We start from the raw sequence: 57,671 nt of genomic DNA on the forward strand, positions 1-57,671 counted from the left end.
GCATCGCCCAGGACGGAAGCCAGCGGCTTCCATCCTGACCGACGCTCTGATTCACTAAGTTCTACCGTGCAGGTGTCCAACTTACACTTGCAATTTGCGAAAAAAACTTTCTCAACCCCACCACAGATAAAAGGAATCAGATAGTAAAGGTGAAATGATAATGGATCTGTCCATAAAGGAAATAAGCATAGATATTGTTATACAAACGGAATGCTTTATGCCCAAATAAAGATAGATGATAGTTTCTTTACTATTCCGCCAATTCGTGATGAAAAACAGATGGATTGCTAAAATAAAGAAATTGAGGGCTATGGGATTGGAAATCTTTCGCCCGCCGATATGAAATTCCGAAGCAAGTTCAGAAAGGAGGCAAGTACCTATGTCAACCTGGAGCGGAATCCGGAACAAATTGGAGAATGACTACCTGTGCCCGGCGCTTCGGGGCCACATCCAGTATTTTGCCACCAGTTACAGCAAAAGCGCTGACCATGAGGGCCGGGCAGCCATTCGCATGGACGGTGTGGAAGTGCTGCGGAGCAACTACTACACCTATTTTGAGAATGTGTGGACGAAATTTCATCACCTGCGGTCCACAACGCTGAAAGATTGCGACTCCGCAAAAGAGGCCATTAACCAGGCTCATGCCTTTGCGCTGGAGCAGGGCACCTTTGACCAAAAGGTGTTCTATGAGGCGTTTGGTATCTTTGACAACCAGAGCATCGAGAAAAGCCTTGTCAGCGAGAATCCTCTTGTCCGCATCTTTGCTCTCCTGGATCGAAGGCTGGGAAAGCGCCGCCTGCTGGCTTTGGAGGAATCCATGGAGCAGGAGCTGGACTGGGTGCGGGCCTTCTATGTGATCCGGATGCAGGCAGAAGGGCTGATGGAAGGCAAAAAGCACTTACAATAAGCTACATATCTGGAGAAAAACATGAAAGTCTTTAGAAAAAAGAAGCGTGAAATTATTATAGATGGTCACGCTTTTTCTTGGATTGTCAATGAGACTGCTACCCATGTAAAAGTCAGATGTTATAGTTTGAAATCAACATACATCGAGGTGATTTTTAATTGGGGAATTGCTACATGGGCTATTAACTTCTATCAACCTTCTGTTGTATCAACAATGATACAATATGCAATAAAATTAGGATGGAAATATCAATTAAAAAATCAAATTATTGTGGTGCCTGCTAATGAAAGCGAACAATGGGCGAAAGACGCTGGTATTATCATTGATTGTAATTAGTTAATCCAATACCCTAATTTTGTTCGACTTATTAGTAATAATGTGAATAACAATCAGGAGGAATCACCATGTCACAGATTGCGTCCTTTTATCTGATAAAAAATAACCGGCGGCAGGAATTGTCCAACGGCAACTGCTCCGGTGCGGTATACATGGCTATCTGGGACTGGTGTGAGTACAAGCTGGATCTGGATGTTCGTTTTCCTGCTCCCCAGACGGAGGACACCCTGGACTGTGCTCTGTTGGAGGGAGAATTGGCGTCTAAACTGCTGGCCGCTCTGCGGGAGCAGGACCTCCAGGAGCTGGCAGCCGAGATCGCCCCGGAGTGGGACCTACCCACCGAGGCGGTGCAAAGCGGACTGGAAACGCTGCGTTCCCATCTGGAACTGGTGCAGGGCGACGCTGCCCTGCTGTATGAAATGACTTGACGGGGCCATGCCCCATAGAATATTGCGAGGAAATTATGATCGAAATCAAAGGAAAATACAATGAGGCCAAGATCTTCACCGATGTGGTGGACAGCGCCTCCATCGCACAGGTTCAGGAGCTGTGCAATCAGGAATTTACGGCGGGCAGCCGCATCCGGCTCATGCCCGACATTCACGCCGGCAAGGGCTGTACCATCGGCACCACCATGACCATCATCGATAGGGCGGTGCCCAATCTGGTGGGTGTGGACATCGGGTGCGGCATGGAGACCACCCGCATCCGGGAGGGGCGGCTGGAGCTTCAAAAGCTGGACAAGCTGATTTATGAAAAAATCCCCTCCGGCTTCTCCATCCGGGATAAGGCCCACCGCTACCTCAATGAGATCGACCTGAGCGAACTGTGCTGTGCCCGCCATGTGGATCTCCTCCGGGCAGAAAAAAGCATCGGTACGCTGGGCGGTGGGAACCACTTCATCGAGGTGGACAAGGACGACGAGGGAAATCTCTACATCGTGGTCCACTCCGGCAGCCGTCACTTGGGTGTAGAGGTGGCCAGCTATTACCAAGAGGCGGGCTATAAGGTACTCAACCGTACTGATGATGCCTCCCTGCAGACGCTGGTGGCCCAGATGAAGGCAGAGGGCCGGGAGAAGGAGATCCAGAAAGAACTGAAGAAACTGAAAAACATCAAGCAAACCAACATCCCCAAGGCTCTCGCTTATGTGTCTGGAGAATTGTTTGAGCAGTATATCCACGATATGAAGATCGTCCAGCACTTCGCCATGCTCAACCGGCAGGCCATGATGGACGAGATCGTCAAGGGCATGAAACTCCATGTGGAGGAGCAGTTCACTACCATCCACAACTATATCGATACCGACGCCATGATCCTGCGGAAGGGGGCTGTGTCCGCCAAGGCGGGGGAGCAGCTGCTCATCCCCATCAATATGCGGGACGGGAGCCTGCTCTGTGTGGGCAAGGGCAACGAGGACTGGAACTGCTCCGCTCCCCACGGCGCCGGCCGCCTGATGAGCCGGGCGGACGCCAAGCAGTCCTTCACGGTGTCTGAATTCAAAAAGCAGATGGCAGAGGTCTACACCACCTCGGTGAGCAAGGCCACCCTGGACGAGTGCCCCATGGCCTACAAGGGGATGCAGGACATTCTGGACAATATCGGCCCCACGGCGGATGTGGTAAAGGTCATCCGCCCCATCTACAACTTCAAGGCCGGGGACGAGGAGTAAGAAACGGAGCAGAATACCATGGTGAGAGATGGACTTGTGTTCAAAGATGAGGATGGTCAGGTCATATTCAATCAGCACAGCTTCTGCGAACTGGTGAAGCACCTGCTGGTGGAGCTGGTGGGGATCTCCTATGAGGAAGCCTCCCAGATAGTGGAATGCTCACCGCTGGCAGAGCCAGTGGCCGATGCCATGGGAGTGGCGATATTCAGCCATGACCTGCCTTATTACTGGGCTATGTTTTTCTACTATGGGAACGGTTATTGGCAAAAGGGTATTCCAGCGCAGCCAGAGGATATGGATGCCTATGAAGCCTTGGAAAATAAGATCATGGAGAAATATGACTTAAAGGAGCCGTTTATATGGACATGAGAGAGGTGTTCACCATTGACGGTCGCCGCTTTTCTAACATGGCCGGTTTTTATGACGAGGTGGAGCAGGTGTTCACCTGCGGCTTAGATTGGAAGATCGGTCGGAACCTGGACGCTTTCAATGACATTCTCCGGGGCGGTTTTGGGCGGCATGAGTATGGCCAGCCCATCCGCATCCAGTGGCTGGCCTATGAAAAAAGCGTCCGCGATCTCGGAAAAGAGACTATGGACACCATTACAGAAATCATTTTGGATACGGATCATTCCGGGCACGACTGTACCCTGGAACGGCTTTGACCAAACAGAAAAAGGAGGCAATGCTATGGGACTTGACATTTACGCCGGGACATTGACCCGGTACTATTCTCACAACTGGAAGACCGTTGTCCAGCAGTGGGCGGAGGAAAACGGATATTCCTTCAACCGCATCACCCCGGACGGGGAACCCGCTGACAACGAAGAAGAACTGTCCCCGGCTGAGGTCCAGGCGGCGATGGAGAACTGGCGGGATCAAATTTTGAGCGCCATTTCCCAGCCGGGTCATCCCCCCTATACTCCTTGGCCGGAGGATAACAAGAAGCCCTATTACACCGACAAGCCGGATTGGGACGCCTTCGGCGCTATGCTGCTGGTGGCCGCCTGCCATACATACGATGAGCCGGTGCCTCCCACTGTGGAGAAGGATTGGGACTTCGGGGAGCATCCCCTGATCGCCCGCCTTGCATCGGATGAGGAGCGGGTGTGGTCCCTGTTTCGGGGTGCGACTTGGTGGCTTCCCCTCACCGACAGCTTTCTGTTCCAAGGCCCTCTGCCCACCGATGACACCGCCGCTATCGCCACCTTGGGCGGACTGCGGAAGGAGCTGGAGAAGCTGAACCAGCTGGCGTGGCAGGCCGATGAGGACACCATCCTTGGCTGGGCAGACACGGAGGGCTACCCGGTAGACGGAACCGTAGACTCAGATGGACAGTACAGCAAGGCGGACATCCCGGAGCACACCCAGTATGACACCCAGTCCCTTGCCAAGTTCGCCTTCTCCATGTTCTGGCGGGCCATGCGGTTTGCCGAGGAACAGCAGGTGCCCATCCTGCTTGACTATTAAAGAGGATTCGTCAGGAGGTGGAGGCCGTGGAGCAAAAACGCCCAGCAGATATATTTCAGGAACTTCTGGACTACCTATGGAGCGGCCTGGGCCTGGAGGAAAAGGGCTGGAAGCGTCTGAAAAAGGGCGACTTCAAAAAGAAAATGAAAAACGGGCTGACCTATCAGATCTGGTTTGACCGGAGACGCTACAACTACATAGACTACGAAATCGGCCATGGAAATGTGGAAGTGGGCTTCACCTGTATCATACAGCAGGGAGATGACCGGCTCTACTCTTTCAAAATAGAACCAACAACAGGCGGTTCATTCTTTCGGATGCTGACAGAGGACCTGCTGCTGGACACCGGGCTGCTGGACACCTTCCTGCCCCTGATCAAAGCCCACTACCTTGATTTTATCGACTGCTTTGAAGCAGACTCGACAGCGGCGCTCCAGAAGGTCTGTGCCCCCTTTACCCAGCCGGAGGATTACAGCTGGTGCATCCATGTGCGGGAACAGATGGTGGAACGGTACGGAACAGCGGAACAGCTGGAGGAGTACCGACATCAGTTGGAATTGCGAGGAACGCCGGAGCATAAGGCAAAGAACGGGATGGGCTCGATGTTGTTCCATCTCTCCCACGCCCATGATGTAGATCATGCCTGGGCATCAAGCCGCACCAGAGAGGAACTGGACCAGGTGGTGGAACCCTTTGTGCAGGCCAAGCGGCAGACAGGACAGTGGATGCAGGAGGATGAGGCGGGCTATCATCTCTACCGGCAGGAGACAGACCCAGAGAAGCGCACCTTTCGGGCCTGGTATCTCATCGCCAATCCCCGGGGCCTGCCGAAAGAGTTCGTCCAGAAAGAGCTGGAGTTCCGGTGGAAGCTGTTCCCAGACAAGAAGGAGGAAACCAAATGAGCAATCAAGTGTTCCAACAAAACCTGGATGACAAAAAAGGCCCCCAGCCCGGAGGCCCCTATCTCATTCAGATGCTGTTCAAAGAGCCGGTAGAAATGCCGGATAAAGAAAAAATGACTGCCGTAATGGAAAAGCACATCGGATCAGCAGAGTGCTTCTGTTATGATAAGAAAATGGCCGGCTTTGCCGCACAGGAGCATATTGCAGAGTTCAAGGACGGAAAATGCCCGGTGCAGCTGATGGTGATGAAATGCGACAAGTTCAAGGGCAAAGGCTTTGATGCCTTTTTGCTGATCCAGATGTGGGACTGCCAGGAGGACCGGGATCGGATCTTCCGAGAGTGCCGGTATCAGGTGGTGGCCACCGATATGCTGGCGGCGGCGCTCCCAGCTCTTGAACGGGCCAACCTGGATGCCGACTTCGTGGAGGCCCTTGCGGAACTGTACCCTACCTGTGAGGCGTTCTATTTCCAGAACTGCGGCAAGCTGTTTCTGGCGGAGGATGTGCGTTCTCACCAGATCGAGGGTTCGGATCGGTTCATCCGCTTCGGCGTCAATGTCCGTTTCTTCAACATTGAGGGCACCGAGGATATGCTCATCGATACTGTGGGCATGAGTACCCTGTTCCTGCCCGACCTCCAGTACCACTTCCACGGCATGGACCCCAACTGGGTGGTAAACCACGCCTACAATGCGGTGTCCTACATTCTGGCCAATGACAACCCCATTGAGGATGGGGAGACCGTTGACGGCATTATAGATGGCCAGATGAGCCGGGAGATTCAGTGGAAGTGCCAGTATGAGGATTCCCTGATCCAGCCGCCCAGAGGGGTGCTGGACATCCACATGGGGAACTATGCCTCGGGAGGACGCTGAATGAACGGCGTTGTGCTCCTGGTGGGCGGACTGCTGCTTGTGGCGGTAATCAAGCTGATTATGGATCGAAATTGGATTGGCCTGCTTCTCTGTCTTGTTGCCCTGATCCTGGTCTTTGGGACTGGACACCATACAAAATAGGCCATTTTAAGAATCGAGGAGGTGAAGTATGCAGAATTCAACAAATATGCGGATACTGGAATTACTCCGGTTTCTCTATGAGCGGACCGATGAAAACCATCCCGCCACAGTATCTGACATCATTGCCCATCTGAATGGAAAAGGAATTCAGGCAGTGCGGCAGACTGTTTACGCGGATACCAATGCGCTGATCGATGCAGGAATTGATATTGTGGTGGCCAAGAGTACCCAAAACCAATATTTTATGGGAAGCCGCCTGTTTGAGTATCCAGAACTGAAAATGCTGACAGACGCAGTAGCATCCTCGAAGATCATTTCTGCCAAGAAATCCGAGGAACTGGTACAGAAATTATGCCGTCTGACCAGCACACATCAGGCAGAGCAGCTTCGGCAGCTCGCCAGCCTGTCCAGCCGGGTGAAACCGGACAACGAGCAAGTCTATTACATCATTGATGCCATCCAAACGGCGATCTTGGAGAAGCGACAGATCCAGTTCCAGTATTATGAATATACGCCAGAGAAAAAACGAGTTCTCAAGCATGGCGGTTACCTCTATAAACTGGACCCTTACGCTTTGGAATGGAAGAATGACCACTATTACCTGATTGGCTTTTCTCACAAACACCAGCGGATGGCCCACTTCCGAGTAGACCGCCTGTCGGGGATCAAGATACTTCCCTCCGGCTTTACACCCAATGAAGGCTTTGATGTGGCGGGCTACACCAACAAGATCGTTGATATGTTTGCTGCTGACCGCACAGTTTCTGTTGAACTGCTCTGTGAGAACAAGCTGATGAAAACCATCATAGACCATTATGGAGAAGCTGTGCCAACCCGTGCATATGACGAGGAACACTTTACTGCAAACATCGAAGTCGACCCAAGCGGCACCTTTTACGGCTGGGTCTTCAAATTTATGGGCGGGATTCAGATTATAGCACCCCAAGAGTGTGTAGAAGAAATGAAGCGGATCGCCCGCAGGTTTCTCTAAAGCAGAGGCCAGGTGTTATGGAATTTTAACACCTGGCCTTCGTTTCCTTTTTTATCCTTGTATCGAGCGGATGTACTGGCTATAATATAAACAAGATGTTCGCAAACCAGCGAAACTCTATGAAGGAGGGAGACCAGTGACCTTTGGAGCTTTCATCAGCACACGGCGCAAAGAGGCCAAATTAAACCTCCGGGATACCGCGAAACACCTCGGTATCTCCAATGGGTACCTGTGTGATATTGAGCAGGGACGCCGGCCGGCGCCAGAGGGAGCGTTTGTAGAGCGGATCTCTTCTTTTCTGGAATTGGATAAGCAGGAGCATGAAATGCTGCTGGATCTGGCCGCAGATTCCAGACAGACGGTTCCGGCCGACCTGCCTGACTATATCCGCCAGCATGACATCGTCCGCGCAGCATTGAGAGTAGCAAAGGAAGTAGATGCTACCGATGAAGAATGGAAGGCATTTATGGAAATGCTGCAGAACCGCCAGAACTAAGGGGGGATTTTCTTGTCTGTACCAAAGTATCGATTGGACGCAATTGAAACCATTGGACGGAAGATCCTGCAAGAGTATGATCCCGTTTTGTTGGACGGGCCTCCCCAGGCAGTCCCCATTGAAACTATCATAGAGACCAAATTTGATCTAACTCTGGAATATCATTGCCTACGCAAAAACGGGAGCATCCTTGGGGAAACGATTTTTGATGAAGGAGCGGCCATTTTATACGACCAAGATGAAAAACGCTACCGCCTGATCGCCGTCAAAGCCGGAACGATCTTGGTGGAGGAGCGGCTTTGTGTGGACAGGCTCCTCGGCAGGCTGCGGTTCACCTGTGCTCACGAATTGGGACACTGGGTCCTGCACCAGAAGCTGTACTCCGGCACAGGCGATGTGGCTGCCTATGAAGGAAAGACATCTTTGGATGAAAGCCACGGTCTGGTCGAATGGCAGGCGGATGCCTTGGCTACGGCTCTCCTCATGCCCCTGCCGCAAATCAAAAGAAGTTTTTACCGTTTGCGTGCAGGCAGAAGCAATGAGCAGCTGGTTGCGGAAATGGCTCAGATCTTCCAAGTCTCCAAGCAGGCCATGCGTATTCGGTTGGAAACACGCAATCTCATATAAGGTTGGTACGGCAAGCCCCCCCTCCTAAAGAGAGGGGCGCAGCCGCACCAATGTTCACAGGCTTTGTTGTATGCATTTTGTTCGCAGTTTAGCGAACATGGGAGGAGGAGAATGGCATGAGAAAAGAAAGCTCCACTGTGCAGAAATGTAAAAGGCAGATGGCGACCCTTGGATTTGACAGCCAGCTGGCCTATCACCGGGTAAAGCTGATTTTGAAAATCTACCGGGATGTGGTGTGGGTCCTCAGTGAGCGGGTGGAGGAACTGCATGAGTATGCCTGGGAGCTGGGCGCTCAGGACGCTGATACCGGGCTTATCTATCTGCAAAGCTTCGCCCCGGATATGGATCTGCAGGAGTTTGAGGAACGGGTCTGCTGCGTGATAGAAAACCGGATGCTGGTGGATGTGATCGACCGTGCCCTTCTCCGCTTGAAACGATACCCTGACCGGGGTGAACTTTACTATGAGATCTTGACCAAACAATTTATCCACCGTTTTAACAGCACAGAAAAAGAACTGCTGGATGAGCTGAATATGGAGCGAAGCGTATTCTATGACCGGAAGCGCGAGGCGATCTTCTTATTGTCCCTCTGCCTTTTTGGTTATGCTGTGCCGGAACTTCAGGAAGAATTGGAGATGCCCCGACTTTATCCCGACTGATTCCCGATGAAAAACCGACGAAATCCCTACTCCCTTCCGACTTTGCCTCTGCTATACTCAGTACAGTGGCAGGTATGCGCAAAAATGAATAGGACCAGCTGACAAGGGCCGGGACGCTGTAAAGTGTCCCGGCCCGCTGTATTCCTGCCGCAATATGGCGGCGGGGATCGGCCGGGGATGCAGAAATGCGTCCCCGGCTATTTTTCTGCCCGGCACTGGGAGGGCCGGCATGGGATGGGAGGCTTATATCGCCAAGTACCCCTGATTTCAAGATTTTGATTCGCCATCAAAATCTTGAAATTTGGAGGAAAGGCACATGGAATCAAACGGGAAGTTTACCCTTATTGTTTTTAACACCTGCACTCGGGAATATGAAGAAGTCATGGTGACAGAGGAGGTCTATCGCACTTACTGCAGAACCCGGTGGAACATCAAGGACAATGATCAGAGCTTTTTTGACCATGAGATCCAGACGAGTGGGATGATTGGAAGTCAGGATGGCACCTATGAAAATTTCCGGGAGTTTATTGACGCTATCAACACCCCGGAACACATCATCCTTGAACAAATGAAGAAAGAGGCCCTGTACCAAGCGATCTCAGCGTTGCCTGCTGCGGATCAGGCATTGGTACAGGGGTTGTTTTTTAAGGGACAAAGTGAACTTGACTATGCAAGAGAGATTGGCGTTTCACAGCCTGCAGTGCATAAGCGGAAAGTCCGTATTCTCAAGTCTTTGAAAAAACTTTTAGAAAATTGAAATTGGAGGGTTATTAAAATGCCGACATCTTCCCCTATACAAGCGAGAAGGAAATGCTTCTCACTTGTTCCTTGAAAACCGAATATCCGATTGTCTGAATACTTTCCTGACGGGGCCCCTGCTGGACAGGGGCAAGCGACGCTGGAGGATGCGCGAAAACCACCTGTAGAGGTTCTGGTACAGGCTGCAAACGAAGTCACCTATACATTTTTGTTCGGTTATGACAGCCTGCCAGATTTCCCCTCTATCAACGACGGCCAAATAAGGTGCCAAGCGGGTCCATCCGTCCAAAAAACAGCCTGTGGCAAGCTGTATCGCAATGACTCCGCCAGGGATAATGATACTTCCGTCCAGTCACAGCCCCCACCGAAATGGGGATCAAGCAATGAGGGCGGCCGACAGAGATCCTGCCGGGGGTGAGAGTCCCATGACGCGGTGAAGCCAGCCGCGGTTCAGATGGTCGCCCTACGGAGCCAGCGCCAGTGGCGCAGGCTTTTGCGCTTGGGGAAGTAGTGTCGAATACGAGCGCAGCAGAAGACAACACAAATGTGAAGTCTTAATATCAGAAGCTATGGGGATCGCTTCTATCCAAAACCCGTTTACTGACCGGAACATGCCGTATGAGCAGCCATTCCAACCAGGTGCGGGAGATGCGGAAGCGGTCCCTATTTTTGTGGTATTAAGCAAGAAAGTCAGGAGGTGCAAGCAATGGAAACATACCGCAAAGAGGACATCCGCCGGGGCGATATTTACTATGCTGACCTTAGCCCGGTGGTCGGCTCTGAACAGGGCGGAATACGTCCTGTGGTCATTCTCCAGAACAATGTGGGCAACCGGCACAGTCCCACAGTGATCGCCGCCGCGATCACCAGCCGGAAAGGTAAGCATAAACTTCCTACCCATGTAAACCTGGATGCTCCAGTTCCAGGTCTTTACCGCGACTCTATCATCCTGCTGGAGCAGCTTCGCACCATTGATAAAAGCAGATTGAGAGGTAAGGTCGGTTCTCTTGGAGAAGACCAAATGTGCAAGCTTGATCATGCGCTGGAAGTCAGCGTGGGACTTCTCCCACTGTATAATACCATCTGATTTTACCCGCACTCAGGATACTGCCATTTAAAGAGAAACATACAATCGGGGCCGTTCATCGGCTCCGGTGGGCGGCCCCTCCATAACAGGAGGGTGCTTTTATGACTAAGACAGAACTTCAAGATAACCTTGTGTTTCTTTCAGCGCTGAAGCTGCTGGAGCAGCTCACCGAAAAGGGCCTGCTGACAGTGGATGAGGCGGAGAAGTCCCGCATTGAACTGGAGCGCAAGCTCCGGCCCACTCTGCTGTTCGCCTGAACAGGCTCTATGCGAGAATAGCTGATTGCCCAGTTTTTCCACTTCTTTTTCGTTGGTGTTGGTAATGGCTATTGCGGAAGGACTGTGGTAGTGTGTGTTGCTGAAAGGAGGTCAAAAAAGATATGACGGAAACAAACATAAGTACAGCAAGAGTTCCGCAGGTCACAGTAATCGACCCCAGAATCCCCGAAAAAGCAAAGCTGAGGGTAGCGGCCTACGCCAGAGTGAGCAGTGACTCCGAAGATCAGGTCAACTCCTACATCGCCCAGGTAGACTTCTACTCCAAGTACATCGCCGGTAAAGAGGAGTGGGAGATGGTAGACATCTATGCCGATGAAGGTATCTCCGGGCTGGAAGCCAGGAATCGGGATGATTTCAACCGGATGATGACAGACTGCCGGGAGGGAAAGATCGACCGGGTCCTCTGCAAATCTATCTCGCGCTTTGCACGCAACACACAGGAGTACATCCAGTTCGTGCGGGAACTGCTCCGGCTGGGTATTTCGATCCACTTTGAAAAGGAGAACATCGATACCGGGAAGATGACCTCGGAGCAGGTTGCCCAAATCTATGGGGCTTTCGCCCAGATGGAATCCACCAACCATTCCAGTAATATGCGCTTCAGCGTTCGTATGCGGATGGAAAAGGGATTGTTTGTCCCATCCTCTGTCCCCTATGGCTACCGGCTGGCAGGGAGGGATCTGGAGATCATACCGGAGGAGGCCGAGGTGGTCCGCCGCATCTTCTCCGCTTATCTGAGCGGCCAGGGAAAGGATGATATCGCCAGGGAGCTGAACCAGCTCGGGGTAGATCGAGGCCGAAACCGTGAGAAGTGGCATCCCAGTACGGTGGCCTACATCCTGACCAATATCTCCTACACCGGAGATATGATCTGGCAAAAAAGCTGCGCCACAGATACGATTCCATTCCGGCAGGTTCGAAACCTTGGCCAGAAGCCCCGCTACTTTGTGGAGCACAGCCACCCGGCCATCGTAAGCTGTGCGGATTTTCAGAGGGTACAGGAACTGATGTCCTCCCGCAAGGGGCAGTTCCATGGGACGCACCGTATAAGTAAGGGCAGCCTCTATGATAAACACATCTACTGCGGGGGATGCGGCTCTCTCTGCCGCAAAAAAATCACAGTGGGAAAGACTTACTGGGTCTGCCGCCGCCACGATGGAAACAAAGCAGACTGCCCTACCCCGCAGATTCCAGAACCAGAAATTACGGCGGCTGTCCTGCGGCTCTACCACAAGCTGAAACTTGGTCAGGAAACCGTCCTGCGGCCTGTCCTCAGCCAACTGCAGGAGCTTAGGGAACGGGAACTCCGCTCCAATCGCAAGATCAGTGATATTGACAATGAAATAGCCCGTATCTCAGAGCAGAATCTCGTCCTTGTTCGGCTGAAGTCGAAAGGGTATGTGGATTCTGCTCTTTATTTATCCCAGATGGATGAGATCGACCGTAAGCTGCGGGAGCTCAGGAAGCTGCGACGCCGTCTTCTGGAGGCAGCCGGTGAAGACCGGCAGATCCATGACACAGAGCGAATGATGGAGTATCTGGAGGATGGTCCGGAATGGCTGGATGAGGTTCCCGCGGAACTGTTTGGGGAACTGATTGAGCGGATCATCATTATCAGCCCGGAACGGCTGAAGTTCCGCCTGCTGAATGGGATGGAACTGGCAGAAAACATAGAGAGGACGGTGCGATAAATGGCGTGGCAAAGAAAAATTCCTTTCGGCTATCAGGTCCGGAACGGCAGGATCAACTGCCATCCGGAGGAAGCAGAGCTTGTAAGGGCTATCTTCTCCCGCTATCTGCTGGGCGGCTCCTACAGTCAGATCGCTGACGAGATGACCCAGCAAGGTGTGCGCTATCATCAACATAATGCCCAGTGGAACAAACACATGGTCAAGCGGATTTTGGAGAATGAACGGTATCTCGGGATGGATGGCTATCCCCAGCTGGTGACAGATGAGGAATTTCTCGCTGTCCGCCTGCGGCGGGGAGAACAGAACACCTACGCTCCATGCCCAAGCGAGATCATCCCTATACGGGACAAGGCGGTCTGCGCCCTCTGTGGAGAAAAGATGGCACGGGATACCAAATCCCATGGCCGCCCACGCTGGCGGTGTAAAAATCCAGAGTGCGGCGGCAGTGTATATCTTGATGACAGCATCATTTTGGAACGAGTGGTGCAGAAGCTCAAAGTGCTGGCTCATTCTCCTGCGTGTATCCAGCTTCCTAAAGCCGCCCCTGCCTCAACAGATGCCCTTCGCATCGAAAATGAACTGGCCCTCTGCTTTAACCGGGCCGATATCAACCCGGAATATATGAAAACACTGATCATGGCCGCCGCTGCCGAGCGGTATGCCGGCCTGAACGATCCAACGCCGGCCCACAGGCTGGCACTGCTGCGGCAGAAGCTGGAGCTGGAACCGGAGAACGAAGAAACCCTGTGGGAACTTTTTGAGTCGGCAGTAACCCATGTGTGCATCGGCAAAGGCGGAGAGATCAGCCTATCCCAAAAAGATCAAAAGGAGTGTGCCTCATGAACATACAGAAAACCGCCCCCACCCCCAAACTGGTCACTATGATTCCGGCTGACCCTCAGATGACAGAACGGGATCTTCGAAAAAAGCACCTGCGAGTTGCGCCTTACTGCCGGGTATCCACTGACAAGGAGGAGCAGCTCTCCAGCTATGAGGCCCAGATCGAATACTACACGGAAAAAATCGACGCCAATCCGGATTGGACAATGGTCCGCCTCTATGCGGATGAGGGCATCACCGGCACCTCGGCCAAAAAGCGCAAAGATTTCCTCCAAATGATCCGGGACTGTGAGCGTGGAAAAATCGACCTGGTCATCACCAAATCGGTGTCCCGGTTCTGCCGAAACACACTGGATGGCCTGAACTATGTCCGCCGCCTGAAACGGCACGGCGTGGGAGTCTACTTTGAGAAAGAGAATGTGAACACCCTCTTCATGGACAACGAGATGATCCTCACCTTTATGATGAGCCAGGCCCAGGCAGAAAGCGAATCCCTCAGCGGCAATGTGAGGTGGGGCCACCGGAAGAACTTCAAGGATGGAAAAGTCTATTACCACTGCAAGACCTTCCTCGGCTACCGCTGGGGTGCGGATGGCCAGCCGGAGATCGACCCGGAGCAGGCTGCCATTGTCCGGCGCATCTTCTCCCGGTTTCTGCTGGGACACAGCGTCCGGCAGATCACCACCGACCTGATGGCGGATGGAATCAAAACAGCCACAGGGAAAACAGTATGGCATGACAGCGTGGTTCAAAAAATGCTGTGCAATGAAAAATACATCGGTGACGCTCTCCTACAAAAAACCTACATCGCGGACCTGTTCACCAGAGAAAAGCGGGTGAATAACGGCGAACTGCCCAAATACTATGTCCATGACTGCCACCCGGCCATCATTGATCGGGAAACCTTCCAAAAGGTACAGGAGGAGATTGCCCGTCGGTCCAGTCTCAAGAAAACATCCTCCAAGGCGAAGACGCAGCTTGGGAAATACTGCGGAAAGTATGTGCTCAGCGAGTTGCTGGTCTGCGGAGAATGCGGCAGCCCTTATCGCCGGGTGATCTGGACGCAGAAAGGGGTCAAACGGGTCGTCTGGCGGTGCCAGAACCGGCTGGAGCATGGCAGGAAGATCTGTAAGCAGTCTCCCACTCTGGATGAGGGCAACATCCACGACGCCGTCATCTCCGCCATGAATGAACTGTTCCGGATGCAGGCAGCCAAGGACGCGGTGAAAGCCGGTATTGCGGCAGTCCTTGCCGGAGAAGAACAGACGATGAGCCTGCCTGCCGTGGAGTTTCAGATCCGGAACCTGCAGGAACGCCAGCTGGAGCTGTTCCAGCTGATCGTCAGTGCCGGCGCTGACTGTACCGACTATGATGAGGAGCTTCAACAGGTCAACATGGCCAAGACAAGGCTCATGGCCCAAAAAGCGGAGCTGGAAAAGGAACAGCGAGGCGCGGCGGCCTTCGAGAGCAGGCTGGCAGAACTTGACATGGCATTGGAGCAGGCCAGCGGTACCCTTACGGATTTTGATGAACTCACTGTCCGTCAGCTGGTCAGCAACATCAAGATGTTGGACAAGGATAGCCTGCTCATCTGCTTCAAGGACGGCACAGAAATTACTCAGGCCATGCAAAGGAGGCAGACCGCATGATCTATATCACCGGTGACACCCACGGCGGCTTCCAGCGGTTCGGAAGCAAATACTTCCCCCAGCAAACGCAGATGGGCCGAAATGACTACATGATCATCTGTGGCGATTTCGGAGGGCTGTGGGACGGCGGCCAGAAAGACCAGCATTGGCTGGACTGGCTGGATGAGAAATCCTTCACCACCTTGTTTGTGGATGGAAACCATGAAAACTTTGATCTGCTGAACGCCCTGCCGGAAAAAGAATGGCACGGCGGCAGAGTACATGAGGTGAGGGAAAATATCCTCCACCTGATGAGGGGCCAGATATTCACCTTCAGCGGTCTCACATGGTTCACGATGGGAGGAGCCTCCTCCCACGACATTCAGGATGGCGTCCTTGATCCGGAGGACCCCGACTTCGAACAAAAGTATTGGCTGCTGCGCCGAATGCGGGGAATGTTCCGGGTCAAAGGACGCTCCTGGTGGGCGGAAGAAATGCCAAATGCCCGTGAATATGCAGAGGCACTGAGAAATCTGGAGCAGGTAAACTGGAAGGTAGACTGCATCCTGTCCCACTGCGGTCCCAGCAGTGCCGTGCGGAAAATCGACCCCTCCTATGGAAGTGACCAGCTCACCGATTTTCTGGAAACGGTCAATCAGCGGTGCCAGTTTACATACTGGTTCTTCGGGCATTACCACGACAACCGGATCATCGATGACAGATATATCCTCCAGTGGGAGCAGATTTCCGGATTAGAAATTTGAGTAAACGAGAAAATCATAACAGTGCCGCACAGAAATTGCTCTGTGCGGCACTGCTCACAACAATATAACCCCTTATAACCCCTTGAATGCATAAGGGAAATGGGGTATAATAGATTTAACAGAATGGAGGTGCGGTATGAAAGAAAAGATTCAGGAACTGGAGCGGCAGATCGCCGCCCTTCCCATCGGCTATATTTCCAAGAAGACGATCAACGGAAAGACACGCTACTATCATCAGTGGACAGAAAATGGGAAGAAGCACAGCCAATATCTGCGGGATGGCGAACTGGAGCCGCTGCAGGAGCAAATAGAGCAGCGCAAAGTATTGCAGGCACAACTGAAAGAACTGCAAGCCAAGATGCCAAAAGTGCGCCAGCCAAAGCTGGACTTTGAAACCAGTGTAATTGTTGGTAAAGGATTGGACGCCATGTCGCAGGGCGTAAAGGGCTGGGGCCTCCGTGACTGCTTCTGGCAATTGGAGGATTATCTCTACAGCAATGAAAGCGACAGGGTCTGCCTGGTTTTTGGCCTGCGCAGGACCGGAAAGACTACCATGCTCCGGCAGGCCATCGCCCGAATGAGCAGAGAGGATCTCAGCCGCACGGTCTATATCAAAGCCCGCAGAAGCGATACCATGGCCATGATGAACCGGGATCTGAAAAAACTGTTCGATGCGGGCTTCCGCTACGTATTCATTGATGAGGTCACCCTGATGCGGGATTTCATCGATTCTGCGGCTCTCTTCTCCGATGTGTTTGCAGCGATGGGAATGAAGATCATCCTCTCCGGTACGGACTCCCTCGGTTTTTGGCTGGCGATGGATCAGGAACTCTATGACCGGGCAAAGCCCATCCACACCACCTTCATCCCATATCGGGAATACAGCCGCCTGCTGGGGATCGACAGCATTGATGAATATATCCGCTATGGCGGGACGCTGCGGGCCGGTGAGCTTGCCTTTGACGATGAAGATGTCAACGCCCAGGACGCCTCCTTCCGGGATGATGAGTCCACACGGCGATACATCGATACAGCGATCTGCAAAAACATTCAGCATTCCTTGGCCTGCTATGAGGCAGGCGGGCATTTCCGCCACCTGTACTCTCTGTATGAGGCCGGTGAGCTGACCAGCGCCATCAACCGGATCATCGAGGACATGAACCACCGGTTCCTGATCTCAGTTCTGACTGATGATTTCCAATCTCACGATCTACGGCTGACCGCCTCGAATCTTCGGAAAGAGCGTGACCCCGAAAAGCGTACCGAGATACTGGACAACATTGACACAGAAGCGGTCACCCAGCGCCTGATGGAGCTGCTGGATATCCGCAACAAAGAGGAACAGTCCATCGGTATCACAGATACCCATATCCGGGAGATCAAAGAGTATCTCTCCGCATTGGAACTGATCGTAAACTGTCCCATTGAAACCGCTGACCCAGGAGCAAAATCTGTGGAACACATCCTATTTACCCAGCCGGGGATGCGATACTGCCAGGCACAGGCCCTTGTCCACTCGCTGATGAAGGACGAGACCTTTTCAGCTCTCAGCGAATTGGAGAAGACCCAGACTGCGGGCAGGATCCTCGAAGAAGTACGGGGCCGGATGCTCGAGGATATCGTCCTGCTGGAAACCATGAAGTCGGCTGACAGAGAACACCGGGTGTTCAAGCTGCAGTTTGCGGTCGGCGAGTTTGACATGGTGATTTATAATGAGAAGGAAAACTGCTGCGAGATTTTCGAGATCAAGCACAGTGGCAAACAGGTCCCAGCACAATACCGGCATCTGCTCGATCAGGAAAAATGCGATAAGACCGAACAGCGGTTTGGCCCGATCCGGGGGCGATATGTCCTGTACCGCGGAGAGGATGTCACATTGGAAAATGGAGTGCATTACCGGAATGTGGAACGCTATCTGAACGATCTGCCTGAGTTGAATATTGCCCCAGCACAGGAAGCTGGCATTGAGCAGACCGGCCCTGTTTTATAAGCTGCGGTGCCTTCTGCACCAAAAACAAAAATATCGATTTTAACCGTCCTTTGCACGTCGGAGCAAAGTGCGCTTTGCTCCGACGTCTTTTTATGTCCACGGCACAAAAAGACGTCATCCGCCCGCTCCCTTGCTTCTCCTTTCCAAATCGAACCCACTGCGTTGGGCTTTGATTTGGGGCCGCCCTATGGGCGGCTATTTTCGTTTCTGAAAAAATATCGGCTTTAACCGTCTTTTGTACTCTTTACGCCCCGGAATCCTTGCGTTGAAAGGACTCCGGGGTTTTGTTATTCTTCTGAAAACCATTTTGGGTATTCTTGCGTATTTTGCTTTCGCTATGAAATCAGAGACTCCACCACCGCTTATTTATTCAGTTCCGAATTTGCGATATAATCGTGCCATCAGCTAGGGATCTGCGCAGACCTTCGGGCCAATGGAGCCGATAGAAAAAATTTTTCTTTTGGTGCAATAAAATGGAAGGGCCGTGCGTTATATAGATGAACAGCAAATCAGCCCCCCAAAAATTGCTGAAATAACAACTTGACGGAGGACATAAAAATGAAAAAGACATTCTCAAAGACTTTGGTAGGTTGCGCCACCGCAGTACTGATGACCGGGGCCCTGCTTACCCCCGTAATGGGTGCCAATGTATCCCGCCCCTGGCAGGCTAATGACACAGATTATATCGGAAAATCCAAGGCGGAAGAAATCGCCCTTGACCACGCCGGGATAGAGGCATCCCAGCTCTCCTGGATCCATGTCAAGCTGGACCATGACCATGGACGTGTAGAATATGACGTGGAATTCTTCTCTGGCAACAAGGAGTATGATTACGAGATCGACGCAACCAGTGGAGACATCCTGAGTTTTGACTATGATGTTGAATGGTACATGGGTGTTGGGACCCCGGCCCAGGCTAGCGGCGATATCGGCGCCGAAGAGGCCAAGGTGATCGCTCTGGACCATGCCGGTGTGAAGGCGAAGGACACGGTGTTCCTCTATGCGGAGCTGGACTATGACGACGGACTACGGGTCTATGATGTAGAGTTCTTCTCTGAAAATAAGGAGTACGACTACAAGATCGACGCGGCTACGGGGGAAATCTTGGGCTTTGACTATGATATTGAGTGGTACACCATCTCCACCACGGACAGCGATTACATCGGTGAGGCCAAGGCAAAGCAGATCGTGGAACAGGCTGCCGGTACCACAGGGGTTTACACTGACTTCAAGCTGGAGGTAGACGACGGGCGTGTGCTGTACGAAGGTGAGATGCGAAGCGGCTGGATGGAGTATGAGTTTGAAATTGATGCCGTAACCGGCGCGATCATTGACTGGGAAGCGGATTGGGACTGAAACACAAAGAGAATCCGCGCGAGGGGCAACTGTCTGGTCAACCTGATATCGAAATAGGAAACGTCCCGGAACAATCACAGTTCCGGGACGTTTTTTGCATTATTCCTCTTCTAAGGAGCAGCCTCTTGGAAAAGAGGGATCGCCAGAAGGGATAGAGGAGATCTGCCCTCGGCGTAATGCGGCTCCCCGGAGGTGGTCTTCCAAAACAGTGCTGATAAAATTGATCAGCTCATCCGGAGTCTGATCGATCTCTCCCAATAGCCAGCTCTCCATGACGCTGGCCAAGGACACCACATAGAAGTGGGCCAGAAGAGCCACATGGTCTGAGGACGATGGGTCTTGCAGGTCGGGAAGAAAGCCTTCAATGGTCTGTGAGATGATGGTATGGAGCTGTTCCTCAAAGAAGCGGCGGATATGCCCACGGCCCAGAGAGCGCAGCGCGCAAAGGCAGACTGCACGATTGCTTTGTAAATAGTGAAAGAGCTCCAAAAGGCCCTCCCGCCACAGGAGAGCTCCTTCCCGTCGCTCCAGCAGAGATACGGCTTCATTCTGAAACATCCAGCGCATCAGGTCGTAGATGTCCTCAAAATGGTAGTAAAAATTTTGCCGCTTGATATGACATAGGTCGGTGAGCTCTGAAATCGTGATTTTCTCCAAAGGCTTCTGAGCCATCAATTTTTTTAACGCCGCAGCCAGAGCCCATTTTGTCTGCTGGGAAGCGACATAGCATTTTTTCTCCATAGAATGCCCTCCTGTGCCTGTTAGTATAGCACAAAGGGGCTGGAGGCTCAACTGATCTATGGGACAGAGGACCGATTTATGACACTGCCGCGGGATTGACCTTTGCTGGAGCCGCCTCTATTTGAATATAATAAAGTGTTATGATAATGGTGTATTGCGGGTAGTAAAGGAGCCGCCAAGAGATGAAAAAAGGAAACAAGGATCAGGAGAGTGTTATGGTGCGTCTTGCCACCTTTGTTGTGGACAAACGGAACCTGTTTTTCCTGCTGGTCATTATCGGTACCATATTCACGCTGTTTTCCAGGAACTGGGTGCAGGTAGAGAACGATCTCTCCTCCTATCTGCCCATCCACTCCACCACCCGCCAGGGACTGGATGTGATGGAGGAGCAGTTCACCACCTTCGGTACCGCGGATCTGATGGTGGCCAACATTTCTCTGGAGGAGGCCCGTCGGGTGAAGGCGGAGCTCCTGGAGCTGGACGGCGTGCAGAGCGTGGAATTCGATGACACAACAGACCACTATGCCCATGCCTCCGCCCTCTATTCGCTTACCTTTGACTATGACGAGGACGATGAGAGGTGCCTGGAGGCCCTGGACAGGGCCAGGGAGAGCCTCACTGGCTGGGATGTATTCGTATCCACGGAGCTGGGTAACACCAAGGGGGATATCATTGACGCTGAAGTCAATGTCATCATGGTCTATGTGGCGGTGATCGTGCTAGTGGTGCTCTTGCTGACCTCACAGACTTACGCCGAGGTCCCTGTGCTTATCCTGACCTTTGTTACGGCCATGATTTTGAACCTGGGCAGCAATTTCCTGCTGGGAAAAATCTCCTTCGTGTCCAATTCCGTGACCAGCATCCTCCAGCTTGCCCTGTCCCTGGACTACGCCGTGATCTTCTGTAACCGCTTCAAAGAGGAGCATCAGACACTGCCCATCCGGGAGGCGACCATCATAGCCCTCAGCAAAGCCATTCCGGAGATCAGCGCCAGCTCACTGACCACCATCGGTGGGCTGGTGGCCATGATGTTCATGCAGTTCAAGCTGGGACCTGATATGGCGGTCTGCCTGATTAAAGCCATCCTGTTTGCCCTACTGGCTGTATTTGTGGTGATGCCGGGCCTGCTGATCCTGTTCGGTCCGCTGATGGACAAGACACAGCACCGCAGCTTTATCCCAAAGATCCCCTTTGTAGGAAAATTTGCCTATCTGTCCCGATTCGTGATACCGCCTGTATTTCTGGTCCTGGTGGTCCTGGGTATCCATTTCTCCTCGGACTGTCCCTATGTCTATGGGTACGGGAGTATCGAAACGCCGAAACTGAATGAGGTGCAGATTGCCTCCCAGATGATCGAGGAGAATTTTACATCGAAAAACCTTGTGGCGCTTATGGTGCCCACCGGCGACTACGAGAAGGAACGGATGATCCTGGACGAGTTGGAACAATATACGGAAGTGGACTACACCATGGGGTTGTCCAATGTGGAGGCGATGGACGGCTATATGCTGGCCGACCGGCTAACGCCCAGACAGTTTGCCGAACTGGCGGATCTGGATTATGAGTTGGCCAAGCTGGTCTATACAGCATACGCGGTCAAGAATGAGGACTATGGACGGATCATTGGCGGCATTTCCGCCTACCGGGTCCCGCTGATGGATATGTTTCTGTTTATCTGTGACCAGCTGGACGAGGGCTATGTCACCTTAGACAAGGAGCAGACCGACGATCTGGACGAGGCGCGGGAGCAGATTGAACATGCCAAGCTGCAGCTCCAAGGAAGCGAATATGACCGGATGCTGGTCTATCTGACCCTGCCTGAGGGGGGAGAGGAGACCTACGCCTTTCTGGATACGATCCAGGAAACTGCCCAGAAATATTACCCAGGAGAGAGTATTTACCTGGCTGGAAACTCCACCACAGAGGCTGATTTTAAGGCCGCGTTTGCCACGGACAACACGGTGGTCAGCGTGGTGTCCATCCTCATCGTCCTGGTGGTGCTGCTGTTCACCTTTCGATCTGCGGGGATGCCGGTACTGTTGATCCTGGTCATCCAGGGCAGTATCTGGATCAATTTCTCCATTCCGGCCTTCACCGGGACCCCGCTGTTTTTCCTCAGCTATCTGGTAGTCAGTTCTATCCAGATGGGGGCTAACATCGACTATGCCATCGTGATCGCTAGCCGCTACATGGAGCTGAAAGACCAAATGGACCACAGACAGGCCATCATTGAAACAATGAATTTTGCCTTTCCAACCATTGTTACATCGGGCAGTATTTTGACCGTGGCCGGCCTGCTCATCGGGCAGATGACGTCAGAGGCGGCCATCGTGGGTATTGGGCAAAGCCTTGGGCGGGGAACGATTTTGTCCATTGTTCTGGTCATGTTTGTCCTGCCTCAGATTCTGTTGATTGGCGGCGCGGTGGTGGAAAAGACATCCTTTTCCGTGCCCAGTGCGGTGAAAAAACACAGGGCCAGCGGGCGGGTCCGAGTAGATGGGCTGGTGCGGGGAGAGATATCTGGCACCATCAGCGGCACCGTCCATGCCATCGTAGACGGAGATGTGGATCTGAACCTGATCTCAGGTTATGCGCAGGAGGAGGCAGAGCATGAAACGCAAGAGAACTGATTGGATCAGGAGAGCGGTCAGTGTCCTGCTCACCCTTATCCTGTGTGTCCAGGCAGCAGGCCCTATACTGGCGGTGGAAGACGGGGTGATCCGGATCACTTGCGCCGAGGACCTTCTGGAACTGTCCCGTAATTGTGCGCTGGACACCTGGTCCCAGGGCAAGCACGTGGCGCTGACAGCGGATATCTCTCTGGCGGGTACGGGATATACCCCGATCCCCACGTTCGGCGGTACCTTTGACGGTGGCGGCTATACTATCAGCGGGCTGGACCTGTCAAGCGGGCTGACCCCGGCGGGCGTGTTCGGCACCCTGCAGGAGGGCGCGGTGGTAAAGGACCTCCATGTGACCGGCAGTATTGAGCCGTCTGGCCATGGCTCGTCCATAGGGGGCATCGCGGGAGAGAACTATGGCGTGATCGCGGCCTGCTCCTTCTCCGGGACGATTACCGGGACAGACCGGGTGGGAGGCATTGCCGGACTGAACGGGCTGACAGGGAAGATCCAGGGTTGTTCTGCCGCCGGAGGTATCACTGGAAAGAGCATGACTGGCGGCATCGCTGGCGAAAACTGCGGTGTGCTGTCGGGATGCCGAAACAATAGCTATGTCAATATTACCAGCACAGACCCTGGGCTCGAGCTGACGAATTTGGATCTGGATGTGTCCAAGTCCCTGTTTACCCTGAGCGCGCTGGATACGGTGAATATCGCCACGGATACTGGAGGTATAGCAGGGTACTCATCTGGTATGGTTCTCAGCTGCATCAATGCCGGTGTTGTCGGATATCCCCACATCGGCTACAACGTAGGCGGCATTGCGGGGCGAAGCTGCGGCCATGTGGCCTACTGCGTCAACCGCGGACAGGTATTCGGCCGCAAGGATATCGGCGGTATCGTTGGCCAGGCAGAGCCCTACATTGTGCTGAATTTATCAGAGGATATGCTGGATACCATTCAGAAGGAGCTGGACCGCCTGGGAGGGCTGGTAGACCGGGCGGCGGACCACGCCGATGGAGCCGCCGTCCGGATCTCAGACAATCTGGATGCCATCGGAGCCTCCGTTGATGACGCCACCGGACACGCCAAGGACCTGACAGATCGTCTGTCAGACTACGGGGACGAGGTGATTACAGAAATCAACCGGGGCAGCGACATCCTGGCTGACGCCCTAGATCAGATGGCGGACATCTCCAGCGATGCTACCGGCTTTGCGGAAGAACTGACGGACAGTTTGGACCTGATGGAGGATGCCCTGCGGGATTTGGCCCGGATCGATGGCTCTCAGGCGGTAGATGAACTGGAGCGGGCGGCGGACAGCATCGAGAAGGCCGGCCGGCTGCTGAAAAGCGGCATAGGAAAGATCATCGACGGGTTGGAACAGCTGCGGAACTTCGTCCGCATTGAGAATGAGACTGGCAGCCGGGAGGCCCTGGAAAAGATCGAGGAGGGGGTTGGAGAGACCGCCCAGGCGGCAGAGGAGCTGGGAAGAGCCATGGATCTGGCGGCCCAGTCCGGCGTGGTGGAAGACGTGGCCGCCCAGAGCATGGAGGAGCTGGGGGGAGAGATGGGGCAGATTTCTGATGCCCTGACCCAGGTGGGCGGCGGCGCAGAAACCGTGCGTCTGAACATCTCTTTCGATTTGGAGGATATCCGGGAGGGCCTGCGGCAGATCCGGAGTGGTGTGAAAAACGTGGTGGACTCCTCCGGCGCGGCCATGAAGGCGGTGGACAGCCTGGGGGATGCCCTGGATGAGTTGAAGGCCGTGGGGCAGGAACTGAGTGACGGCCTGGACGCCCTGGCGGATGCCGTGAGCTCGTTTGAACAGGCGGGAGAAACTGGGACAGAAGTGTTTGCTGGGCTGGAGGATCTGTTCGGCTACTTGGCTGGGGTGGACCCTATCCAGATCGCCCACCCTGGGGAGGAGGTCAGCGCCGCCTCTGACGCCCTCTATGACACGATGGAACGGCTGAACGACCAGATGGGCCTCCTGAATGACACGGCTGCCGCCTCGGTAGGCGACTTGACCGGCGACATCCGGGCCATTAGTGCCCAGGTCGGGGTGGTGACAGATACTCTGATTGACGCCATCCGGGAAATCGAAAATTGCGACCTGGAAGACAGTATCTCGGATACCTCAGAGGAGAATATCGACCAGGTGACCAGCGGCAGGCTCCTGTCCTGCTCCAACACGGCGGCCATCTCCGGGGATCTCAATGTAGGCGGAGTGGCTGGCTCCATGGCAGTGGAGTATGAGCTGGACCCTGAGGATGACCTGATTTCCAACAGCGCGCCTATCTACCGGAGAGCCTATGAGCTGAAGGCCATCCTCCAGCGGTGTACCAACACCGGAGCCGTAGTTGGCCGGCGGGACCATGTAGGCAGTGTCTGCGGCCGGATGGATTTGGGGCTTATCCTGGAGTGTGAGGCCTACGGCAGCGCGGAGAGCGAGAACGGAGACTATGTGGGCGGTGTCGCCGGCTATGCGGTGGGGACGATACGGGAGAGTTTTGCCAAATGCGCCCTGTCCGGAAAGCGTTATGTGGGCGGTATCGTGGGGGCCGCCGGAACCAGGGACTCCGGGGGATCAGTCACCGGGTGCTGTTCCTTCGTCCTTATCCCAGAGTATGAGGAGTATGCCGGTGCGATATCCGGCACAGATCAGGGCCTATTCCAGAATAACCGATTTGTGTCAGACGATTTGGCTGGCCTAAACCGCGTCAGTGCCGCCGGCCGAGCGGAACCTATTTCCTACGAACAACTGCTCCAGATGGAGGATATCCCCACCCCTATGAAGCGGCTGGAGCTGCGTTTCTGGGCGGATGGCCGAGTGATCCAGACGGTCCCCTTTGACTATGGCGCTTCCTTTGACGATTCGATTTTGCCGGAGATCCCCCACCAGGAGGGATGCTTTGCGGTGTGGGACCGGGAGGATCTGACGGATCTGCGGTTTGACACAGATGTGACCGCGGTCTACACCGCATACCGCTCCGCGCTGTCCTCTGCCCAACTGCGGGACGACGGCCGGCCGGTCCTCTTTGTAGAGGGGGAGTTCGACCAGGGGGACAGTCTGGAAGCCAGGCTGCTGGAAACGAGGGAGGATTATCCTAGACAGCTCCAGACCCTGGCGGACCGCCGTAGGGTCTTAGAGCGGTGGAAGGTGACCATACCGGCGGATGGACAGTCTATTCATACGGTACGTTACCTATCTCCCAACGGAAAGACGGAGCGGACGGAGTTCTATGCTGTTTCCGAGGGTAGATGGACCCGTCTGGATACGGAAACGGCTGGCAGCTATCTGCTGGTCCGGCTGGAGGGGGATACCCCTGAGATCGCGGTAGTGACCCGGACTCCAATATGGTGGGTCTGGCCGATTGCGGCGGCCCTGGTGGCCGGACTCGTGTTTTGTGCGGTGGGCTGGGCGAAACACCGCAGGCTGCTCCAAAGGGCTGTAGCACAGGACAGGGAAACGCCGGCTGGATCAGCAGGCGGCGGAAAAAAGACCCGAAGGACTCGGCTGGCCGCCGCAGTGCTGGTGCTGGCCTGTTTGATAGGGGGAGCGACGTGGTTCCTTGTTTCTGGAGGCTGGAATACCGTCGCCGCTGTCCGTCTGCTGCACCGGTATGCCCAACAGCCCGATCTGACGATAGAGATGGATGCCCAGGCGGAGGCAGGCGGTCGGCGCTACCGCATCGATGCCCTGATCGACATCGTTCAGGTGGGGGAGCATCTTACCACGAGGCTAGAACGTGATGGAGCGGCGGTATATTACAGTGATGGGATGCTCTATTTAGGAGATGGAACCTCCGTCCGTGTGGATATGGGCTTCCCGGACTACGCGGCCCTTCTGGACACAGTGGCAGGGCTATACCGGGATGGGGATATTTCCGCCTTTTCCAACAGTGGAGAGAACATATACAGCGTTACAGTAAGCGGTGAGCGGGTCTCCTCCATTCTGAAAGCGCTCTTTCCTGATTCCGCATCGTATCTGGCCTCCCTGGAGAGCCTAAACTTAGACTTGGTCGCGAAGGGGAATGAGCTTTCTGCCCTCCGACTTTGGACGAAGGGAACAGCAGATACGACGGATCACGACTGTATATCCCTGGCCGTTGAGCTGAGAATACACACCGCGGAGGGGAAGGTGGACCTGCCCCAGCCTGTACGGGCCCGTATCCTGGCCGGGGACCAGAAGGAAACGGCCCCAGACCTGCTCCGGCTGCTCCTGGCTTGGCGGAGATTGAACGCGGAGGACCCACTGGTATCCAGACTGTCCTACCAGGCGGACTGTGGCCCACTGGTAGTGGACAGCGAACTGGAGCTGTTCCGGACCTATGTGGACGGCAGAGAGGTGGTCGGGCTGAGAAAAAGCGGCCAGACCCTGTATATGGTGGATGGAGGGGTCCTGGATGAGCAGGGAGGCTCCGTGTCTGGACAGGAGGAGCTGGTCAGCCTGCCGGGCGTGCTGCTCCATCTCTGGCTGGAGGGCGGCCTGGAATATGAGGAGCGGAACGGGACCGGTCTGTACACCCTTTCCCTCCGGCAGGAGGAAATCGAAGAGGTGATCCAGGCGCTCCTGCCGGAGGCGGAAGGGCTGGACACCAGCCTGACTGCCGGGAAGCTCCAGATCGAACTGACAGACCAGGGAATCGAACGTATCTCATTCCAGGTTCGTGGCAGTGTCCATGTCCTATCTATCAACGCCCCTGTGTCTATATCCGGAAGCTTTACCTTCCCTGAGGAAACGGAGGAGATTTCGATACCGGCGCCAGTGGAGGAGGCGGTCAAGAGAGAGGAGGGATGACCATGGTACATAAGATCATCTGCATTGGGCGCCAGTTTGGCAGCGGAGGCCATGAGATTGCGGTCAGAACGGGAGCGAAGCTGGGGATCAGGGTCTATGAGAGGGACATTCTGCATCTGGCCTGCAAATATGGGGAGCTGGCGGTCAAGACGCTGGAAAAGGCGGACGAAACAGCGACCAACCCATTCCTGTTTCAAGGGGTATATGAGGGAAACCAGCACATTGTCCGGGGACTGCCCACCTCAGAGGTGCTCTTTGCCCTTCAGAGCCATGAAATACGCCGCCTGGCAAGTGAGGAGGACTGTATCTTCGTAGGCCGCTGCGCCGGTTACGTTTTGCGGGACGCGGAGGTACGGCTGCTGAAGGTTTTTGTCCGTGCCCCTTTTGAATACCGGGTGCGGAGGAAGATGGCCCAAGAGGGGCTCTCTCCAGGCAAGGCGGTCCGGATGGTAAAACGGATGGATAAGCGGCGCCGCGCCTACTATGAGCACTATACAGGGCAGGAATGGGGAAGCGGCTGTGATCTTGAGCTGGACATGGGCGCACAGACTGCTGATGAAGCGGTGGAGAAAATTGAAAAACTCTATCTCGCGCTCTAAAGAGCGAAATAGCAAATGGGGAGAGGACGCATACCGGTGTCCTCTCTCCATTTATTAAAAAGAATAATTTTTCGTGGGATATCTCCTCCAATGGGTGTATAGTAAGGTAGAGAGAACAGAGAGGGGGGAACCCATGGACGACCTGGAGCTGCTCCGGCTGCTGCGGAGCCGGGATCAGCGGGGGCTGGATCAGCTGCTGGTCCGGCACGGCCCGCTGCTGCGCTATATCCTGTGCCCAATCCTGGACGACCCGCGAGAACGGGAGGAGTGTCTGTCTGATGTGGCCCTCCAGATATGGGAGAGGGCAGACCAGTTCGACCCGGAGCGGGGTTCTCTGACCGCCTGGCTGTCGGCCATTGCTCGGAATACAGCCCTAAACCGGCGGCGGGCCGCCCGCCGCGGGACCGGGGACTGTCAGCCGCTGGACGACAGTATGCTGGACCCTGCCCCCGGACCGGAGGAGGAGCTGCTGCGCAAGGAGCGTACCCAGCGCCTGTTGCTGGCAGTGCGTCGGATGAGTGAAATCGATTGTAGTCTGTTCTACCGGAAATACTATTACCTTCAGTCTGCTGCCCAGATGGCCGCCGAATTAGGGCTGACTGAGCGCGGCGTAGAGGGGCGCCTGCGCCGAATCCGCCTACGCCTGCGCAAGGAATTGAGAGGTGAGTGGAATGTCTGACGACCGGAGCTTTGACCAGATGGTAGAGGATGGGATGTCCGCTGTACCGCCTCCGGCGGAAGTGCTGGAGGAGATCACGCCCTGGAAGCGGGCCCTTAGGCGTGTTGTCTGGGGCGTGGGGCTGACCACCATTTTAATCCATTTCCTGTGGCTGCAGTATCTGCTGCCCACCGCCGGCCTGATGCTGATGTGGCTGGGTTTCCGAACTTTGCGTCGAGAGAATGGGTGGTTTGCCCTGGGCTGGGCCATCAGTCTATACCGGGTTATGGGTCAATTTTTCCGGCTGCTGGCTAACGCCACCCTGTTGCGAATCGAGGGGACCCCCACCTGGATGTATCTGACCTTGCTTATTCCTCTGCTGCAGTATATCTGCCTGTGGCAGGGGATCAGGGCTGTCCAGCGGAAAGCCGGGCAGGAACAAAGAGCCGGCGCCGCCGGCGCGCTGGTCGTGTTTTATCTGCTCCTGACCGGACTGGCCTTCCTGGATGCGGAGGGCTGGCCGATGCTGCTGGTCCTGCTGGTCTGCTATATCGCCCTGCTCCACAACCTGGCCAGGCTGGCCAATCTCCTGGACGGAGCCGGATATGAAGTGAATGCGGCCCCTGTCCGCCTGTCTGATAGGACGGTGTGCCTGTCCTGGCTTGGGGCTCTGCTGGTCTGTCTGCCTCTGGCCACCCTCCTTTTTGGCCGGTTCCCTATGGAGTGGGTCCCGCGGCCTGCCGGGGAGCAGACGGGATGGGAGGAAACCGCAGCCCACCTTCTGGACCTGGGGGTGCCGGAGGACGTGACATCCGACCTGGCTCCGGAGGATCTGGCTGACTGTGCCGAAAGTATCCGGGCGGTGGTGGAGCAAAGGGAATTTCCCATGAATAAGGGCCGTGAGGTGCGGGAAACTGTGGGGAACAGCACCCACATCAGCCGGGTCTATGATGTGTATGAGCTGCGCCTTACCAGTGTGGCGCTGGAACTTCCTGATGGGCGGTGGAAGGTGATCCAGCACTTCCTCTGGCAGGAGGAGCCCAAGGTCCGGGGGACGGAGAGCATCCGCCTTCAAATCGCCGCAATTACGGCGGAAAGTCAGTATGCGGCTTGGGAGGAGTACCCCACAGAGTTCTCCGGACGGCTGCTCTATGACCGGGAGGGACAGACCTTTACGGGAGAGTACACCAGCCTGGGGTGGGATGAGTATACCTCAAGAGGCTTTTCCTTTGGGCCGAACCTCCAGCGGGACATGTCCGCCCAGTTCTCCCTGCCCTTGTGGGGAGAGAATTGCCGGGGCTATGTGTCCTATGTGGGGGGCAAGGGGGAGGATAAGATATACTTCTTATCCCAGATGGACTACACCCACCAGAATAGCTGGCTGTGCTATCCCCTGCTGTCGGCCTGGGAGCACCGGCAGATCCATCTGTTTGACGATGAAACCTTTAAAACAGTGCAGATGGACCTCATGGCCGGACCGGAAGATTAGAGGTATCAGACCCTCGGCCATACTGTGGCTGAGGATTTGAATTGTGATTTATATACAAAAAATGAAGATATAAATTATGCGACTTCAACAAAAATCGTCCTTGACGTAGGCAAGTCCTTCCTGATACAATACGGGCGACCGCAGAAGGAGGCGGTCCGCTCGACGGCAAGAGCGACAGGAAACTGCCCCCTCCCTCCACGGGCCGACGGCATGGAGGTGAGGCACGACGGCCGCCCGCACCTTAAGAACGCGCGGGCGGATATCAAGGAGGTAATAGATATGATTTGTGAGATCGAGATCAAGAATGGTGCTCAGATCGAAAAAATAAACCGGCTGGCGGCCAAGGCCCCCTATGAGGTGTGGCTCAGTTCCGGCACTGTAATGCTGGATGCCCGCTCCCTGCTGGGGCTGTTCGCCCTGATCGGGAAGAAGGCCCATGTGGTAGCGGAGGACAACGTCGATCCCCGCGCCTTCAGCAAGCTGGTTTCCAAAATGGCCTGAAAAAACCGCCTCCGCATTTGTGCGGGGGCGGTTTTTATGTTTTTATAGCAGGTGGAAGTTGACGATCAGGCCGGAGAACACGATGGACACGGTAGATACCAACTTGATTAGGATGTTCAGGGAGGGACCGGAGGTGTCCTTGAAGGGATCGCCCACAGTGTCGCCGATGACAGCGGCCTTGTGCTGCTCCGAGCCCTTGCCGCCGTGGTGGCCAGACTCGATGTACTTCTTGGCGTTGTCCCAGGCGCCGCCGGCGTTGGACATGAATACCGCCACGGCAAAGCCGGAGACCGACACACCACCCAGCAGGCCCACCACACCTTCCACAGACAGGATCAGACCGGTGAAGATGGGAACGATGATGGCCAGCAGGGAGGGCTTCACCATCTCACGCAGGGCCCCCTTGGTACAAAGGCCCACGCAGGAGGCGTAGTCAGGATCTGTGGTGCCCTCCATGATGCCGGCGATCTCCCGGAACTGGCGGCGGACCTCTACCACGATGGACTGGGCGGCCCGCTGGACAGCGCTCATGGTGAGAGCGGCAAAGACAAAGGTGAGCATAGCGCCGATGAACAGTCCCACCAGCACAGCTGGGTTGGTGAGGGAGAGGTCAGGGGCATAATCCATCTTGGCCTTCACGATATCTACATAGCTGACCAGCAGGGCCAGGGCGGTGAGGGCGGCGGAGCCGATGGCAAAGCCCTTTCCGGTGGCGGCGGTGGTGTTGCCCAGGGAGTCCAGGGCATCGGTGCGCTCACGGACCTCATCACCCAGGCCGGACATCTCGGCAATACCGCCGGCGTTGTCAGCCACAGGGCCGTAGGCGTCGGTCGCCAGGGTGATGCCCAGGGTGGACAGCATCCCGACGGCGGCAATGCCAATGCCGTAGAGGCCCTTGGAGAACAGCTCGGTATAGTTTTCAGCAGAGGTAGTGAGAGAGCCCCCGGCAGCCAGGAAGGAGATGATGACTGCCGCGCCCACAATGAGGATGGGGGCGATGGTGGACAGCATTCCCAGGGACAGGCCGCCGATGATGGTGGTGGCGGCGCCGGTTTCTGTGGAGTCGGCCAGCCCCTGGGTGGGCTTATAGGTGTCGGAGGTGTAGTATTCGGTGAAGTAGCCGATGGCACAGCCTCCGATCAGTCCGCAGAGGATAGCGATGTAAACGCCCCAACTGCCCAGGATGAAATAGGTCAAGGGGGCGGCGATGACAGCGGCCAGGACGGCGGCGGTATAGGTGCCTTTGCGCAGGGTGCCCAGCAGCTCACGCTGGCTGGCTCCCTCTTTGGTTCGGATCAGGAAGGAGCCAAAAATGGAGCACAGAATGCCCACCACAGCCAGAGCAATGGGGAGTAGCATAGCCTCCCAGCTGCTGCCGGGATAAGCGGCCACACCTAGAGCGAAGGTGGCCAGGATAGAACCCACATAGCTCTCATACAGGTCGGCGCCCATGCCGGCCACGTCCCCCACATTGTCACCTACGTTGTCAGCGATGGTTGCGGGGTTGCGGGGATCGTCCTCCGGAATGCCAGCCTCTACCTTACCTACCAGGTCGGCGCCCACGTCGGCGGCTTTGGTGAAGATACCGCCTCCCACACGGGCGAACAGAGCCATGAAGGAGGCGCCCATGCCAAACATAACCATGGTCTGGGCAATTTTGGCGGCGTCATAGTGAGCCACATACTTCAAAATATGGAACCACACCGAGATATCCAGCAGACCTAATCCTACCACAGTGAAGCCCATGACTGCGCCGGAGGAAAAGGCTACATTCAACCCTTTGTTCAGGCTCTCGCTGGCCGCCTGGGCGGTGCGGGCGTTGGCAGAGGTGGCGATCTTCATCCCCACAAAGCCGGCTAGAGCGGAGTAGATGCCGCCGGTGAGGAAGGCAAAGGGAATAAACCAGTTATCCAGCATATGGAACCTTGCCAGAGCCAGCAGTATCAAAAACACCACGAAAAAGACCTTGGACACCGTGGCATACTGGTGCTTCAAATAGGCGTTTGCACCCTGCCGGATAGCGGCGGCGATCTTTTTCATGGTGTCGTTGCCCTCGGAGAAGGCCCGGACCCTGTTGCTTTGGAGCCAGGCGAACAACAGTGCCACCGCAGCTCCCACTAATCCGATCCAGAACAATCTATCCAAATCTTACACGCTCCTTTGATACGATAAGCAAATTCTAAATATAGAATCAAATTGCTTAATCGTAAGGTTATAAAAGTATTTTACCACATAACAAAAAAATTGCAAGTCAAAATAACGGGAGATTCAAAAAAGATAGCAGTGACAGAAAGGGCGGAAGGAGCCGAAAAAGCCCGGCCATTTCCAAGGAAATGGCCGGGCCGCTTGTAAAAATCAGGTGTGTCGCCAGGCTTGACGGCTGAAAAGGACCAGAATGGGGAAGATTTCCAGACGCCCGATAATCATACACAGTGACATGACTATCTTGGACAGATGGGAGAAGGCGGAAAAATTACCGGTGGGACCCACCAGCTCCAAACCAGGACCCACGTTGCTGATACAGGTAAGGGCGGAACTGAAAGATACGGAGAAGGGAAAATCGTCTAAAGAAATGATTAGGGTGGCAGCTAATATGATGAAAAGATAGCTGCCGACAAAAACGCTAATAGAACGTAGTGTGTCCTCTTCCACCACCTTGCCGTCCAGCTTAACTACCTCGACAGACCGGGGATGAATAACCCGGTGGATCTCCCGCCGAATGGAACGGAGCAGAATCAATACCCGAGAGCACTTGATGCCTCCTCCGGTAGAGCCGGCACAGGCGCCGCAGAACATAAGGAGCACTAGAATTGTCTGGGAGAAATGGGGCCAGAGTACAAAATCCGCGGTAGCGAAGCCAGTGGTAGAGATGATAGAGGCTACCTGGAACACGGAATATCGGAGGCTCTCCCAAATACTGGTATAGAGGGGAGCGATGTCTATGGCAATCAGGATGGTGGCGCCTGTCACCACTAGCAGGAAAAACCGGAGCTCGTCGCTGGAGAGGGCTTCCCGCCATTTCCGGGTGAGCAGCAGGAAATAGACCGCGAAATTCAGTGAAAACAGAAGAATAAAGACGGTAATAATCAAGTCGATGGCCACACTGCCATAAGCGCCCACGCTGGCATTCCGGTTGGAAAAGCCCCCGGTACCGGCGGAGGAAAAAGCGTGAATAAAGGAATCATACAGCGGCATACCGGCCAGTTTCAGACACACAACCTCTGTCAGGGTGAGGACGCAATAGATACTGTACAGGATTTTAGAGGTCTGGGCCTGCTTGGGTACCAGCTTGGAGAAGACCGGACCGGGGCTCTCCGCCTGGGTCAGGTAGTGAGAGCGGATACCGAGAGAGGGTACGATAGCAGTGGCTAACACTAATACGCCCATACCGCCCAGCCAATGGGTGAGGGAGCGCCAGAAGAGGATGCCTTTGGAGCAGGCCTCAATATCAGCTAGGATTGTGGCACCAGTAGTGGTGAAGCCGGAGGCGGATTCAAACAGACAGTCTGTAAAGGAGGAAAACTCCCCAGAGAAGTAAAAGGGGAGCGCCCCGGCCACGCTGACCAGCAGCCAGATCAGGCCGACAGCAGCGAAGCCGTCCCGCAGAAAAAAGCCAGACCCAGTCCGCATTAGAGAGAGGGGAAGGCAGGTGCACAGGAGAACGGCGATGCTGGTCAAAAAGGGGAGAGGACTTTCGCCATAGAGCAGAGACACCCCCAGAGGAAGCAGCATGGAGCCGGCAATTAGCAGCTCTACGCGGCCGAGGAGTTTCAGGATGAGCTTGACATTCATATAGGGCCTCCGGGAAAATAATATCGGGAAAAAAGATCAGATGTGCCGCCAAGCCTCACGGCTGAAAAGGACCAGGATGGGGAAGAGCTCCAGACGGCCGATGGCCATGCACAGAGACATGACCAGTTTGGACAGGTAGGAAGAGTGACCGGTAGGTTCTATCAGATCCAGCCCGGTCCAGACATTGCTCAAACTGGTCAAAGCGGAGGTGAGGGAGACTGGAAAGGAGTGCCCATCCAGAGAGAGGATCAGGGAGGTCCCCAGTAGAAGGAGGGGAAAGCAACCGAAAGACGCCAGGGCAGGGGGAAGGACCGACTCCAACCCTTTTAGCTCCGCCTGCCCTAACAGTTTCAAAATAAGTTTAAGGCTCTCCAGGGTGGGGGAACGGGCCATCGTCCTCGTAGATGTCGTTTAAATCCAGGATGAGTCTGCCGCGGGAGATCAGAATGACGGAATCTCCCTCCTGAATAGAGGAGGAACCCTCAGGGATGATGATGTCCCGCCCACGCATGATGACGGCGATCAGAATGCCGCTTTTCAGACGGAGATCCTTCAGGGGAACATTCAGATAACGGGTAGTAGAACGCACGGTAAACTCCATGGCCTCAGCCGCGCCGTCAGCGATGCGGTGGAGTGAATTCATCACGCTGCCTTGAGAGTTCTGCATCCCGCGGACCCGGTGAAGGATCTGGGCGGCAGTGATGGCCTTGGGAGAGATAACACTTTCCAGACCGATGGCCCGGGCAATGCCGGCATAATTCTGGCGGTTGGCCTTGGCGACTACCTTGGGTATGCCCTGCTGCATGGCATATAGGGAGATGATCAGATTGTCCTCGTCCCGGTCCGTGAGGGCTACAAAGGCGTCAGAAGCGGAAAAACGCTCCGACTCCAGCAGCTCCTGATCGGAACCATCGCCATGGATTACCATGGACTTGGGGAATTTTTCACTGATGAGACGACACTGGGCCTCGTCCAATTCCACGATTTTCAGCTTCATCCCCATCTTCTCCAGAATGCGTGCTAAGTAGACAGAGATCTTGCCGCCGCCCAGAATAAAGACATGGTGGACCTTCTGAGCGTATCGGCCCAGCAGGCGGAAAAACTGATCCAGACTTTCCGGACGTCCTACCAGATACAGCTTGTCCCCAATTTGAGGAACAAAGGAGCCATTGGGAATGACCACCGATTTTCCCCGTTCTACAGCACAGAACAGCAGGGACAGTTCCTTGACCTGGGGAGGCAAAGAGTAGAAGGGGGTGCCAACGAGAAAATCTCCCTCCTGTAGGCGAAAGCCCATCAGCTCCACACGGCCCCGAAAGAACGTTTCAATGTTGGCGGCGGGAGGGAAACGGAGCAGGCGGGAAATCTCAATGGCGGTGGCGTTCTCTGGATTGATGACCATGTCGATCTTCAGATTCCGGCGCAACTCTACCAGGCTATTAGAATACTCCAGGTCACGGATACGGGCGATGGTGTAGCCGGTGCCCATGTTTTTTGCGGTCAGGCAGCAGACCATATTGACCTCATCTGAATTGGTGGCCGCGACCAGCAGGTCGGCGGTATCCGCCCCGGCCTCCCGCAGAGTGGAGGTGGAGACACCGTTCCCGTGGATAACCATGACGTCCAGCATATCGGAGGCCCGGCGCAGAGACTCCTCCCGCAGATCCACGATGGTGACGTCGTGCTGCTCCCGGACCAGCTGTTCTGCCAGCGTGAAGCCGACTTTCCCGCTGCCTACAATGATGATTTTCATGTAAAATATCCTTTCGCGTATGATATCATACTCTGCTTTCACCAGAGCAGGAGGGAATGTTTTTCAGAACATATAGAGACAGAGAAGCGGACTTTAGATGGTCCACTCACCGTGTACTACACCTACCAGCAGCCAGCCAGACTCTCCCAGCTCGAATACCAGCTTTAAGGAGCACCAGTCTAACCCCTCGTTCACTGGGTCAATACTGGGGATACAAAAGTCTACGAATCGGCAACCGGGGTAAGCCGTAGTAATATTCTCCAGGGCGTTGCCGCTAATCATAATTTGGTCGATGCCGATCTCACTGGCCTGGGTGTAGTCCTGGTTGAATACATACCGGTCCACATATTGGGATATCGTCATCTGGATAGGGTTGCCTCGGCCATCTTCAAAGCCCCAGGTGTAGACCCGGGGGTCCTCTTCCAGCCCCTGGATTTGGGCCGCGGAAAGGGTCAGGTCTTGCTCAAGATTTACGGTAGAGTACGGGGTAAAGGTCACGCCCTTTTCGGGGTGGACAAATGAGGCCACCTGACCGTAATCCTCCTCTTTCAGGGCATGGAGAACAGCACAGGCGGTGTTGAGCAGGGGAAAGTTGTCCGGGGGCAGGGGGGTAGATGATTCTGTCTGGGTGGAGCTGTCTGTGACAGAAGAAGAGCCAGGGGCGGGAGCGTTGGACAGGGCGCTGGGGGTAGGAGGAAGGATCACAGTTTCCCGAAGGGACCAAGGAAAGGGAAAGATGCCACCTAATAAAAAACCAATCAGTAGACAGATTGCGGCCGCAGGGAATATAGAACGCTTCAAAATAGGACCTCCTTCATGGCGGTGTAAATAGAATGACAGGCCCATCCCTCCCTGAATGAATCAAGGAAGAGGTAAAATAGCACAATTATAGTAAGGCCAATTATAGTATAGTTCCACAGAAAGGTCAAGATTGACAGATAGGCTTTTAGGTGCCCGCCACAAATATATTGTTTCGAGTGGAAAGTCATGCTAAAATAAACCAGATATCAGGAAAAGGAGGTCATTCCCATGAATGAGCAGGAGCGGGACATACAGTTCCATATCCAGTGCAGGCCGGGAGACGTGGGGGGATACTGTATTCTTCCGGGTGACCCGGGGCGGTGTGAGTCCATCGCCCGCTGTTTTGACCAGCCTGTCCATATAAGGACCAACCGGGAATATGTGGTCTATACCGGTACCCTGTTGGGAGAAAAAGTGTCGGTGTGTTCTACCGGCATTGGTGGACCCTCCGCGGCCATTGCGATGGAGGAGCTGGCGAACATCGGTGCCCATACCTTTGTCCGAGTGGGGACCTGTGGGGGAATCGATTTGGCTGTCCGAAGCAACGATGTGGTGGTGGCCACCGGTGCTGTCCGGATGGAGGGGACAAGCCGGGAGTACGCCCCCATCGAGTGGCCCGCGGTCCCTAACTTTGCGGTCACCTGTGCCTTGGTTCAGGCGTGCCGGACCTTGGGCTACCCCTGGCATGCCGGGGTGGTCCAGTGTAAGGACTCCTTCTATGGTCAGCATTCTCCAGGCAGGATGCCGGTGTCCTATGAGTTGAAGCAGAAATGGGAGGCATGGAAGCGCCTGGGGGTGCTGGCCTCTGAAATGGAGTCCGCGGCTCTCTTTGCTGTGGCGGCCAGCCGCCGGGTGCGGTGTGGATCTGTGTTCCATGTGATTTGGAACCAGGAGCGGGAGCAGGCGGGCTTGGATCAGGAGGAGTCCCACGACACCTCCTCCGCCATCCAAGTTGGGGTGGAGGCTGTTCGGCTGCTGATTGCCCAGGACCTCGCGAAATAGAAGCAAGAGCCGCCCGTGAGGGCGGCTCTTGCCATGTAGAAAACAGGTCAGGAGATGGGCTGGTAGTACTTTTCAGTGGCCTGGGCGAACAGCTGGTCAAATTGGGGTGATCCGCCCTGGTGGAGCTGGTGGAGATAGGCGTGGATGTCCGAACGGACTAGGGAGCCTTTCTCGGCCGCTTGGTGGATGACGCGGACGGCGGCATTGGAGCAATGGTCAGAGATGCGCTCCAAGTTAGTTAGCAGCTCCAGGAACTGGGTGCCCACCTCTACCGTACACTCTCCGGTTTTCAGCCGCTCCACATGGCGCTCCCGCAGAGCGGCGGTGATTAGGTCCACCACTTCCTCCAAAGGCTCTACCTGGAAGGCGGCGTAGGCGTCGTGGGCACGGTAGGCCTCCAGCACCTGGTTCAGGGCCTCTCCTACGGCGGCGCACAGGGAGTCAAGCTCGGCCTGTGCCTTGGGGGAGAAGGAGAGAGCGGCGTCGTTCAGCGCGGTAGCCGACTCGGACAGGTTGACTACATAATCACCGATGCGCTCGAAATCAGACAGGGCGTGAAGCAGATCGGATACTAGGTCGCTGCCTTTGTCATCTAAGGAGTGGCGGGAGAGCTGGACCAGATATTGGTCCAAAGAGCTCTCCATATGGTCCAGCGCCTCCTCCTGCTCGTTAAGCAGATCCAACTGCTTTTGATCGTAATGGGACAGAAGCTCCACCGCCAGATGGTAGTTGTTCTTGGCCAGTTCACCCATTTGGAGGACCACGGTGCGTGCCCGTTCCAGAGCTACTGACGGAGTGGACAAGAAGCGGGGGTCTAACACCGTGGCTACCGGATCAGCGGCACCGGAGTCTGGGATCGTCCATTCCACCAGGCTGACCAACTGCCGGTTAAAAGGCAGCAGAAGGGCAGTACAAGCGATATTGAAGAAGGAATGCAGGTTCGCGATGGAGCCATAGTCCATGGTATCCTGCCAGAAGGGCAGCCCTATCAGGGCGTTGAGACCGTACAACACCACCAGGAAGAACACGGTGCCGATCACATTGAAGTATAGGTGGACGGCAGCGGTCCGTTTAGCGTTCCGGCTGGCGCCGATGCTGGACAAGATGGCAGTGACGCAGGTGCCGATATTCTGGCCCATGATGATGGGCAGGGCGGTGGAAAATGTGACCACGCCGGAAGCGGAAAGGGCCTGTAGAATAGCCACAGAGGCGGTGGAGCTCTGGATCAAAGCCGTGATAGCCGCACCCACAGCGATGCCCAGTACCGGGTTGGAGAAGCGGATGAACAGATGCTGGAAGGCCTCCAGCTCAGTCAAGGGGGCTAGGGCGCTCTCCATGGATTTGATACCGATGAACAGCAGCCCAAGGCCGATCAGGATCTGACCTACTGTTTTTTTGCGGCCGCTGTTGAAGAAGGAGAAAAACAGAATCCCTACAAAGGCGGTCAGTGGTCCTAGCATCTCAGGCTTCAGGAGAGCCAAAAACAAATTTTCATCGGATAGGCCGCCCAGCCGCAGGATCTGGGCTGTAATGGTGGTGCCGATGTTGGCCCCCATGATGACGCCGACAGCCTGCCGCAGCTTAAGAATGCCAGCGTTGACAAACCCGATACACATAACGGTAGTAGCCGCGGAGGAGTGGACCATACCAGCCACCGCTGCGCCTAGCAGGACACCTTTAAAAATATTATCAGTCAGCTTCTCCAAAAGGGAAGCAAGTTTTCCACTAGTCAGTTTTTCCAGGCCGGAAGTCATGGTTGACATACCGAACAGGAAGATAGCCAGGGCGCCCAGCAGGGCAATGACACCACGAATCCCCAATTTTCTTTCCTCCCATGAGGACACCCTGTCCTCATCTCCAAAATTTTACACAAACTTAACATTATAAATTATATAAGAAGAAGTGGGGCAGGTAAAGGAGTTCTTGAAATTTTTCAAAAATTTTGAAGGAAACGGAGAAAAAGGAGAGGAAATCTCCAGGAATTTGTAGGGTATGAAGGGAGGAGAACTGAGATGGAGGCGGGATCCTCGGAGAGATTTGGCCTGTCCGACAGAACAGGAGAGATATTTGGGGAATGGGGACGGGCAGAGCGGGAATAGAGTGGGGCGGAGGTGTTATCGATTATGCTGTCGCCTGTGATCTATCTGATGATGAACGGACTTTTTTTTACCCTTCGGCTGTCCGGAGGTGGAGGTTCGTTTCCCCGTCCACTAAAAGCGGCGGAGGAGAGGGAATATCTGGAACGGTGCGCCCAAGGTGACCTGGAGGCCCGAAATCTGCTGGTGGAACACAACCTTCGCCTGGTAGCTCACATCGTGAAAAAATACTATGCCCAAACCGGGGACCAGGACGATCTGATCTCCATTGGGACTATCGGGCTTATCAAAGGGATATCTACATTTAAGGCGGACAAAAACGTAAAGTTGGCGACCTATGCCAGCCGATGTATAGAAAACGAGATACTGATGCACTTCCGCTCCCAACGCAAGCTCCAGGGCGAGGTCTCTCTGGCGGATACTCTGGAGTCTGCGGGAGAGGGCGGTTCCCTGTCCCTAATGGATGTAATCGCCGTAGACGATAATATGCTGGAGGAGTTGGATACCAGGGACGCATGCGTAAGGGTCCGCCGCTGTGTCGATACCTGCCTGACACCCAGAGAGCGCACGGTCATTACCTTGAGATATGGACTGGATGACCGCCCGCCTCGCACCCAACGGGAAATCGCGTCTCTGTGCGGCATCAGCCGTTCCTATGTATCGCGCCGCCGCTAATGTAAACGAAGCCCGGAAAGCCTGATGTAGACAGGTTTTCCGGGCTTCGTGCGTGACTGGGGTAGCGCCGCGGTTATTGTAAACGGCAAAAAATTTAGGAAGATAAGTAGCCATTCATCAAAATGAAAAGTTCAGCGAACTGAGTTTTTATAAGTAGCTAAAAATCGATCAAATGTGTCAATATAAGTCATTATATTATTTACACTGGATAGAGCATCATCTGGCGTAGTTAATGTACTGGCTCGTGTGGAGTGAGCAATTAATCCACGTTCTGAGCCAAAGTTATCAAGCGCAATAAGCATATCCTCGTCTATTTCCGAGATTTTAATGCCTATAGGCAGAAAAATACTCAAAATGTTTTTTTCCTTGATGCCATGGTTGCTGGAACGGACTTGCCGATTATAGCTGGTATACGAGGTGTTGACTCTCCAGTTTATATCTTTTGTAGCGTTATTTCCACCGTGCATATCAGGTGGTGACGGAAATTGTCCATCATAATATGCAACCAAACTAAGCAGTGGGGTAGATGCCTTGTTGCTTGAACTCCATTTTCTATACGCTTTTTGAGCTATCTCTAAAGCAACTTCTTCAAAATAATATTCCATTTCTGCATGTGCTAATACCTTGTAGGCTCGTACTTTTTCAAACACAGAATCAGAATATGAGCCTGTTGGTGAAAATGTACGAGGAAGATATACTTTTTGCAATTTTCTAAGGCGACTTTGTAACCCTATATATTTATCTGTATGCATAAAGCTACACCCCTTATTGGATTAATAGCCTTCAGGGATAAGCAATTGTTCGCCAGTAACTGCACTAAGCGATTCACCCCATTTTCTAAAACGGTAATGAACGGAGGAAAGACTTTTTGTCGTGGACTCTAAAGACGAAAGAAACTCTTGATCAGAGGTACACAACAACTCGAATGCGGTACTAATATCGGTACGCAATTTTATCAAATTCTCTTTGTTTTTAATTCGAGAAAAATAAAACAGCATGATATCAATAACCGCACGATTGTATTTTTCTTCGTATTTACCACTTTTAAATTTCCGGAAAGCATTTTTGTCACCGAAGACTTCAAAAGTGAGATTTATTGCAGAATTAAACAAATTAACTGAATTAACGAGCAAAGGTTTATTGACTTCAAAGTTTTTGTTAAGTTTGTCGCAAGTTAAATCCAAGAAGCTTTGCATACTACCAGAATAATCTTTAGCGAAAAAGTTAAAAGCGAAGAAACGGATTAGGATCTCAACATCACGCATACGGAAATCTGCTTTTTTAATATTCAGCATTTTCTGGAGCTGTTGATTTTTACCGGATTCACTGTTAACGAAGTCAGTGAATTCGCCGGGATATAGTGCTTGACGAAGCTCCTGTGGAGAGAGTTTAACGCTACCCGTATTAAGACGTAAGAAAAGCAAGTACAAAACTTCAACATTTCTCCAATTTTTAATAACGACAGTTCTAATGGTTTGATTGTTGAATGCATCTATATCATCAAAGAACAGACCGTTTTCAATATCCGCATATGTCATGCGATTAAACTTAGACAAGACTTCTAATCCAGATAATTTTAATGCGTTTTCGTTTTTGCTTGGTAGAGCAAATTGTTTCAAACTAAGCAAACGCTGTTTGCCATCAATAACAATGAATTTGCCCTTTTTGTCCCGCTGCTCAGCCAAAATGATTTGAGGGATAGGTAATCCCATAAAGAGAGATTCGATAAATTTGCTTTTGACCTTGGTGGTCCAAGCGTCTCTTCTTTGAAACGATGGATCAAGTTGGATATTGCCTTTTTTTATCTGATTGATAATGGTTTCTACAGTCCAGTCCGTACCTGTCACAGCCAAATCAGAAAAAGATAGCCCTCCTACATTGCTAATATCTTCTTCGCTTTCATTTTCGACTTGGGATTGCTCAAATTTGTTAATGTAGTCCTCTTGACTAAGGGGTTCAAATGTATCAAGAATTAGTTGTTCGTCCATAGATAGGCCTCCTATCGCAATATTATATATATTTTTTGGCTTTTGGGCATTGCTATACAACGTAGTTTAAATCATATAATACTTATACACCCAGTGACTACCTTTACGTCCTTTAATGAGTTTGTTTTTTGTCACCAAACTTGCAAGGATGCGATTTGCTGTCGCAGCTGATACCCCACACAGTTCCCGCACATCGGCGTTCATGATATAGTCGTGGGTTTTCAGGAACTCCTCAATTTTCTTCCAGCGAAGGGTTACCTTATCCACCTTTCCATCGCTCATCCCATCACTCGCACTGATTGCATCTATGAGTGATGCTTTGATGGCTGAGAGCATGAACTCAATAAATACTGTGGACTCTCCTGCGTCATTGGAAGCATTGATGGCATCATAATACTCCTGCTGGCGGTCGTGGATGATGGACTCCACCGGGAGCCAGGCAAACGATGAATTCCACTTGGAGAGTAGCAGTGTGTGCCACAGCCTCCCCACACGCCCATTTCCGTCGGCAAAGGGGTGGATCAGTTCCAGTTCATAGTGGAACACGCAGCTGCGAATCAACATATGCACGTCACTAGCCTTTGCCCAGTCCAATAACTCCATGACTAAATCAGGGACATACTGTGGAAGCGTACCAAAATGCAGGATATGTCCTTCGCTATCCACCACGCCCACAGGTCGGGTACGGAATACGCCGGATTCTTCCAGCAAGCCATGTGTCATAATTCCATGGGCAGTCAGAAGGTCATCCACCGAATAAGGATCGAGTTCATCCAGCCGCTCATAAATCTCATAGGCGTTCTTGACTTCGGCAATATCCTTGGGCGGAGCCAGAACCTGCTTGCCGTTCAGAACTGCTGTCACCTGCTCCAGGGAAAGGGTGTTCTGCTCAATGGCCAGAGAACCATGAATGGTTCTGATACGGTTAGTGCGGCGGAGCGTGGGACTCGTGGATAGAGGAGAGATTACGGTCAAACGGCCCACCAGCTCGGCAATCTCCGCCACATAGTCAATGATCTGATTTGTGATTTCAAAAGGAGGCTTTTTGTTTCTCATGTGATACCTCGCCGCTGTAAATGATTGGTTTTATTATACCATACATCACTCGTTTCATCAATCAAAATACCCTGTCGTGCGCAACTGCAATCGTTCGGCTTCTGGGGATGCGACCCATTTGCGCTCCCATTGCGTTCGCAACCCTAATTTGATGAAAGAGATTCAGCCGCCTGTAGGGCGGCTTTTATCATGCAACAATATTTGATTCAGGAGGAATCCACATGAATTACGATTCGAGCAAACAAAGCCTGACGATGGAAACGGCGGAGTGTAAGGTGACTCTCTCTTTTTCTGTGACGCCCAAGGAGACCAGCATCTGGCACTATGTTTGCACCGTACTGATCCAGCAACCTGCGGCGCCTGTTCAAATGGAAGCGACCGATTTAGAATAGAGGCATCAAACAGAAAGGAGCATCGCTATGAACCGGGTTTATTGCCTCTATCGTGTGTCTGACCGAGGACAGGTGGAAAAGAATGATATTCCTATGCAGAGAATTGCCTGTCAGACCTTTGCTCAGGAACGCGGCTGGGAGATTTTAAGGGAGTTCTCTGAAAAGGGCGTCTCCGGCTATAAGCTGACCATGCAGCAACGGGATGCGGTCATAGAGATCCGTGAGGATGCCATGGCTGGGAAATTTGATATTTTGTTGGTTTACATGTTTGACCGTATCGGACGGCGGGATGATGAGACGCCCTTTGTGGTGGAGTGGCTGGTGCGCAACGGTGTTTCTGTATGGAGCGTCTGTGAGGGCGAGCAGCGATTTGACAACCATGTGGACAAGCTGACCAACTACATCCGCTACTGGCAGGCCGCCGGAGAGAGCGAGAAGATATCTGAACGCACCCGTACCCGCATCCGGCAGTTGACGAAAGAAGGCTGTTTTACCGGGGGACAGTGTCCCTATGGATACCGTTTGGTGCGGGGAGAACGGTTGAACAAAAAGAAACAGGCGCTGTACGAGCTTCAAATCTGCGAGGAAGAGGCCCGGGTGGTGCGGATCATCTTTGACAAGGCAGCCCGGGAAGGCTTGGGCAGCCAGCGCATCGCCAAATACCTCAACAGTCAAAACATCACAACCCGCAAAGGAAAACGGTGGAATCAGGCATCCATCTCTCATATGTTATCCAGCAAACGATACCTGGGTTATCTACAAAAAGGCGGCGTGGAATCTCCAAGGCTGCCACACCTTCAAATTGTGGAGGATGCGATTTTTGCACAGGTACAGGAATTGAGAGAAAGCCGAAACCGAAAGGAGAACAACATGAATACCATTTCTGCCCCATACACGGAAAGGCTTTGTTGAGCGGCCTAACCTATTGCGCCCACTGCGGCGCCCGCATGAACAGCACCATCCATCGGAAGGAGTACCGCCGCAAGCGGGATGGGTCCCTCTATCGCCGGGATGTGCGGCTCTACCGCTGTAATGCCAGCGTGGACGGGGAACCAACGGCCTGCGATGGTCCCCGGACCTATCACGCCGAGCGTATAGAAGCGGCGGTCAAGACTGCGATTTCCACCTTACTGGAGCAGCTGGAGGCACTGCCGGCAGAAACCATTTTGGAGTATAAATATCAGATTGCACTTCAGGAGCGGCGGGATGCCCACCGGGCGGCGCAGCAGTATTTATCCGAGAAGGAGCGGGACCGGGAGACTCTGCGCGGCGAGGTAGCCCGGGCGATTCGCGGAGAGAGCTCCTTCGGGGTACCTCTTCTTCAGGAACTTTTGCAAGGAACAGAGGTGGAAATCGACAAAACCAGAGAGCAGTTGTATGAGTTGGAGGCCAGGCTCCAAAATGGAGAACAACTGCGCCGGGAGATTGAGATTAAGCAGCGGAAATACTGCGGGCTGAACCAGATTTTCCGCAGTGGAACGCTGGAGGAACAAAAAATGCTGCTGGCTATCGTCGTGCAGCGGATCGAAGTGCGGCGGGGTTACGAACTGAATATTCAACTGTTGCCGGATTTCGAACGGTTCCTGGATGGGCTGATTGAAATGCGGTGATTTTTTCGGCAAAAACTTTCTCGCTTATATGAAATAATGGGACAGAAGGGAGTGATTCGGATGGGAAACAACCGTGCGGCACTTTACTGCCGGGTGGATGGCGGAGGAGATTGCGAGACATACCAGAGAGCCTTGTCCGCGCAACGCGGCAAACTGGAGGCTTTTGCACGGAAGCAAGGGCTGGAGCCTGCCCGATATTATGAAGATGCGGGATATCCCGGACGCGACCTGACTCGGCCCGGTCTGAATCAGATGCTGGCGGACTGGAAAGAGGGAAAGTTTGACACGGTGCTGGTGGTAAAACGGACACGCCTGTTCCGAGGCAGCATTTGGGAGGAACCAAAGTGGCCGTTTCCTATCCTGTCTGCCAATAAATTGGATCGTATCCCACATTGTGGACAAAAGCGGTGAGGCCCGACCTCACCGCTTTTCCTTCCAGTATTCATAACATTGATGCCGCAGGACTTCGAGATATTTTTTGAAGAAGTCTCCAACACAGTCCGGGTAGATATAGCAAAGCACATTCAAAAAGTTATCAATGTATTCAGAGGAAATCTCTTGGACTTTCGCAAATGGCTCCAGATAATGGGTTCGGCCCTCCGGGCACAGCCGTTCGATTTCTTCCAGTTCCCGGTCACACTGCTCTGTGCGAAAGACCGGAGACAGACTGATATCTGCCAACGGAGACACCATATTCCCCTGCTGATGGAAATGGTAGGCCATCAAAGTGCCAACGTTATCGTAATGTCCGTTGTGAAGCGGAAAGGCATCTGTGGTGTCGACTCGATAGATTTGACTGTCATCTGCCAGATAGACTTCCAGCTTATCCCCCTCATCAGTTATGGAGTATAGAGCTTGAAAGCTGAAAAATTGCTTCCAATTTTCTGCACATTCACGCGCCTGGGCAGCAGAGTGGACACGCTGTGTAAAGTTCAAATATTTCTCACCAATGATATACTCTGTTTTGAAATAGGAGCGTTTCTCTCCGGGGGAGAGCTGGAAGAGAACTGCATCCGGCATCTGGTAGCCCATGGCCTGCGTCAGTTTTGTGTAAACAAATTCATTTGCCGCACAGTCTGAATATGCATGCTTTACCAGATACTGTTCCCTTCGGTTTGCTTTGCATTTGGCCAAGAGAAGTTGACCGCTGTCATTGCCGTGGTACGGCAACGGCGAGAACACAAAGTCCGCGGTTTGCACTATATCCGAAGAGATGATGGGCGGTTTGCTCCGATTTTCTTTCTCCTTTGCCGCCATTCGCAGGGTTTGGATGTATCGATTGAGACCGGGATGCATTTCGCCACCTCCTGGACCCATTGTAAAAGGAATGAAAAACTTTGTCAATCTCAGTCGAACCGCACCGGAAATCCGGTGCGGTTTTTTCCGAAACGGACAAGCAAAACGGCCTTTTTCCTGCATATTCTTTACAATCCCGGAAAGGAGGAAGATGAGTTGGAAAAACACAAGCAGGACATCCCTGTGCACTGCTACTTTGCGGAGGAAGGAGAATGTGCGGAAGATTTGATTTTGGAGTCTTTCCGCACGTTTATAGATAGAAACCTCCTAAATAACGCTAATTTTTTGACAAAACGGCTATGAAATGTTATCATATTTATGATGAATGGCCGCTTATCTCAGGAGGTATAGCATGTACTTAGAGGTAAGCAACACCATGGATTACCATGTGGCTTTATACATCAGGCTATCGAAGGAGGACGAGAGCGAGGGACCATCTCAGAGCGTCCAGAACCAGGAGTCTCTGCTGCGGGAGTTTGTGCAGCAGCACCGGCTGAGCGTCTACGACACCTATGTGGACGACGGTTGGAGCGGCACCAGTTTTGACCGGCCCAGCTTCCAGCGGATGATCGCCGACATCGAGGCCAAGAAGGTCAATATGGTCATTACCAAGGACCTCTCCCGCCTGGGCCGGGACTACATCCTGACCGGCCACTACATGGAGCGGTACTTCCCGGAACACCGGGTGCGGTACATCTCCCTGCTGGACGGCATCGACACCGGTGTGGACTCTACCGCCAATGACATCACCCCGTTCCGTGCCATCATGAACGACATGTACGCCAAGGATATTTCCAAGAAGATCAAGAGTGTCAAGCGGGATAAGCAGCGGAAGGGGCAGTTCATCGGCGGAAAGCCAGTGTATGGCTACAAGATGCACCCCACGGAGAAAAACAAGATTGTCATTGATGAGGAAGTAGCTCCGGTGGTGCGGCGGATCTTTGCATTGGCCCTTTCAGGTATGAGTTGCCGTAAGATTGCGACTACACTCAATAAAGAAGGTATCCCCACACCGGCCACCTACTGCGGCTGGAAGGTTGGAACCCCCGGACCTTACACCGGCTTATGGAGCAGCGAGCGGATTTCTGAAATGCTGAAAAACGAGACTTACATTGGCAATATGGTCCAGGGACGCAGTGTGAAGATCAGCTACAAGTCCAAGAAGTGCCTGAAACAGGACCCGGCCAACTGGGTGATCGTAGAGGGGACCCATGAACCTTTGGTGGATGCGGAGACCTTTCAGAAGGTGCAACTGCTGGTGAACAGCCGCAAGCACACACGGAGCCGGACCTACGATTTTCTTCTGAAGGGATTGATTTTCTGCCACGAGTGCGGCTACCCTTTGGCGGTACTCAACCGAAAAAACGCCAGGGGAGAGGATGTGCTGTACTTCGTCTGCCGGACCTACCAGCGCTTTACCAAAGCGGGTGTCTGTACCTGTCATTCCATCAAGGAGAAGACGGTCACTGATGCGGTCATTCGCAAGGTGAGGGAAGTCTGTCGGGCATATCTGGATCCAGACGAACTGTTGCCCATGGCCCAGGAAGCTGTGGAGCATGCCCAAAAGCAGAGTAGTCTGGAAACGGAGCTCCAGGCCATCCAGGCCAGGATCAACAGTCTTACGGCCAACCTGGACCGGATGTACACCGACCGGCTCAACGGATTGCTGCCCGAGGAGGACTTCCAGCGCATCTTCGGCAGGGTCAAACTGGAGCGGGAGCAGCTGGAGGAAAAGCGGCAGGCCCTGGAGTTTCAGAAAAAAAGCCCCGTCCGCAGTGAGGACAGGGCCAGGGAACTGGTACAGCGATTTATCGAGACGGCAGGAGAGAGCCGGGAACTGTTGGTCAGCCTTATTGAGCGGGTGGAGCTGACCGAGGATAAGGAAGTCATCATCAAATTCCGTTTCGCCCAACTGGATGAGGCAAGCCAGAATTCGCAAGGGATTGCGCCGTTTGAGACGGCGTAATTTTCCGGAGCCAATCGCTTACAGTAGGCGTGTCGCTATGTATCCCGCATTGAAAAGAGGGCTTTAGAAAAGCTGCAGGAGGGGATGGATGGCTGGATGCCATAAAAAAATATCCATAGAAATCATAGGCGTTTAGCTATGGAAATAATAAAGAAACAGGAAAAAATATAGGGAAATTAAGGAGTAAAAAGTAGATGTAATAAATAATTTTTTATACAAAATGTCAAGACAATTAGTGGAGGAGAGGGGGGAGGAAAAAATGATATTGCATTTTTGACATGAATGTAATATAATGGGACCGCAGTATAGGAAGCGGGTCTATGGACCAACCATGAAACGCCCTATAGGGCGTTTGCTCTTTCCAAGTGGAAAGAGCAAACGAAAAAATGGAATTGGAGGAAAGAGAACATGAAAAAGAAACTAGCACTTGCTCTGTCCATGGTCATGATCCTCAGTCTGGCACTGACCGGCTGTGGGAACAATGACAAGGGTAGCAACACCAGCTCCACTAGCGGTGGCAGCAATACCTCTGCCAGCACCTCTACTCCCAACAACGAAACTCCCTCTGGTGAGAAGGTGGATATCACCATCGCCACCGGCTCCACCAGCGCAAACTACTATGCTATCGGTAACGTAATGGCCACCGTCCTCAATCCCGTTCTGACCAAGGGGAACATCGGTGTTACCTCTACCGGCGCCTCCGCCGCTAACGTTCAGCTGCTCCAGGATAATGAGGTCAACTTCGCCATTATCCAGAACGACGTAGCTTACTATGCCGCTACTGGTACTGACCTGTTCGACGGCGAAGACCCCTATGAGGACTGGGGCGCCCTGTGTGCCCTGTATGACGAGGTGGTCCAGGTGTTCACCCTGAATCCCGACATCAAGACCTTCACTGACCTGAAGGGTAAGACCGTTTCCGTCGGCGCTTCCGGTTCCGGCGACAACTTCGCCGCTGGTCAGATTTTTGCTGAGTTTGGCATGACCTTTAACGACGTAAACCCCGTTTACCAGTCCTACTCTGACTCCGCCGAGGGCATGAAGGATGGCAAGATCGACGCCGCTTTCTGTGTGTCTGGCGCCCCCACCACCGCTCTGGTGGACTTGGCTGCGACTGCCAACAAGCCTCTGAATGTCATCACTCTGGAAGACGAGCACATTGAAAACCTGATGGCTGCTTACCCCTTCTATGCTAAGACCGTGATCCCCGCCGGCACCTATGACGGCCTGGACCGCGATACCACCACCGTCAGCATCCGCGCCATGCTGGTGTGCCGGAATGACGTGCCTGAGGATGTGGTGTATGAACTGATGACCGCTATGTTTGACAACCAGGCCAGCTTGGCTGACGGTCACGCCAAGTTTAAGGAGCTCTCCCTGGAAGGCGCTGTCGCTGGCGTCAGCATCCCCTATCATCCCGGCGCTGAGAAGTATCTGACCGAGCAGGGTGCCACTCTGAGCTGAGTGTCTGTTCTTAGACGCGACTGATAACGCTTTGTGAATAAGAACAAAGTTTTGGTAGCCGCGGCCGCGATAGTCTGTCTGGTTATCGCGGCCGCAGTGTTTATGCTCCGCCCGGAAGGCCATCTGGTCATTCGTGATGCGGAGACTGGGGAAACCTACATCTCTTATCCGTTGGAGCGGGGAGAGGAATTTTCCATCACCTTTATCCATTCCGTCAACAAGACGCCTGTGACGGATGTGTATGACGTGGATGAGAGGGGCATAATCATGCTGCGGAAGACCATCTACTATGGGTTTGGTGCCGGGGTGCCCTCTGACTTGGACCCTAAAATGGAGCTGACCTATGAAGAGGGAACAGGCGCCATGGTGGTCTCTAAGATTGATATGGAGCTTCCCAGCTTTTATCTTTTTGTGGGCACAGTATCCGATCACACGCTATCGATTGGCGGAGAGGAGATCAGTCTGCGGGATGTGTGCGGACGGAATACCAAGGTCCACATCAGCTACGAAAATTCGCGTATCTTTCCATAGCGTTTTGGAAGATCAAAGAAGCCCCCAGCTTTACGCTTTGTAAAAATTTGGTTGTGATCTCGGAGAGGGAATGGAAGACGCAGCCGAGTGCGGCCAAAGAGCGGACCTGAAGCAGAGTTTCTTTTATCAAAAGATACGATTTTTAGCAAAGGAGGCATCTCTGTGGAAGATCAGGATAAGAAAACTGTAAACACCGCACCGGCAGAAAATGGCGCAAATGTGCAGGCCGATGTTGATGAGATTATGAAAAAATACGACCGTGAGTCAAACGTTCGTATTTGGGAAGGTGTGCCGAAGTATGTGGTCAGTGGCCTGCTGATCGCATTCAGCCTGTTCCTGATGTGGATGAATCTGGTATCCACCTGGAGCGAAACCAAGCGCCGTCCCCTGTTCCTGGGTCTGGTGATTCTGCTGGTATTCATTGTGTTCCCTATGCGCAAGGGCGCTGTTCAGCGAGTCAACCGTATCCCTTGGTACGATATTATTCTGGCCATCGTTGGGGCCAGCCCCTACCTTTATTTCTTCTTCAATGAGCAGGATCTGATGATTCGCGCTACCCGCATCAACCAGCTGGAGGTTGTGCTGGGCATTGTGGGAGCCTTGATCCTCTTTGAATGCTGCCGGCGTGTGGTAGGCCTGCCCATCCTGGTAGTGGCCACCTGTTTCATCGCCTACGCTTTCTATGATGGAAAGTCGCTGAAGCGCATCGTCTATGACCTGTTTTATACTACCAACGGCATCCACGGCACCCCCATCGGCGTGTGCTCTACTTACATCGCGCTGTTCATCATCTTCGGTGCTTTCCTGGAGGCTACCGGAATTAGTAATTTCTTTATTTCCTGCGCCAATGCTCTGGCTGGCTGGGCCACCGGTGGTCCCGCCAAGGTGGCCGTTATTTCCTCCGCACTGTGCGGCATGGTGTCGGGCTCCTCTGTGGGCAACACCGTGACTACTGGTTCTGTTACCATCCCCATGATGAAAAAGACCGGCTATCCCCCCGAATTCGCGGGCGCTGTTGAGGCGTCGGCCTCCACAGGCGGTCAGATCATGCCGCCCATTATGGGCGCTGCCGCCTTCCTGATGGCGGAGATGGTGGGTGTACCGTACAGCGATATTATCAGACGGGCCATCCTGCCTGCTATTTTGTACTTTACTGGCATCTTCCTCCAGGTGCATCTGCGCGCTAAACGTCTGGATCTGAAGGGTATTCCCAGAAACGAGCTGCCCAAGTGGGGTCAGCTGCTCCCGAAGATCTACCTGCTGATTCCTCTGGTGGTACTGGTGGTCATCATTATGAGCGGTTATACCATGGCCCGCTCCGCTATTATCGCGACCATCCTTTGTATCGTTATCAGCCTGGTGGATAAAGCGGTAGACACCTTCTTCTATCATCAGAAGAACGATACCAGCATCTTCACCTTCCTTCGGGCTTTAGAGAACGGCGCCCGTAACTGTCTGTCCATTGGCATTGCCTGCGGTGTGGCCGGCATCATTGCCGGTGTGGTCACCCTGACCGGCCTGGGCCAGATCTTCATCAGTGCCATCGTGGGTGTGGCCAATGGCCAGCTGATGATTGCCCTGTTCTTCACCATGATTACCTGTATCGTCCTGGGTATGGGCGTGCCTACCACAGCCAACTACATCATCATGGCTACCACTTGTGCCCCCATCCTAGTTACTGGTATGAACATGGACCCCATCGCTGCCAATATGTTCGTGTTCTACTTCGGCATTGTGGCGGACATTACGCCTCCTGTGGCTCTGGCAGCTTACGCTGGTTCTGCCATCGCCAAGGCGAACCCCATGAAGACGGCCTTCCAGGCGACCCGTCTGGCTATCGCCGCTTTCCTGATTCCCTATATCTTTGCTTTGAATCCCGCAATGCTGTTCATTAACTCCACTCCCTTCCAGGTTGTTCAGATTATTATCACCAGCTTTATCGGCATGGCGGGTGTGGCCGCTGGCCTTGAGGGCTATCTGATTAAGAACATGAACGTACTGGAGCGGATCATGGTAGCCGCAGGCGGCCTGGCTATGCTGATTCCCGGCACCGTTACCGACCTGATCGGTGTGGGCTTAGTAGTTGTGGTCATTGTATTCCAGCTCCTGCACAAAGATAAGAAGGCCGTAGCCTAAGCTATCAAGTGATCCCAAAACGCAAGAAAACACGTCTCGGCTAGGATAGTCCATTTGGAAAAGGCCTTTGCCTGTTTGTTATCGCCAGTCAAAAGAACGCCGCCCATACGAAAGTATGGGCGGCGCCTTTTTATCCGCTATTTTTATTCGCAGGATTGTTTTTCTCTCCAGTTACATGTATAATAAACGGGTATTTTAATCTCACGCAGATCCTACCCGGTTGCGGGCAGAGAAACAGGAGGAGAGCGTTCATGGAAAAGCTGTTGGAACTGTTGGAACAGGACTGCACCATGCCGGTAGCCGCGCTGGCTGCGGCTGCTGGAGTGTCTGAGGCAGAGGCAAAGGCAGCCATTCAAACATACGAGGAAGACCGCACGATTTTGGGGTATCAGGCCATCATCGACTGGGACCGGGTACGCAGGGAGAATGTTACGGCTCTAATCGAGGTCAAGGTCACCCCACAGACTATCAGCGGTTTTGACCGTATCGCGGAGCGTATCTACCAATATGACGAAGTGGAGAGCATGTACCTCATGAGCGGCTCCTTCGACTTGACGGTTATCATTTCGGGCCGCACCCTGCGGGAGGTAGCCCAGTTTGTAGGCGAGCGGCTGGCCCCTATTGAGGGAGTCACCGGCACTGCGACTCACTTTATTTTGAAGAAATACAAAGAGAAGCACTTGGTGTTCCGGCCCCAGGATCCGGAGGAAAGGGAGTATATCTTTACATGAATTACGATCATATTCTGAATGAGAAGATCCAAGGGGTCAAGCCTTCTGGTATCCGCAAGTTTTTTGATATCCTGGAGGAGATGACAGACGCAATCTCTCTGGGCATCGGAGAGCCTGACTTTGTTACCCCTTGGCACATCCGGGACGCTGGTATCTACTCCCTGGAGCGGGGACACACCAAGTATACCTCGAACGCCGGTATGCTCCAGCTCCGGCGAGAAATCGCCGCCTATCTGAACCGCCGCTTTGATTTGCAATATGACTACACCGACCAGATTCTGGTCACTGTGGGCGGCAGCGAGGCCATTGACCTGGCCCTCCGGGTACTGGTCAACCCTGGCGACGAGGTCATCGTGCCTGTGCCCTCTTTTGTCTGTTATGGGCCGTTGACTGAAATGGCTGGGGGCGTGCCCAAGTATGTGGAACTAAAGGTAGAAAACAATTTCCGCCTGACCCCGGAGGAGCTGAAAGCGGCCATCACAGATAAGACCAAGGTTCTGGTACTGCCGTTCCCCTGTAATCCCACAGGCGGCATCATGGAACGCAAGGATCTGGAGGCCATCGCTGAGGTCCTCCGCGGCAGCGATATTATGGTCATCTCTGACGAGATCTACGCGGAGTTGACCTATGGCCAGCGCCATGTGTCCCCCGCAAACCTGACCGATATGTATGAGCGGACCGTAGTGGTCAACGGCTTCTCCAAGAGCCACGCCATGACCGGCTGGCGTATGGGCTACGTCTGTGCCCCCAAACCAATCATTGCAGCCATGACAAAGCTCCATCAATTCGGCATCATGTCCGCCCCCACCACTAGCCAGTATGCCGCGGTGGAGGCCATGCGCAACGGCGACGGAGACATCGAGCATATGCGGGAGGAGTACGACCGCCGCCGCAGATACCTGGTGGAAAACCTGAACCGGATCGGTCTGAGCTGCTTCGAGCCCAAGGGCGCCTTCTATGTGTTCCCCGATATCCGCTCCACCGGTCTATCCAGTGAGGAGTTCTGTGAGCGATTCCTCATGGAAGAGAAGGTGGCTGTCATTCCTGGAAACGCCTTTGGCCCTGGTGGCGAGGGCTTTGTCCGGGCCTGCTACGCGGCATCTATGAAGGACATTGCCGAGTCTATCTCCCGGCTGGATAACTTCCTGGTCAACCTGCGCCGCCGGCAGGGACATGTGGGGCAGTAAAGCCCGCTGACGGGGCCCTGGGTAGGTGGACAGATGAGAGCCCATGACTCCAGCGGCCTTCTGAAAAAATAAAAGAGAATGAGGTATCTGCCATGAATGTAGTATGTTTAGATATGGAGGGCGTCCTGGTTCCAGAGATCTGGATCGCCTTTGCCCAAGCCAGCGGAATCCCGGAGCTGAAGCGCACCACACGGGATGAGCCCGACTATGACAAGTTGATGACCTGGCGGTTGGGAGTCTTGAAGGAGCATGGTCTGGGCCTAAAGGAGATCCAGGAGGTCATCTCCACCATAGATCCCCTGCCTGGGGCCAAGGAATTTCTGGACAAGCTGAGGGCCCAGACCCAGGTGATCATTTTGAGCGATACCTTTGAGCAGTTTGCCAAGCCCCTGATGGCCAAGCTGGGCTGGCCCACTCTGTTCTGTAATACCCTGAAGGTGGGGCCGGATGGGGCCATCACCGGCTATCAGATGCGCTGTGAGAAATCCAAGCTTACCACAGTAAAGGCGCTCCAGTCCTGTGGCTTTGACCCCATCGCTGCCGGCGACAGCTTCAACGACCTTGGGATGATACAGGCCAGTAAGGCCGGGTTCCTTTTCAAGTCCACGGATGCCATCAAGGCGGCCCACCCGGAGCTGCCAGCATTTGAGGAGTTTGACGAGCTGCTGTCCGCCATCGAGGCTGTCCTCTGATCCGAGGAAAGGAGCGTAGGGGGAGACGCCCTCGTCTCCCCGCCGGAATGGTGGCCGCCTGTGGCGGCCCCTGCATGGGGAAGGGAGCGTGGACCTGTGTTTGCCAAGTGTGCCCTCGGCGTACTCTTGCTGCTGGCTGTGCTCAGCTGGTTGGGTTTTAAATTTAGGGAGATTCTGCTCATTTTCCTGGCGGCCGCAGCGGTGGCGCTGGCCATCTGGTATCTGAAAAACAGATGTGATCGGCTGGAGGAAAAGCTGGACCTTCTGCTGAAAGAGATGAGAAAAGATGAAAAAGATTGATCTACCCTTCCGCCCTGCCAACATCCTGTTGCCCAGAGACTGCGACATGACTCTGTGGTCGGTGGTGGCCTGTGATCAGTACACCTCCCAGCCTGAATATTGGCAGCGGGTAGAGGAGCGGGTGGGAAAAGCCCCCTCGACCTTACGGCTCATCCTGCCGGAGAGCTGCTTGGAGGGGCCCAATGTGGAAACCGATATCATGGAGATCAACAATACCATGACCCGCTATCTTCGGGAAAACCGGTTTGTAGAATACCCTCACAGCATGATCTATGTGGAGCGTGCCATGACCAGCGGCAGGACCCGCCGGGGACTGGTGGGCATGGTGGACCTGGAGCGGTATGACTATGAGCCCGGTTCCGGGGCCATGGTCCGGGCTACGGAGGGGACTGTCCTCTCCCGTATCCCGCCCCGGGTAGCTGTGCGAAAGAACGCCCCCATCGAACTGCCTCACATTATGCTGTTGTCGGATGACCCGGAAAAGACCGTCATAGAGCCCTTAGCTGGCCAGACAGGTGGAATGGAGCTCCTCTACGACTTTGAATTGATGGAGGGCGGCGGCCACATCAGGGGCTGGAAGCTGACTCAGGAGCAGCTGGAGCAGGTGGAACAGGCTCTGGTTGCCCTGGCTGACCCAGTTGCGTTCCGGGAGAGATACGCCCTGAAGGATGCGCTTCCAGTTATGCTCTTTGCTGCCGGGGACGGCAACCACTCCCTGGCCACAGCCAAGGAGTGCTACGAGCGGCAGAAGAAGCTGGTCCCCCAGGATCAGTGGGACAGCCTGCCCTCACGGTATGCCCTGTGCGAGCTGGTCAATCTCCACGATGAGTCCCTGGAGTTTGAACCTATCCACCGGGTGGTGTTCGGTGTGGAGCCGGAGGAGCTGTTGTCCGCCCTGGAGGGATTTTATCCCGGTGCGTTCAGAGGCGGGGAGGCGGATGGCTGTGCACATATCCTGCCCTATATCTGTGCCGATGGGCAGGGACAGGTGGTGGTCCCCCACCCAAGTGCCCAGCTGCCGGTGGCTACGCTTCAGACCTTCCTGGACCAGTACATAGCCGCCAGACCTGGGGTCAAGATCGACTATATCCATGGGGAGCAGGTGGCCAGGGAACTGGCCCGGAACCGGCGGGATGCCATCGCCTTCCTGTTGCCTCCCATGGCCAAGGAGTCCCTGTTCCCCACAGTCATCCACGACGGCGTGCTGCCCAGAAAGACTTTCTCCATGGGCGAGGCACAGGAAAAACGCTTCTATCTGGAGGCCAGAAAGATCCGCTGAAAAAAATGAGGGCGGCGGGAGCCGCCGGGGAGGAAACTATGG

At 53.9% G+C, this 57,671-nt stretch carries 56 protein-coding genes (1 of these 56 running past the window's edge); 45 read left to right on the forward strand and 11 right to left on the reverse strand.

What is annotated here, in order from left to right:
* The first annotated feature begins 379 nt into the window (after positions 1 to 379).
* The 23 genes from OCV64_RS00005 to OCV64_RS00115 all read left to right on the forward strand — a co-directional run bounded on the left by OCV64_RS00005 (position 380) and on the right by OCV64_RS00115 (position 19,469).
* Positions 380 to 907: an SF0329 family protein gene (locus OCV64_RS00005; protein WP_006874691.1), complete on the forward strand. Its 528-nt coding sequence runs from the start codon at positions 380 to 382 to the stop codon at positions 905 to 907.
* Positions 908 to 928: 21 nt separating this feature from the next.
* Entirely contained in the window at positions 929 to 1,243 is a 315-nt protein-coding gene (locus OCV64_RS00010) for a hypothetical protein (protein ID WP_006874692.1), read from the forward strand.
* 68 nt (positions 1,244 to 1,311) lie between these two features.
* Positions 1,312 to 1,671: a hypothetical protein gene (locus OCV64_RS00015; protein ID WP_006874693.1), complete on the forward strand. Its 360-nt coding sequence runs from the start codon at positions 1,312 to 1,314 to the stop codon at positions 1,669 to 1,671.
* Between the two features lie 35 nt (positions 1,672 to 1,706).
* Positions 1,707 to 2,915, forward strand: a complete 1,209-nt coding sequence (locus OCV64_RS00020; protein WP_006874694.1) for an RtcB family protein — start codon at positions 1,707 to 1,709, stop codon at positions 2,913 to 2,915.
* 18 nt (positions 2,916 to 2,933) lie between these two features.
* Positions 2,934 to 3,284, forward strand: a complete 351-nt coding sequence (locus tag OCV64_RS00025; protein ID WP_006874695.1) for a hypothetical protein — start codon at positions 2,934 to 2,936, stop codon at positions 3,282 to 3,284.
* On the forward strand, positions 3,275 to 3,580 hold the full coding sequence (locus tag OCV64_RS00030; protein ID WP_006874696.1) for a barstar family protein: 306 nt from the start codon (positions 3,275 to 3,277) through the stop codon (positions 3,578 to 3,580). The genes OCV64_RS00025 and OCV64_RS00030 overlap by 10 nt, the downstream gene beginning before the upstream one ends.
* 25 nt (positions 3,581 to 3,605) lie before the next feature.
* Positions 3,606 to 4,385, forward strand: a complete 780-nt coding sequence (locus OCV64_RS00035) for a hypothetical protein (protein ID WP_006874697.1) — start codon at positions 3,606 to 3,608, stop codon at positions 4,383 to 4,385.
* A gap of 17 nt (positions 4,386 to 4,402) precedes the next feature.
* Positions 4,403 to 5,287, forward strand: coding sequence for a hypothetical protein (locus tag OCV64_RS00040; protein WP_006874698.1), 885 nt, complete (start codon positions 4,403 to 4,405; stop codon positions 5,285 to 5,287).
* Positions 5,284 to 6,162 carry a DUF4261 domain-containing protein gene (locus OCV64_RS00045; protein ID WP_006874699.1) on the forward strand — a complete coding sequence of 293 codons (879 nt, stop codon included), beginning with the start codon at positions 5,284 to 5,286 and terminating at the stop codon, positions 6,160 to 6,162. The genes OCV64_RS00040 and OCV64_RS00045 overlap by 4 nt, the downstream gene beginning before the upstream one ends.
* Positions 6,163 to 6,303, forward strand: coding sequence for a hypothetical protein (locus OCV64_RS00050; RefSeq protein ID WP_006874700.1), 141 nt, complete (start codon positions 6,163 to 6,165; stop codon positions 6,301 to 6,303). It abuts the gene before it with no gap.
* A gap of 28 nt (positions 6,304 to 6,331) precedes the next feature.
* The gene (locus OCV64_RS00055; protein WP_040342500.1) at positions 6,332 to 7,294 is read left to right on the forward strand and encodes a helix-turn-helix transcriptional regulator; all 963 of its coding nucleotides are present in this window, start codon (positions 6,332 to 6,334) and stop codon (positions 7,292 to 7,294) included.
* 136 nt (positions 7,295 to 7,430) lie between these two features.
* Positions 7,431 to 7,790, forward strand: coding sequence for a helix-turn-helix domain-containing protein (locus tag OCV64_RS00060; protein WP_006877047.1), 360 nt, complete (start codon positions 7,431 to 7,433; stop codon positions 7,788 to 7,790).
* 33 nt (positions 7,791 to 7,823) lie between these two features.
* A complete protein-coding gene (locus OCV64_RS00065) occupies positions 7,824 to 8,417 on the forward strand; it encodes an ImmA/IrrE family metallo-endopeptidase (RefSeq protein ID WP_021630229.1) in 594 nt (197 codons plus the stop codon).
* 116 nt (positions 8,418 to 8,533) lie between these two features.
* Positions 8,534 to 9,076, forward strand: a complete 543-nt coding sequence (locus tag OCV64_RS00070) for a hypothetical protein (RefSeq protein ID WP_238074826.1) — start codon at positions 8,534 to 8,536, stop codon at positions 9,074 to 9,076.
* Between the two features lie 316 nt (positions 9,077 to 9,392).
* Positions 9,393 to 9,833, forward strand: coding sequence for a sigma-70 family RNA polymerase sigma factor (locus OCV64_RS00075; RefSeq protein ID WP_006877043.1), 441 nt, complete (start codon positions 9,393 to 9,395; stop codon positions 9,831 to 9,833).
* 708 nt (positions 9,834 to 10,541) lie between these two features.
* Positions 10,542 to 10,922 (forward strand): type II toxin-antitoxin system PemK/MazF family toxin, encoded by a 381-nt coding sequence (locus OCV64_RS00080; RefSeq protein WP_006874591.1) that lies wholly within the window; start codon positions 10,542 to 10,544, stop codon positions 10,920 to 10,922.
* 101 nt (positions 10,923 to 11,023) lie between these two features.
* Positions 11,024 to 11,179, forward strand: a complete 156-nt coding sequence (locus OCV64_RS00085) for a hypothetical protein (protein WP_006874590.1) — start codon at positions 11,024 to 11,026, stop codon at positions 11,177 to 11,179.
* A gap of 122 nt (positions 11,180 to 11,301) precedes the next feature.
* Positions 11,302 to 12,891 (forward strand): recombinase family protein, encoded by a 1,590-nt coding sequence (locus OCV64_RS00090; protein WP_006874589.1) that lies wholly within the window; start codon positions 11,302 to 11,304, stop codon positions 12,889 to 12,891.
* Positions 12,892 to 13,734: a recombinase family protein gene (locus OCV64_RS00095; RefSeq protein ID WP_006874588.1), complete on the forward strand. Its 843-nt coding sequence runs from the start codon at positions 12,892 to 12,894 to the stop codon at positions 13,732 to 13,734. It abuts the gene before it with no gap.
* Positions 13,731 to 15,380 (forward strand): recombinase family protein, encoded by a 1,650-nt coding sequence (locus OCV64_RS00100; protein ID WP_262668818.1) that lies wholly within the window; start codon positions 13,731 to 13,733, stop codon positions 15,378 to 15,380. The genes OCV64_RS00095 and OCV64_RS00100 overlap by 4 nt, the downstream gene beginning before the upstream one ends.
* Positions 15,377 to 16,123: a metallophosphoesterase family protein gene (locus OCV64_RS00105; protein WP_262668819.1), complete on the forward strand. Its 747-nt coding sequence runs from the start codon at positions 15,377 to 15,379 to the stop codon at positions 16,121 to 16,123. Before OCV64_RS00100 ends, OCV64_RS00105 begins: the two co-directional genes overlap by 4 nt.
* Before the next feature lie 358 nt (positions 16,124 to 16,481).
* Entirely contained in the window at positions 16,482 to 18,113 is a 1,632-nt protein-coding gene (locus OCV64_RS00110) for an AAA family ATPase (RefSeq protein ID WP_040342432.1), read from the forward strand.
* Between the two features lie 558 nt (positions 18,114 to 18,671).
* Complete coding sequence (locus OCV64_RS00115) at positions 18,672 to 19,469, forward strand: PepSY domain-containing protein (protein WP_262668820.1); 798 nt, start codon at positions 18,672 to 18,674, stop codon at positions 19,467 to 19,469.
* 99 nt (positions 19,470 to 19,568) lie between these two features.
* Here the strand turns inward: OCV64_RS00115 and OCV64_RS00120 are convergent, their stop codons facing one another.
* Positions 19,569 to 20,210: a TetR/AcrR family transcriptional regulator gene (locus tag OCV64_RS00120; protein ID WP_147571480.1), complete on the reverse strand. Its 642-nt coding sequence runs from the start codon at positions 20,208 to 20,210 to the stop codon at positions 19,569 to 19,571.
* A 182-nt stretch (positions 20,211 to 20,392) separates the two neighbouring features.
* On the opposite strand from OCV64_RS00120, the gene OCV64_RS00125 reads away from it, so the two are divergent.
* From OCV64_RS00125 to OCV64_RS00150, 6 genes are all read left to right on the forward strand, one after another.
* The gene (locus OCV64_RS00125; RefSeq protein WP_262668824.1) at positions 20,393 to 22,840 is read left to right on the forward strand and encodes an MMPL family transporter; all 2,448 of its coding nucleotides are present in this window, start codon (positions 20,393 to 20,395) and stop codon (positions 22,838 to 22,840) included.
* Positions 22,821 to 27,635, forward strand: a complete 4,815-nt coding sequence (locus OCV64_RS00130; protein ID WP_262668826.1) for a methyl-accepting chemotaxis protein — start codon at positions 22,821 to 22,823, stop codon at positions 27,633 to 27,635. The genes OCV64_RS00125 and OCV64_RS00130 overlap by 20 nt, the downstream gene beginning before the upstream one ends.
* A 2-nt stretch (positions 27,636 to 27,637) precedes the next feature.
* A complete protein-coding gene (locus tag OCV64_RS00135) occupies positions 27,638 to 28,234 on the forward strand; it encodes a cytidylate kinase-like family protein (RefSeq protein WP_186851941.1) in 597 nt (198 codons plus the stop codon).
* Between the two features lie 133 nt (positions 28,235 to 28,367).
* Positions 28,368 to 28,913: a sigma-70 family RNA polymerase sigma factor gene (locus OCV64_RS00140; RefSeq protein ID WP_186851942.1), complete on the forward strand. Its 546-nt coding sequence runs from the start codon at positions 28,368 to 28,370 to the stop codon at positions 28,911 to 28,913.
* Positions 28,906 to 30,381 (forward strand): DUF3488 domain-containing protein, encoded by a 1,476-nt coding sequence (locus OCV64_RS00145; RefSeq protein WP_186851943.1) that lies wholly within the window; start codon positions 28,906 to 28,908, stop codon positions 30,379 to 30,381. Before OCV64_RS00140 ends, OCV64_RS00145 begins: the two co-directional genes overlap by 8 nt.
* Before the next feature lie 279 nt (positions 30,382 to 30,660).
* Positions 30,661 to 30,882 carry an HPr family phosphocarrier protein gene (locus OCV64_RS00150; RefSeq protein WP_147571468.1) on the forward strand — a complete coding sequence of 74 codons (222 nt, stop codon included), beginning with the start codon at positions 30,661 to 30,663 and terminating at the stop codon, positions 30,880 to 30,882.
* A 42-nt stretch (positions 30,883 to 30,924) separates the two neighbouring features.
* Here the strand turns inward: OCV64_RS00150 and OCV64_RS00155 are convergent, their stop codons facing one another.
* The 5 genes from OCV64_RS00155 to OCV64_RS00175 all read right to left on the reverse strand — a co-directional run bounded on the left by OCV64_RS00155 (position 30,925) and on the right by OCV64_RS00175 (position 37,228).
* Positions 30,925 to 33,027 (reverse strand): sodium-translocating pyrophosphatase, encoded by a 2,103-nt coding sequence (locus OCV64_RS00155; protein ID WP_186851944.1) that lies wholly within the window; start codon positions 33,025 to 33,027, stop codon positions 30,925 to 30,927.
* A 210-nt stretch (positions 33,028 to 33,237) separates the two neighbouring features.
* Complete coding sequence (locus OCV64_RS00160) at positions 33,238 to 34,674, reverse strand: TrkH family potassium uptake protein (protein WP_147571463.1); 1,437 nt, start codon at positions 34,672 to 34,674, stop codon at positions 33,238 to 33,240.
* Between the two features lie 36 nt (positions 34,675 to 34,710).
* Positions 34,711 to 35,028, reverse strand: coding sequence for a hypothetical protein (locus OCV64_RS00165; protein WP_262668830.1), 318 nt, complete (start codon positions 35,026 to 35,028; stop codon positions 34,711 to 34,713).
* A gap of 7 nt (positions 35,029 to 35,035) precedes the next feature.
* The gene (gene trkA, locus OCV64_RS00170; RefSeq protein WP_262668831.1) at positions 35,036 to 36,427 is read right to left on the reverse strand and encodes a Trk system potassium transporter TrkA; all 1,392 of its coding nucleotides are present in this window, start codon (positions 36,425 to 36,427) and stop codon (positions 35,036 to 35,038) included.
* Between the two features lie 93 nt (positions 36,428 to 36,520).
* Positions 36,521 to 37,228 (reverse strand): hypothetical protein, encoded by a 708-nt coding sequence (locus OCV64_RS00175; protein ID WP_147571459.1) that lies wholly within the window; start codon positions 37,226 to 37,228, stop codon positions 36,521 to 36,523.
* A 228-nt stretch (positions 37,229 to 37,456) separates the two neighbouring features.
* Here OCV64_RS00175 and udp point away from each other — a divergent pair, with 228 nt between their 5' ends.
* Entirely contained in the window at positions 37,457 to 38,230 is a 774-nt protein-coding gene (gene udp, locus OCV64_RS00180; protein ID WP_262668832.1) for a uridine phosphorylase, read from the forward strand.
* Positions 38,231 to 38,277: 47 nt separating this feature from the next.
* On the opposite strand, the gene OCV64_RS00185 is transcribed toward udp, so the two are convergent.
* Positions 38,278 to 40,050, reverse strand: coding sequence for a Na/Pi cotransporter family protein (locus tag OCV64_RS00185; protein ID WP_262668833.1), 1,773 nt, complete (start codon positions 40,048 to 40,050; stop codon positions 38,278 to 38,280).
* 303 nt (positions 40,051 to 40,353) lie between these two features.
* Here OCV64_RS00185 and sigK point away from each other — a divergent pair, with 303 nt between their 5' ends.
* The gene (sigK, locus tag OCV64_RS00190; RefSeq protein ID WP_262668834.1) at positions 40,354 to 41,001 is read left to right on the forward strand and encodes an RNA polymerase sporulation sigma factor SigK; all 648 of its coding nucleotides are present in this window, start codon (positions 40,354 to 40,356) and stop codon (positions 40,999 to 41,001) included.
* A gap of 131 nt (positions 41,002 to 41,132) precedes the next feature.
* Here sigK and OCV64_RS00195 read toward each other — a convergent pair whose 3' ends face one another.
* The 3 genes from OCV64_RS00195 to OCV64_RS00205 all read right to left on the reverse strand — a co-directional run bounded on the left by OCV64_RS00195 (position 41,133) and on the right by OCV64_RS00205 (position 44,045).
* On the reverse strand, positions 41,133 to 41,753 hold the full coding sequence (locus OCV64_RS00195; RefSeq protein ID WP_262668835.1) for a HEPN domain-containing protein: 621 nt from the start codon (positions 41,751 to 41,753) through the stop codon (positions 41,133 to 41,135).
* A 21-nt stretch (positions 41,754 to 41,774) separates the two neighbouring features.
* Positions 41,775 to 42,989, reverse strand: a complete 1,215-nt coding sequence (locus tag OCV64_RS00200; RefSeq protein WP_262668836.1) for a DUF262 domain-containing protein — start codon at positions 42,987 to 42,989, stop codon at positions 41,775 to 41,777.
* A 66-nt stretch (positions 42,990 to 43,055) separates the two neighbouring features.
* Positions 43,056 to 44,045: a Fic family protein gene (locus OCV64_RS00205; RefSeq protein WP_262668837.1), complete on the reverse strand. Its 990-nt coding sequence runs from the start codon at positions 44,043 to 44,045 to the stop codon at positions 43,056 to 43,058.
* 221 nt (positions 44,046 to 44,266) lie between these two features.
* On the opposite strand from OCV64_RS00205, the gene OCV64_RS00210 reads away from it, so the two are divergent.
* From OCV64_RS00210 to OCV64_RS00225, 4 genes are read left to right on the forward strand one after another with little or no spacing between them, the layout of a single operon-like run.
* On the forward strand, positions 44,267 to 44,437 hold the full coding sequence (locus tag OCV64_RS00210; RefSeq protein ID WP_262668838.1) for a hypothetical protein: 171 nt from the start codon (positions 44,267 to 44,269) through the stop codon (positions 44,435 to 44,437).
* 27 nt (positions 44,438 to 44,464) lie between these two features.
* A complete protein-coding gene (locus OCV64_RS00215; protein ID WP_262668839.1) occupies positions 44,465 to 45,349 on the forward strand; it encodes a recombinase family protein in 885 nt (294 codons plus the stop codon).
* Entirely contained in the window at positions 45,346 to 46,047 is a 702-nt protein-coding gene (locus OCV64_RS00220) for a zinc ribbon domain-containing protein (protein ID WP_262668840.1), read from the forward strand. The genes OCV64_RS00215 and OCV64_RS00220 overlap by 4 nt, the downstream gene beginning before the upstream one ends.
* A 60-nt stretch (positions 46,048 to 46,107) precedes the next feature.
* Positions 46,108 to 46,458, forward strand: coding sequence for a recombinase family protein (locus OCV64_RS00225; RefSeq protein ID WP_262668841.1), 351 nt, complete (start codon positions 46,108 to 46,110; stop codon positions 46,456 to 46,458).
* Between the two features lie 9 nt (positions 46,459 to 46,467).
* On the opposite strand, the gene OCV64_RS00230 is transcribed toward OCV64_RS00225, so the two are convergent.
* The gene (locus OCV64_RS00230; protein WP_262668842.1) at positions 46,468 to 47,511 is read right to left on the reverse strand and encodes a hypothetical protein; all 1,044 of its coding nucleotides are present in this window, start codon (positions 47,509 to 47,511) and stop codon (positions 46,468 to 46,470) included.
* Between the two features lie 184 nt (positions 47,512 to 47,695).
* On the opposite strand from OCV64_RS00230, the gene OCV64_RS00235 reads away from it, so the two are divergent.
* The 10 genes from OCV64_RS00235 to ispE all read left to right on the forward strand — a co-directional run.
* On the forward strand, positions 47,696 to 49,309 hold the full coding sequence (locus OCV64_RS00235) for a recombinase family protein (RefSeq protein ID WP_262668843.1): 1,614 nt from the start codon (positions 47,696 to 47,698) through the stop codon (positions 49,307 to 49,309).
* A 408-nt stretch (positions 49,310 to 49,717) separates the two neighbouring features.
* Complete coding sequence (locus OCV64_RS00240) at positions 49,718 to 50,773, forward strand: TAXI family TRAP transporter solute-binding subunit (RefSeq protein WP_147571449.1); 1,056 nt, start codon at positions 49,718 to 49,720, stop codon at positions 50,771 to 50,773.
* Between the two features lie 33 nt (positions 50,774 to 50,806).
* Complete coding sequence (locus tag OCV64_RS00245) at positions 50,807 to 51,304, forward strand: DUF1850 domain-containing protein (protein ID WP_147571448.1); 498 nt, start codon at positions 50,807 to 50,809, stop codon at positions 51,302 to 51,304.
* A 162-nt stretch (positions 51,305 to 51,466) separates the two neighbouring features.
* Positions 51,467 to 53,440 (forward strand): TRAP transporter permease, encoded by a 1,974-nt coding sequence (locus tag OCV64_RS00250; RefSeq protein WP_262668844.1) that lies wholly within the window; start codon positions 51,467 to 51,469, stop codon positions 53,438 to 53,440.
* A 251-nt stretch (positions 53,441 to 53,691) separates the two neighbouring features.
* The gene (locus OCV64_RS00255; RefSeq protein ID WP_262668845.1) at positions 53,692 to 54,171 is read left to right on the forward strand and encodes an Lrp/AsnC family transcriptional regulator; all 480 of its coding nucleotides are present in this window, start codon (positions 53,692 to 53,694) and stop codon (positions 54,169 to 54,171) included.
* Positions 54,168 to 55,358 (forward strand): aminotransferase class I/II-fold pyridoxal phosphate-dependent enzyme, encoded by a 1,191-nt coding sequence (locus OCV64_RS00260; protein WP_147571445.1) that lies wholly within the window; start codon positions 54,168 to 54,170, stop codon positions 55,356 to 55,358. The genes OCV64_RS00255 and OCV64_RS00260 overlap by 4 nt, the downstream gene beginning before the upstream one ends.
* A 92-nt stretch (positions 55,359 to 55,450) precedes the next feature.
* Positions 55,451 to 56,050, forward strand: a complete 600-nt coding sequence (gene thrH, locus OCV64_RS00265) for a bifunctional phosphoserine phosphatase/homoserine phosphotransferase ThrH (protein ID WP_262668846.1) — start codon at positions 55,451 to 55,453, stop codon at positions 56,048 to 56,050.
* A gap of 96 nt (positions 56,051 to 56,146) precedes the next feature.
* Positions 56,147 to 56,350: a hypothetical protein gene (locus OCV64_RS00270; protein ID WP_262668847.1), complete on the forward strand. Its 204-nt coding sequence runs from the start codon at positions 56,147 to 56,149 to the stop codon at positions 56,348 to 56,350.
* Positions 56,337 to 57,629 carry a DUF1015 domain-containing protein gene (locus OCV64_RS00275; protein WP_262668848.1) on the forward strand — a complete coding sequence of 431 codons (1,293 nt, stop codon included), beginning with the start codon at positions 56,337 to 56,339 and terminating at the stop codon, positions 57,627 to 57,629. The genes OCV64_RS00270 and OCV64_RS00275 overlap by 14 nt, the downstream gene beginning before the upstream one ends.
* Before the next feature lie 38 nt (positions 57,630 to 57,667).
* Positions 57,668 to 57,671, forward strand: the 5' portion of a protein-coding gene (ispE, locus tag OCV64_RS00280; RefSeq protein WP_262668849.1) for a 4-(cytidine 5'-diphospho)-2-C-methyl-D-erythritol kinase. 848 nt of this gene lie beyond the right edge of the window; only the first 4 of its 852 coding nucleotides appear in the window; the start codon lies at positions 57,668 to 57,670; its stop codon lies beyond the right edge, outside the window.

The organism is Muriventricola aceti (genome assembly GCF_025567565.1).
Taxonomy (GTDB): domain Bacteria; phylum Bacillota; class Clostridia; order Oscillospirales; family Oscillospiraceae; genus Lawsonibacter; species Lawsonibacter aceti.

What these genes read in the sequence shown, in the direction of transcription:
- OCV64_RS00260 (WP_147571445.1), top strand. Translation starts at nt 54,168, where the DNA reads ATGAATTACGATCATATTCTGAATGAGAAGATCCAAGGGGTCAAGCCT.
- OCV64_RS00205 (WP_262668837.1), bottom strand. Translation starts at nt 44,045, where the DNA reads ATGAGAAACAAAAAGCCTCCTTTTGAAATCACAAATCAGATCATTGAC.
- OCV64_RS00255 (WP_262668845.1), top strand. Translation starts at nt 53,692, where the DNA reads ATGGAAAAGCTGTTGGAACTGTTGGAACAGGACTGCACCATGCCGGTA.
- OCV64_RS00145 (WP_186851943.1), top strand. Translation starts at nt 28,906, where the DNA reads ATGTCTGACGACCGGAGCTTTGACCAGATGGTAGAGGATGGGATGTCC.
- OCV64_RS00200 (WP_262668836.1), bottom strand. Translation starts at nt 42,989, where the DNA reads ATGGACGAACAACTAATTCTTGATACATTTGAACCCCTTAGTCAAGAG.
- OCV64_RS00125 (WP_262668824.1), top strand. Translation starts at nt 20,393, where the DNA reads ATGAAAAAAGGAAACAAGGATCAGGAGAGTGTTATGGTGCGTCTTGCC.
- OCV64_RS00115 (WP_262668820.1), top strand. Translation starts at nt 18,672, where the DNA reads ATGAAAAAGACATTCTCAAAGACTTTGGTAGGTTGCGCCACCGCAGTA.
- OCV64_RS00215 (WP_262668839.1), top strand. Translation starts at nt 44,465, where the DNA reads ATGAACCGGGTTTATTGCCTCTATCGTGTGTCTGACCGAGGACAGGTG.
- OCV64_RS00130 (WP_262668826.1), top strand. Translation starts at nt 22,821, where the DNA reads ATGAAACGCAAGAGAACTGATTGGATCAGGAGAGCGGTCAGTGTCCTG.
- udp (WP_262668832.1), top strand. Translation starts at nt 37,457, where the DNA reads ATGAATGAGCAGGAGCGGGACATACAGTTCCATATCCAGTGCAGGCCG.
- OCV64_RS00080 (WP_006874591.1), top strand. Translation starts at nt 10,542, where the DNA reads ATGGAAACATACCGCAAAGAGGACATCCGCCGGGGCGATATTTACTAT.
- OCV64_RS00070 (WP_238074826.1), top strand. Translation starts at nt 8,534, where the DNA reads ATGAGAAAAGAAAGCTCCACTGTGCAGAAATGTAAAAGGCAGATGGCG.
- OCV64_RS00010 (WP_006874692.1), top strand. Translation starts at nt 929, where the DNA reads ATGAAAGTCTTTAGAAAAAAGAAGCGTGAAATTATTATAGATGGTCAC.
- OCV64_RS00005 (WP_006874691.1), top strand. Translation starts at nt 380, where the DNA reads ATGTCAACCTGGAGCGGAATCCGGAACAAATTGGAGAATGACTACCTG.
- OCV64_RS00150 (WP_147571468.1), top strand. Translation starts at nt 30,661, where the DNA reads ATGATTTGTGAGATCGAGATCAAGAATGGTGCTCAGATCGAAAAAATA.
- OCV64_RS00055 (WP_040342500.1), top strand. Translation starts at nt 6,332, where the DNA reads ATGCAGAATTCAACAAATATGCGGATACTGGAATTACTCCGGTTTCTC.
- OCV64_RS00240 (WP_147571449.1), top strand. Translation starts at nt 49,718, where the DNA reads ATGAAAAAGAAACTAGCACTTGCTCTGTCCATGGTCATGATCCTCAGT.
- OCV64_RS00050 (WP_006874700.1), top strand. Translation starts at nt 6,163, where the DNA reads ATGAACGGCGTTGTGCTCCTGGTGGGCGGACTGCTGCTTGTGGCGGTA.
- OCV64_RS00120 (WP_147571480.1), bottom strand. Translation starts at nt 20,210, where the DNA reads ATGGAGAAAAAATGCTATGTCGCTTCCCAGCAGACAAAATGGGCTCTG.
- OCV64_RS00195 (WP_262668835.1), bottom strand. Translation starts at nt 41,753, where the DNA reads ATGCATACAGATAAATATATAGGGTTACAAAGTCGCCTTAGAAAATTG.
- OCV64_RS00135 (WP_186851941.1), top strand. Translation starts at nt 27,638, where the DNA reads ATGGTACATAAGATCATCTGCATTGGGCGCCAGTTTGGCAGCGGAGGC.
- OCV64_RS00025 (WP_006874695.1), top strand. Translation starts at nt 2,934, where the DNA reads ATGGTGAGAGATGGACTTGTGTTCAAAGATGAGGATGGTCAGGTCATA.
- sigK (WP_262668834.1), top strand. Translation starts at nt 40,354, where the DNA reads ATGCTGTCGCCTGTGATCTATCTGATGATGAACGGACTTTTTTTTACC.
- OCV64_RS00160 (WP_147571463.1), bottom strand. Translation starts at nt 34,674, where the DNA reads ATGAATGTCAAGCTCATCCTGAAACTCCTCGGCCGCGTAGAGCTGCTA.
- OCV64_RS00020 (WP_006874694.1), top strand. Translation starts at nt 1,707, where the DNA reads ATGATCGAAATCAAAGGAAAATACAATGAGGCCAAGATCTTCACCGAT.
- OCV64_RS00085 (WP_006874590.1), top strand. Translation starts at nt 11,024, where the DNA reads ATGACTAAGACAGAACTTCAAGATAACCTTGTGTTTCTTTCAGCGCTG.
- OCV64_RS00030 (WP_006874696.1), top strand. Translation starts at nt 3,275, where the DNA reads ATGGACATGAGAGAGGTGTTCACCATTGACGGTCGCCGCTTTTCTAAC.
- OCV64_RS00110 (WP_040342432.1), top strand. Translation starts at nt 16,482, where the DNA reads ATGCCAAAAGTGCGCCAGCCAAAGCTGGACTTTGAAACCAGTGTAATT.
- OCV64_RS00095 (WP_006874588.1), top strand. Translation starts at nt 12,892, where the DNA reads ATGGCGTGGCAAAGAAAAATTCCTTTCGGCTATCAGGTCCGGAACGGC.
- OCV64_RS00015 (WP_006874693.1), top strand. Translation starts at nt 1,312, where the DNA reads ATGTCACAGATTGCGTCCTTTTATCTGATAAAAAATAACCGGCGGCAG.
- OCV64_RS00140 (WP_186851942.1), top strand. Translation starts at nt 28,368, where the DNA reads ATGGACGACCTGGAGCTGCTCCGGCTGCTGCGGAGCCGGGATCAGCGG.
- OCV64_RS00035 (WP_006874697.1), top strand. Translation starts at nt 3,606, where the DNA reads ATGGGACTTGACATTTACGCCGGGACATTGACCCGGTACTATTCTCAC.
- OCV64_RS00045 (WP_006874699.1), top strand. Translation starts at nt 5,284, where the DNA reads ATGAGCAATCAAGTGTTCCAACAAAACCTGGATGACAAAAAAGGCCCC.
- OCV64_RS00105 (WP_262668819.1), top strand. Translation starts at nt 15,377, where the DNA reads ATGATCTATATCACCGGTGACACCCACGGCGGCTTCCAGCGGTTCGGA.
- OCV64_RS00225 (WP_262668841.1), top strand. Translation starts at nt 46,108, where the DNA reads ATGGGAAACAACCGTGCGGCACTTTACTGCCGGGTGGATGGCGGAGGA.
- OCV64_RS00235 (WP_262668843.1), top strand. Translation starts at nt 47,696, where the DNA reads ATGTACTTAGAGGTAAGCAACACCATGGATTACCATGTGGCTTTATAC.
- thrH (WP_262668846.1), top strand. Translation starts at nt 55,451, where the DNA reads ATGAATGTAGTATGTTTAGATATGGAGGGCGTCCTGGTTCCAGAGATC.
- OCV64_RS00075 (WP_006877043.1), top strand. Translation starts at nt 9,393, where the DNA reads ATGGAATCAAACGGGAAGTTTACCCTTATTGTTTTTAACACCTGCACT.
- OCV64_RS00275 (WP_262668848.1), top strand. Translation starts at nt 56,337, where the DNA reads ATGAAAAAGATTGATCTACCCTTCCGCCCTGCCAACATCCTGTTGCCC.
- OCV64_RS00100 (WP_262668818.1), top strand. Translation starts at nt 13,731, where the DNA reads ATGAACATACAGAAAACCGCCCCCACCCCCAAACTGGTCACTATGATT.
- trkA (WP_262668831.1), bottom strand. Translation starts at nt 36,427, where the DNA reads ATGAAAATCATCATTGTAGGCAGCGGGAAAGTCGGCTTCACGCTGGCA.
- OCV64_RS00090 (WP_006874589.1), top strand. Translation starts at nt 11,302, where the DNA reads ATGACGGAAACAAACATAAGTACAGCAAGAGTTCCGCAGGTCACAGTA.
- OCV64_RS00210 (WP_262668838.1), top strand. Translation starts at nt 44,267, where the DNA reads ATGAATTACGATTCGAGCAAACAAAGCCTGACGATGGAAACGGCGGAG.